42 protein-coding genes and 2 pseudogenes (1 of these 44 running past the window's edge) are annotated in these 57,671 nt (G+C 48.7%); 29 read left to right on the top strand and 15 right to left on the bottom strand.

Annotated features, from left to right (window positions below):
• Nucleotides 1-932, bottom strand: partial view of a 30S ribosomal protein S12 methylthiotransferase accessory factor YcaO gene (gene ycaO / locus KU855_RS07735; RefSeq protein WP_256260922.1) — the 5' portion only. It extends 829 nt beyond the left edge of the window; the window shows 932 of its 1,761 coding nt (coding positions 1-932); it begins with the start codon at nt 930-932; its stop codon lies off the left edge, out of view.
• 180 nt (nt 933-1,112) lie between these two features.
• Here ycaO and KU855_RS07730 point away from each other — a divergent pair, with 180 nt between their 5' ends.
• From KU855_RS07730 to yfcC, 3 genes are all read left to right on the top strand, one after another.
• Complete coding sequence (locus KU855_RS07730; RefSeq protein ID WP_256260921.1) at nt 1,113-1,331, top strand: hypothetical protein; 219 nt, start codon at nt 1,113-1,115, stop codon at nt 1,329-1,331.
• On the top strand, nt 1,328-2,770 hold the full coding sequence (panF, locus tag KU855_RS07725) for a sodium/pantothenate symporter (protein ID WP_218529720.1): 1,443 nt from the start codon (nt 1,328-1,330) through the stop codon (nt 2,768-2,770). Before KU855_RS07730 ends, panF begins: the two co-directional genes overlap by 4 nt.
• A 117-nt stretch (nt 2,771-2,887) precedes the next feature.
• Nucleotides 2,888-4,420 carry a putative basic amino acid antiporter YfcC gene (gene yfcC / locus KU855_RS07720; protein ID WP_218529719.1) on the top strand — a complete coding sequence of 511 codons (1,533 nt, stop codon included), beginning with the start codon at nt 2,888-2,890 and terminating at the stop codon, nt 4,418-4,420.
• 55 nt (nt 4,421-4,475) lie between these two features.
• On the opposite strand, the gene KU855_RS07715 is transcribed toward yfcC, so the two are convergent.
• Entirely contained in the window at nt 4,476-5,438 is a 963-nt protein-coding gene (locus KU855_RS07715) for a TDT family transporter (RefSeq protein WP_218529718.1), read from the bottom strand.
• A gap of 203 nt (nt 5,439-5,641) precedes the next feature.
• Between KU855_RS07715 and KU855_RS07710 the strand changes: the two genes are divergently transcribed.
• Nucleotides 5,642-6,349 carry a TetR/AcrR family transcriptional regulator gene (locus KU855_RS07710; protein WP_218529717.1) on the top strand — a complete coding sequence of 236 codons (708 nt, stop codon included), beginning with the start codon at nt 5,642-5,644 and terminating at the stop codon, nt 6,347-6,349.
• 222 nt (nt 6,350-6,571) lie between these two features.
• Here the strand turns inward: KU855_RS07710 and cysK are convergent, their stop codons facing one another.
• Nucleotides 6,572-7,540, bottom strand: coding sequence for a cysteine synthase A (gene cysK / locus KU855_RS07705; RefSeq protein WP_218529716.1), 969 nt, complete (start codon nt 7,538-7,540; stop codon nt 6,572-6,574).
• A 210-nt stretch (nt 7,541-7,750) separates the two neighbouring features.
• Here cysK and KU855_RS07700 point away from each other — a divergent pair, with 210 nt between their 5' ends.
• Nucleotides 7,751-8,872, top strand: coding sequence for a beta-ketoacyl-ACP synthase III (locus tag KU855_RS07700; RefSeq protein ID WP_218529715.1), 1,122 nt, complete (start codon nt 7,751-7,753; stop codon nt 8,870-8,872).
• Nucleotides 8,873-9,101: 229 nt separating this feature from the next.
• Here KU855_RS07700 and KU855_RS07695 read toward each other — a convergent pair whose 3' ends face one another.
• A complete protein-coding gene (locus tag KU855_RS07695; protein WP_218529714.1) occupies nt 9,102-9,683 on the bottom strand; it encodes a S41 family peptidase in 582 nt (193 codons plus the stop codon).
• A gap of 317 nt (nt 9,684-10,000) precedes the next feature.
• Entirely contained in the window at nt 10,001-10,765 is a 765-nt protein-coding gene (gene cysZ, locus KU855_RS07690; protein ID WP_371316331.1) for a sulfate transporter CysZ, read from the bottom strand.
• Between the two features lie 180 nt (nt 10,766-10,945).
• On the opposite strand from cysZ, the gene KU855_RS07685 reads away from it, so the two are divergent.
• The 6 genes from KU855_RS07685 to KU855_RS07660 all read left to right on the top strand — a co-directional run bounded on the left by KU855_RS07685 (nt 10,946) and on the right by KU855_RS07660 (nt 20,435).
• On the top strand, nt 10,946-14,359 hold the full coding sequence (locus KU855_RS07685) for a chromosome segregation protein SMC (RefSeq protein ID WP_218529713.1): 3,414 nt from the start codon (nt 10,946-10,948) through the stop codon (nt 14,357-14,359).
• A 17-nt stretch (nt 14,360-14,376) separates the two neighbouring features.
• Nucleotides 14,377-15,327, top strand: a complete 951-nt coding sequence (zipA, locus tag KU855_RS07680) for a cell division protein ZipA (protein WP_218529712.1) — start codon at nt 14,377-14,379, stop codon at nt 15,325-15,327.
• A 64-nt stretch (nt 15,328-15,391) separates the two neighbouring features.
• A complete protein-coding gene (gene ligA / locus KU855_RS07675) occupies nt 15,392-17,407 on the top strand; it encodes an NAD-dependent DNA ligase LigA (protein WP_218529711.1) in 2,016 nt (671 codons plus the stop codon).
• A 148-nt stretch (nt 17,408-17,555) separates the two neighbouring features.
• Nucleotides 17,556-18,029: a DUF2919 domain-containing protein gene (locus KU855_RS07670; RefSeq protein WP_218529710.1), complete on the top strand. Its 474-nt coding sequence runs from the start codon at nt 17,556-17,558 to the stop codon at nt 18,027-18,029.
• Between the two features lie 279 nt (nt 18,030-18,308).
• Entirely contained in the window at nt 18,309-19,514 is a 1,206-nt protein-coding gene (locus KU855_RS07665) for an HD-GYP domain-containing protein (protein WP_218529709.1), read from the top strand.
• Between the two features lie 93 nt (nt 19,515-19,607).
• Nucleotides 19,608-20,435: an SDR family oxidoreductase gene (locus KU855_RS07660; protein WP_218529708.1), complete on the top strand. Its 828-nt coding sequence runs from the start codon at nt 19,608-19,610 to the stop codon at nt 20,433-20,435.
• 127 nt (nt 20,436-20,562) lie between these two features.
• On the opposite strand, the gene KU855_RS07655 is transcribed toward KU855_RS07660, so the two are convergent.
• Complete coding sequence (locus KU855_RS07655; protein ID WP_218529707.1) at nt 20,563-20,913, bottom strand: putative quinol monooxygenase; 351 nt, start codon at nt 20,911-20,913, stop codon at nt 20,563-20,565.
• A gap of 279 nt (nt 20,914-21,192) precedes the next feature.
• On the opposite strand from KU855_RS07655, the gene KU855_RS07650 reads away from it, so the two are divergent.
• Nucleotides 21,193-23,259: a M13 family metallopeptidase gene (locus KU855_RS07650; RefSeq protein ID WP_218529706.1), complete on the top strand. Its 2,067-nt coding sequence runs from the start codon at nt 21,193-21,195 to the stop codon at nt 23,257-23,259.
• A gap of 335 nt (nt 23,260-23,594) precedes the next feature.
• Here KU855_RS07650 and KU855_RS07645 read toward each other — a convergent pair whose 3' ends face one another.
• Entirely contained in the window at nt 23,595-24,269 is a 675-nt protein-coding gene (locus KU855_RS07645) for a tRNA (adenine(22)-N(1))-methyltransferase TrmK (protein ID WP_218529705.1), read from the bottom strand.
• Nucleotides 24,270-24,586: 317 nt separating this feature from the next.
• Here KU855_RS07645 and KU855_RS07640 point away from each other — a divergent pair, with 317 nt between their 5' ends.
• From KU855_RS07640 to KU855_RS18845, 5 genes and pseudogenes are all read left to right on the top strand, one after another.
• Complete coding sequence (locus tag KU855_RS07640) at nt 24,587-25,051, top strand: OsmC family protein (protein WP_218529704.1); 465 nt, start codon at nt 24,587-24,589, stop codon at nt 25,049-25,051.
• Between the two features lie 202 nt (nt 25,052-25,253).
• Entirely contained in the window at nt 25,254-25,670 is a 417-nt protein-coding gene (locus tag KU855_RS07635; protein WP_218529703.1) for an MAPEG family protein, read from the top strand.
• A gap of 882 nt (nt 25,671-26,552) precedes the next feature.
• Nucleotides 26,553-27,023 carry a hypothetical protein gene (locus KU855_RS07630; protein ID WP_218529702.1) on the top strand — a complete coding sequence of 157 codons (471 nt, stop codon included), beginning with the start codon at nt 26,553-26,555 and terminating at the stop codon, nt 27,021-27,023.
• 140 nt (nt 27,024-27,163) lie between these two features.
• Nucleotides 27,164-28,072 carry a hypothetical protein gene (locus KU855_RS07625; RefSeq protein ID WP_218529701.1) on the top strand — a complete coding sequence of 303 codons (909 nt, stop codon included), beginning with the start codon at nt 27,164-27,166 and terminating at the stop codon, nt 28,070-28,072.
• A gap of 124 nt (nt 28,073-28,196) precedes the next feature.
• Nucleotides 28,197-28,550 (top strand): annotated as a pseudogene (locus KU855_RS18845) (ISAs1 family transposase); the annotation flags it as partial.
• 196 nt (nt 28,551-28,746) lie between these two features.
• On the opposite strand, the pseudogene KU855_RS07610 reads toward KU855_RS18845, so the two are convergent.
• Nucleotides 28,747-28,935 (bottom strand): annotated as a pseudogene (locus KU855_RS07610) (transposase family protein); the annotation flags it as partial.
• Between the two features lie 602 nt (nt 28,936-29,537).
• Between KU855_RS07610 and KU855_RS07605 the strand changes: the two are divergent.
• The 5 genes from KU855_RS07605 to KU855_RS07585 all read left to right on the top strand — a co-directional run bounded on the left by KU855_RS07605 (nt 29,538) and on the right by KU855_RS07585 (nt 35,009).
• A complete protein-coding gene (locus KU855_RS07605) occupies nt 29,538-29,804 on the top strand; it encodes a DUF4212 domain-containing protein (protein WP_218529698.1) in 267 nt (88 codons plus the stop codon).
• Nucleotides 29,805-29,814: 10 nt separating this feature from the next.
• Nucleotides 29,815-31,533, top strand: coding sequence for a sodium:solute symporter family protein (locus tag KU855_RS07600; RefSeq protein WP_218529697.1), 1,719 nt, complete (start codon nt 29,815-29,817; stop codon nt 31,531-31,533).
• A 134-nt stretch (nt 31,534-31,667) separates the two neighbouring features.
• A complete protein-coding gene (locus KU855_RS07595; protein WP_218529696.1) occupies nt 31,668-33,515 on the top strand; it encodes a DUF294 nucleotidyltransferase-like domain-containing protein in 1,848 nt (615 codons plus the stop codon).
• A 1-nt stretch (nt 33,516) separates the two neighbouring features.
• Nucleotides 33,517-34,209, top strand: coding sequence for an exonuclease domain-containing protein (locus tag KU855_RS07590; RefSeq protein WP_371316330.1), 693 nt, complete (start codon nt 33,517-33,519; stop codon nt 34,207-34,209).
• A gap of 338 nt (nt 34,210-34,547) precedes the next feature.
• Nucleotides 34,548-35,009: a hypothetical protein gene (locus KU855_RS07585; protein ID WP_218529695.1), complete on the top strand. Its 462-nt coding sequence runs from the start codon at nt 34,548-34,550 to the stop codon at nt 35,007-35,009.
• 64 nt (nt 35,010-35,073) lie between these two features.
• Here KU855_RS07585 and KU855_RS07580 read toward each other — a convergent pair whose 3' ends face one another.
• The 3 genes from KU855_RS07580 to KU855_RS07570 all read right to left on the bottom strand — a co-directional run bounded on the left by KU855_RS07580 (nt 35,074) and on the right by KU855_RS07570 (nt 40,402).
• Nucleotides 35,074-36,186, bottom strand: coding sequence for a CsiV family protein (locus tag KU855_RS07580; RefSeq protein ID WP_218529694.1), 1,113 nt, complete (start codon nt 36,184-36,186; stop codon nt 35,074-35,076).
• A 57-nt stretch (nt 36,187-36,243) separates the two neighbouring features.
• Complete coding sequence (gene mfd, locus KU855_RS07575; protein ID WP_218529693.1) at nt 36,244-39,702, bottom strand: transcription-repair coupling factor; 3,459 nt, start codon at nt 39,700-39,702, stop codon at nt 36,244-36,246.
• A gap of 121 nt (nt 39,703-39,823) precedes the next feature.
• Nucleotides 39,824-40,402 (bottom strand): hypothetical protein, encoded by a 579-nt coding sequence (locus KU855_RS07570; protein ID WP_218529692.1) that lies wholly within the window; start codon nt 40,400-40,402, stop codon nt 39,824-39,826.
• 199 nt (nt 40,403-40,601) lie between these two features.
• Between KU855_RS07570 and KU855_RS07565 the strand changes: the two genes are divergently transcribed.
• The 3 genes from KU855_RS07565 to lolE are packed head-to-tail and all read left to right on the top strand — an operon-like array spanning nt 40,602 to nt 43,766.
• A complete protein-coding gene (locus KU855_RS07565; RefSeq protein ID WP_218529691.1) occupies nt 40,602-41,822 on the top strand; it encodes a lipoprotein-releasing ABC transporter permease subunit in 1,221 nt (406 codons plus the stop codon).
• A gap of 19 nt (nt 41,823-41,841) precedes the next feature.
• Nucleotides 41,842-42,531, top strand: coding sequence for a lipoprotein-releasing ABC transporter ATP-binding protein LolD (gene lolD, locus KU855_RS07560; RefSeq protein WP_218529723.1), 690 nt, complete (start codon nt 41,842-41,844; stop codon nt 42,529-42,531).
• On the top strand, nt 42,528-43,766 hold the full coding sequence (gene lolE, locus KU855_RS07555; protein WP_218529690.1) for a lipoprotein-releasing ABC transporter permease subunit LolE: 1,239 nt from the start codon (nt 42,528-42,530) through the stop codon (nt 43,764-43,766). Before lolD ends, lolE begins: the two co-directional genes overlap by 4 nt.
• A gap of 196 nt (nt 43,767-43,962) precedes the next feature.
• Here lolE and KU855_RS07550 read toward each other — a convergent pair whose 3' ends face one another.
• Nucleotides 43,963-44,478, bottom strand: coding sequence for a DUF2062 domain-containing protein (locus tag KU855_RS07550; protein ID WP_218529689.1), 516 nt, complete (start codon nt 44,476-44,478; stop codon nt 43,963-43,965).
• Between the two features lie 29 nt (nt 44,479-44,507).
• Here KU855_RS07550 and KU855_RS07545 point away from each other — a divergent pair, with 29 nt between their 5' ends.
• Genes KU855_RS07545 through KU855_RS07530 form a run of 4 tightly spaced genes read left to right on the top strand, consistent with a single transcriptional unit; the run spans nt 44,508 to nt 49,852 of the window.
• Nucleotides 44,508-46,829, top strand: a complete 2,322-nt coding sequence (locus KU855_RS07545; RefSeq protein WP_371316329.1) for a DNA internalization-related competence protein ComEC/Rec2 — start codon at nt 44,508-44,510, stop codon at nt 46,827-46,829.
• 32 nt (nt 46,830-46,861) lie between these two features.
• A complete protein-coding gene (gene msbA / locus KU855_RS07540; protein ID WP_218529687.1) occupies nt 46,862-48,682 on the top strand; it encodes a lipid A export permease/ATP-binding protein MsbA in 1,821 nt (606 codons plus the stop codon).
• Nucleotides 48,683-48,684: 2 nt separating this feature from the next.
• Nucleotides 48,685-49,686 carry a tetraacyldisaccharide 4'-kinase gene (gene lpxK, locus KU855_RS07535; protein ID WP_218529686.1) on the top strand — a complete coding sequence of 334 codons (1,002 nt, stop codon included), beginning with the start codon at nt 48,685-48,687 and terminating at the stop codon, nt 49,684-49,686.
• Nucleotides 49,676-49,852: a Trm112 family protein gene (locus KU855_RS07530; RefSeq protein ID WP_218529685.1), complete on the top strand. Its 177-nt coding sequence runs from the start codon at nt 49,676-49,678 to the stop codon at nt 49,850-49,852. Before lpxK ends, KU855_RS07530 begins: the two co-directional genes overlap by 11 nt.
• A gap of 79 nt (nt 49,853-49,931) precedes the next feature.
• Here the strand turns inward: KU855_RS07530 and KU855_RS07525 are convergent, their stop codons facing one another.
• From KU855_RS07525 to KU855_RS07515, 3 genes are read right to left on the bottom strand one after another with little or no spacing between them, the layout of a single operon-like run.
• Nucleotides 49,932-52,979 carry an efflux RND transporter permease subunit gene (locus KU855_RS07525; protein ID WP_218529684.1) on the bottom strand — a complete coding sequence of 1,016 codons (3,048 nt, stop codon included), beginning with the start codon at nt 52,977-52,979 and terminating at the stop codon, nt 49,932-49,934.
• On the bottom strand, nt 52,976-56,200 hold the full coding sequence (locus KU855_RS07520) for an efflux RND transporter permease subunit (protein ID WP_218529683.1): 3,225 nt from the start codon (nt 56,198-56,200) through the stop codon (nt 52,976-52,978). Before KU855_RS07520 ends, KU855_RS07525 begins: the two co-directional genes overlap by 4 nt.
• Before the next feature lie 15 nt (nt 56,201-56,215).
• On the bottom strand, nt 56,216-57,310 hold the full coding sequence (locus tag KU855_RS07515; protein WP_218529682.1) for an efflux RND transporter periplasmic adaptor subunit: 1,095 nt from the start codon (nt 57,308-57,310) through the stop codon (nt 56,216-56,218).
• Nucleotides 57,311-57,671 lie beyond the last annotated feature (361 nt).

Raw genomic sequence — 57,671 nt, 5'->3', positions numbered from 1 at the left:
TCATCATTATCAAAAGATGGCGCTGGGAAAATATCGAGATCTTTGAGACTACGGCCTTGTAATAATTCGGTGACCGTGCGCTCTAAGGCAATTTCAAAGCGTGGGTGAGCCCCGAACGAAGCAAAACAGCCGCCATTTTCTGGGTTAAATAAGGTTACACAAATGACCGGATATTCGCCACCTAATGACGCATCAAAACAGGTGATTGGAAATCCTTGTTGTTCAAGCTCATCGATTGCCGCCACCACCTTTGGAAAACGCTTTATCACCTCAGTAGGAATTTCAGGCAAACTGATACATTCGGCGATGATGCGGTTTTTAACATAGCGCTCAAAACATTCACTTAAGGCTTGGGTGCGAGCTTCAGTGGCGGTGTTACCGGCTGACATGCCGTTTGACACAAACATATTGCCGATAATATTCATCGGAATATAGGTCACCTGATTATCTGACTGGCGTGTGAACGGCAGGGCACAGACCCCGCGCTCAGGATTCCCTGATTGTAGATCCACCAAGCCTGCCAGAGTGACTTCATCTTCAGGATCATAATGTTGCCATAAGGCGTCATTCATTAAGCCGGCCGGACGTGGGTTATCACTGATCGGGAACCATTTTTCATTGGGGTAGTGAACAAAATCGCCATTGGCGATCTCGCTGCCTAAATAGAAGTCGGCAAAGAAATAGTTACAAGCCAAACGTTCAAAGTATTCGCCAAGGGCACTGGCAAGTGCGGCGTCACGGCTGGCGCCTTTACCATTGGTAAAGCAAGCAGGGCAATTACGATCACGAATATGCACAGACCAAACATAGGAGACAGGATTAAGCCAAGAAGCTTCTTCGATATCGAATCCCAGTTCGACTAAGCGCTGTTGCATGGTGGCAATGGAAACTTCTAAGGCTTCGTCTTTGCCTGGAATATAAGTGTGATTCATAACATCCTCATTAACATAAGGTGACGTGCTCCACGTCACAATTGCGCACATTGTATCGGGAAGCGCGCCAAAGTGAAATGATACTTGTTTGCTAAGGCATTGCGCGTTGGGCTGACCGATGACAAATGCCTGCAAATGGTCTAGAATCGCGCGTTTTCCGGTGTTGGCTAGTTTCAGTTTATGTTTACTTCTTCGCGAGTGTCACGGCGCAAACCTGCCTTGGTAATTTTAAGCCTTGTCGGCGGCTATTTTTTGCTGTGGGCAGGGGGTCCTTTGTGGTTATCACAGAGCGGCACTTGGCTCGGCATGCCGATGTGGTTTTGGGGTTCTTGTGTTGCCGCCCCTGTCGCCTTGCTCGGCGCGTTATTGCTTCTTTGTCAGCAGCAGGATAAGTCATGACCGCATTAATTGCTGTAATCCTCTATTTGCTGTTTAGCCTTTACGTTAGCCGCAAAATCGCTAGCCAGATGCAAACCGGGTTGGCCGCAGATAAAGCCAATCGCTTTTTCATTGGCGGCCGAATTCTGAATGGTCCGCTGTTGGCGCTGACCTTAGTGGCGACTTATACCAGTGCCAGTTCCTTTATTGGTGGGCCAGGCGCAGCCTATAAAATTGGTCTAGGCTGGGTGTGGTTAGCCTTGATCCAAGTGCCCGTGGCGATGTTAACTCTCGGGGTGCTTGGCCCTAAATTTTTAGCGTTAAAAGAGCGCCACGCAACCTTGCTCGAATGGTTAACTCATCGTTTTAATAACCCTTATCTGAGCGGCTTGGCCATCGTCAGCTTAGTGGCGGGTTTTATTGCGATGATCACAGTGCAGTTTATTGGCGGTGCTCGCATGTTTGCCGGTGTGAGCGGCATTAGCTATGAGCTGGGGTTAGCCATCTTTGTGGTCACTGTACTGGCCTATACCTTAACCGGTGGATTTCGCGCGGTGGCCGCCACCGATGCGGTGCAAGGTATTGTGATGGTTTTAGGCATAATTATTTTGCTGATCACGTTATTAGTCAAAGGCGACGTGCCGGCGATGTTGGCCAAGCTTAATGCCGAGCACAGTCCGTTATTGTCGCCGTGGGGCAGTGAACAACAATTGGGCTGGCCGATGATGCTGTCCTTTTGGGTGCTGGTGTGTTTTGGCACTTTAGGCTTACCGCACACTGTGGTGAGATTATTGGCGGTGAAAGATAAACAGGCGTTACGCACCGGCATGATATACGGCACAGCGATTAGTTTGCTGATGACATTATTGCCGCACTTGTGTGGCTTTTTTGGCCGAGCTATCTACCCCGATCTTACGGTGCCGGATCAAATCATGCCCAATTTGATTTCGGGATTATTTTCGCCGTGGGTGGCTGGGTTATTGTTAGCGGCGCCGATAGCGGCGGTGATGTCATCGGTGGATTCAATGCTATTGCAGTCGGCGGTCACCTTAGTGAGAGATGCGGTGGTTAATGTGAGGCCGCAATTGTCGAGTCAGCATCAACTGAGCTTAACTCGGGTTGCCATGCTATGTATTACCCTATTAGCCGCCTGGTGGGCTCTCAAGCCACCGGATATGATAGTGTGGTTAAACTTAGCCGCATTTGGTGCCCTACAATCTGTGTTTTTATGGCCTGTCGTCGCCGGTATTTTTTGGCCAGCGATTTCCGGTGAAGCCGCTTTAGCCGCCATGCTCACTGGATTGGCTAGCTATCTATTGGCCTTTACGTCTGGGCCATTGCCTTATCATATTCATGCGATAGTGCCGGCTTTAATCATGTCATTGCTGTCGATGTTGCTAGTGGTCGCTATCCAGAGCTACCGCCATAAGCACTGTTCTGTCACTGACGGTGATAACTAGCTGAGGTTATTGCATATTTAAGCGTCTAATGCGACCCAGTTGGCATTCTTCATCTGGGTTCTCATTAAAATTTAGTTTATATTGCTGCCTCTTCTAATAATAAAAAGGGTCAGCCCCATGTCGTTGACATCATCGATTGACACCACCATGGCTCAAGGTCGTCGCTGGCAAATGCCAGATACCTTAGTCATTATTTTCTTTGTGGCGATAGCCGCGGCCATCTTAACTTACCTGATCCCTATCGGTTCGTTTGAGACCCAAGAAGCTCACTATGTGATGGATGGGGTCGAGAAAACTCGTCAAGTGGTTGATCCCGACTCCTTTCGCTATGCCTTAGACGAGCAAGGTGAACCCAAATTAGCCCCAGTTCCTTTGTTTGCTGGTGGCGGCGATGTCGGCTTTTTAAATTTTGCCTTTGAAGGGCTGACCTCAGGTTCTAAATGGGGCAGTGCGATAGGGGTCATCATGTTTATGCTGGTGATCGGTGGCTCGTTTGGGATTGTGATGGCCACCGGCACTATCGATAACGGAATTTTGCGCCTAATTGATAAGACTCGGGGCAATGAGAAACTGTTTATCCCGGTGTTGTTTACCTTGTTTTCCCTCGGCGGCGCAGTATTTGGCATGGGCGAAGAGGCCATTGCATTTGCAATCATTATCTGTCCATTAATGATCCGCCTAGGTTATGACGGTATCACGACCGTGATGGTGACCTACGTCGCTACCCAAGTAGGTTTTGCCTCGTCATGGATGAATCCCTTTGGGGTCGCGATTGCGCAAGGCATCGCTGGCGTGCCGGTATTATCAGGGAGTGAGTTCCGCTTGCCAATGTGGGTATTGTTCACCTTACTCGGTATCGGCTTTACCATGCGCTATGCCCACCGTATTCAGTTAGATCCCCGCGCTTCATTCAGTTATCACTCGGATGCCTATTTCAGGGAACAACAGACAAAATCGTCACTTGAAAGCCGGTTTGGCGTCGGCGATTGGTTAGTGCTTGGGGTGATTGTTGCCACCGTGGCTTGGGTGGTCTGGGGCGTGGTAGTGCATGCTTGGTTTATCCCTGAAATCGCCAGTCAGTTTTTTACCATGGGCTTAGCTGTCGGGGTGGTTGGAGTATTGTTTAATCTTAACGGTTTGACCGTCAATCAACTGGCAACCAGCTTTAAGCAAGGGGCTGCCACCATGATAGAGCCGGCGGTACTGGTGGGCTGTGCCTCGGGTATTTTATTACTGCTCGGTGGTGGCAAGGCCACTGAGCCGAGTGTGCTCAATAGTATTTTATCGGCGGCAGGCAGCGCCATTGGCCAATTACCGGATGCATTATCGGCGTGGTTTATGCTGGTATTTCAAGGCGTATTTAATTTCTTCGTGACCTCAGGGTCTGGGCAAGCCGCACTGACTATGCCGCTGATGGCGCCACTGGCCGATTTAGTGGGAGTCAGTCGGCAAGTGGCTGTGCTGGCCTTCCAGCTCGGGGATGGTCTCACTAATATCTTAGTCCCAACCTCGGCCTCATTAATGGCGACCCTCGGTGTTTGCCGCGTCGATTGGGGCCTGTGGTTAGCGTTTATTTGGCGCTTTATGGTGGCGTTATTTGTGGCCGCCAGTGCGGCGGTGATCTTCGGCCATTATATTGGCTTTGCTTAACTCAGCCGGAGTAGAAACTAACAACAGCGCTTAATGCGCTGTTGTTGTTTGTGGCTTAGGCCGCGCGGTGGCGAAACGGTAGATAGTGCAAGATATACCTCAGAGCAACATACCCAACGACCGCCGTGGCGATGAACAGCTCAATAACGGCGAGGGTGTGCACCGTATGACTCAAGTTGGCCGTTAGGGAAAAAGTGGCTAACCAAGCCGCGGTTTTAAAGAGTGCCGTGGCGCCGATGACCATCGGAAAAGTAAAGGCGGCATACGCAGGACTAAAGGGCAGCTTCATTAAGTGAAAGAAGGCCAGATAGATGACACCAGTCATCAGCAGTGCAATGCTGACCAATAGACTGACAATCGCAATGGATGGATGACTGGTAATCGTCAGGTAGCCGGCTAACGATAAGCTGGCAGGGGCCGCTAAAATGGCAATGCTGGGTTTAGCGGCGTCAGCAATTGGCGCCCCAAAAATCAAGCGATATAACATGATAGGTAATATCAGCAGATAACAAAGCATGCCAAAAATCACAATGACTTGAGCTAGCAAATCAAAACCTTGCCCAGGAAACGTGACTGCGGCCACCACAATACCAATGGGGGGAACAAACCAGCTAGGCACCATATGATCTAAGTTAAAATCTATCGCGCGGTAATAGACAAAAGCTCCCAAAAATACCAGATGAATTGCAATCGCCGCTAACCATAACGCGAGGCCAAATTGTACCGAATAAATACCGATGGCTTTTGAGACCACCATTATGGCCATGGCATAGGTAGGTATGACGCTGCCAACCACAGGATGACTGAGTTCATTGCGCAGCACTTTAGGGTGGATCATAAATTTAATACTGAGCAAAAGCAGCATAATGGCTGCAATTATCGCACAGATAATTTGTGCTTGGCTGTCTAGCTGGCTAGACATGGACTCCCAACACCAACCTAGACTGGCGATGCCTAAAGCTAATCCTGCCATTGGGCTAGGAAGCGCTGCTAATTTTTGTATCCAAGGGTGTTGCATGGATGCTCTCTGTATCAAATGAAGGGGAACTGCCGCTATTTTACGGCAAGTTCATGCCTCATAATATTTGATTAACTAAACTTAAAGAGTAAGAAAAACTTAATCATAAAAGAAAGTCGTCCGATTTCTTGAGATTAGCTTGAGTCTTAGCGGTCAATGTAACAGGATTGTGATTAATTTTGAGGCGATGACAGTGACGGTTAATGAAGATTGATATTGCAGACGCCCAAGTCGCGCAGCAGGCTAACAGATATACCTTTACGTACTTAGGCCGTCAGACTCACCGTAAAGATGGGATTAAGACTCGGCACGCGCTGCTCAAGGCGTGCATCGAAATTATTGCGGCGCAAGGGGTGCGGGGCGTGCGTCACCGCGCGGTTGCGCAGCAGGCCAACGTATCCTTAGCGGCAACGACTTACTATTTCGAAGATATACAAATGCTGATCCATGATGCTTTAACCTATTTTGCCGAGCTGGTCTTGGCTGATGGTCAGCAATTAGAGCATTCGGCCTATGAGTTAGTGGCGCGTGCGAGAGATGACGAAGGTCAGCTAGGCATGACACGGCAAATGTTAGCGGCGCAATTATCACAGTTGGTGGTGTCTCATATACAGCAGCAAGTGATGGATAAAGACGCGCGACTTGTGGAGCGTATCTTCTTCCAAGAAGCCTTGCGCTGGCCACTATTAGCCACCACCATAGTGCAATTGGAAGACATGATCTTAGCCAATATTGAGCAATTTTTTAGTCAACTTAAGGTAGATATGCCGCATTTAGCCGCCCACAGTCTATTGGCGCTGATCCGACATTTTGAATATTATCTCCTAATCAATGACACTGATAAGTCGGCGATTGCAGCCGCGAGTATTGAGCATTTCTTTTTGCATCTCATCCCAAGTTCAGTGCCGTAATGCGCGGGTATTTTGCTGCTGCGAATACACAGGCAAATACGCAGGCAGACTAATGTCACTAGGCTGACTAAGCGCTCACCCATGTAAGTGGCAGTGTCGAGACGCAGTATTACATAGCAAAGAGCCCAACAAGTTGGGCTCTTTGTGAATGCCACAGGCTATGGCTTTTGTGAACGCTATGGCCTGCGGATGACTTTAGCGGCTGGCGAACATCCGGCGTCGTTATTGCTCGGTTTCTAATTCGCTGAACTGGCCTTGAAACAAGGGTGAGCTTAAGTAGCGCTCAGCGGCTGAAGGGAGGATCACCACAATGTTCTTACCTTCAAACTCAGGTAATGCGGCAATGCGGTTGGCGGCTACCACGGCGGCGCCAGATGAAATGCCGACCAAAATACCTTCTTCTTTCATTAAGCGATGCGCCATGGCAATGGCATCGTCATTGCTGACCGCTTCGACTCGGTCTATCAGTGACAAATCGAGGTTACCGGGAATAAAGCCGGCGCCAATGCCCTGAATTTTATGAGGGCCAGGCTTAAGCTCTTCTCCTGCCAATGCTTGGGCTATCACGGGTGAGTCCACCGGCTCTACCGCCACAGTGACGACATCTTTGCCTTGGGTATGTTTCAGGTAACGACTGACGCCTGAAATGGTGCCTCCGGTACCGACCCCTGCCACAAAGACATCGACGTTACCTTCGGTCGCTTGCCAAATCTCAGGTCCGGTCGTTTTTTCATGAATTTGCGGGTTAGCAGGGTTATCAAACTGGCCTAATAACACATATTTTTCGGGATTTGAGGCACGGATTTCTTCGGCTTTATCAATGGCACCTTTCATGCCTTTTGGCCCTTCGGTCAACACTAAATTGGCCCCGAGTGCCTTGAGCAGTTTGCGGCGCTCAAGACTCATGGTGCTGGGCATGGTGAGGGTCAGGGCATAACCGCGAGCGGCGGCCACATAAGCTAACGCAATGCCGGTATTGCCCGAGGTTGGCTCAATAATTTCTTTGCCAGCCGTCAGCAGACCTTTACTTTCAGCATCCCAAATCATGTTGGCACCGATACGGCATTTGACACTGAAACTTGGATTTCTTGCTTCAATTTTAGCCAGAACTCTGCCATTGCTGACACGATTTAAGCGTACCAAAGGGGTGTTGCCTATGGTCAGTGAATTATCTTCAAAAATTTTACTCATGGATCTGGCTCCTTCGATTTGACTGCCTTAAGCATAACTAGCTAATACGGAAAGTGAAGTGACTGTTTGCTCTTGTATATTACTTCTGGTTATAAAATGAATTGCTGTTATTTATATAGCTAAATTGCTCTTGGCGGCGGTGGATTATTTTAGTGTCATCTTAAGCCCTGGCTTGCTAAGGTTAATTAACGTTTTCATAAGGAAAGACAGATGAAGCCGATAGTGATCAGTGGCAGTGGCTTATACACACCTCCTGAGGTCATCACCAATGATGAACTCGTGGCCAGTTATAACCAGTACGCCGACAATTATAACCAGCAACATGCCGCTGCCATTGCGGCGGGTCACACCGAGGCATTGGCGATGTCGTCGGTCGAGTTTATTGAAAAAGCCTCGGGAATTAAGCAGCGCCATGTGATCTGTAAACAAGGGATGTTAGATCCTCAAGTGATGATGCCACTCATTAAGCCACGAGCCGATGATGAGTTGAGCTTACAAGCCCAAATGGGGGTAAGCGCGGCAAAAGAGGCGTTAGCTAACGCCGACTGTCAGGCGGGCGACATTGATTTGGTGATTGTCGCCTGTGCTTATACCCAGCGAGCTTACCCAGCCATTGCGATTGAAATTCAACAGCACTTAGGCTGCCAAGGTATGGCTTATGATATGCAAGTGGCTTGCTCATCCGCCACCTTTGCCATTGCGAATGCGCGCGCGGCGATCATGGCGGGCTTAGCCCATAAAGTGCTGGTGATTAATCCTGAAATTTGTACGCCGCAAATTAACTTACGTGACCGAGATAGCCATTTTATTTTTGGCGATGTCGCGACAGCCTTAGTGATAGAGCCTGCGCAAGAGCGTGGGCGTCAACGGCCGTTAATTATAGAGTCCCTTAAATTAGTCACGGACTATTCGAGCAATATTCGCAGTAACTTTGGCTTAATCAATCGTTGTGATCCGGACACAGAGCACAGTGCCAACAATTTATTCAGTCAACAAGGGCGCAAGGTATTTAAAGAGTTGTTGCCGATGATTCATCAGCACTTAGCGCAACAATTGCAAGAGACGCAGTTGAGTGCCTTCGATTTTAAACGTTTCTGGTTGCATCAGGCCAACATCAATATGAACCTCTTTGTCGCCAAAAAGCTATTGGCAGACAAGGTCACGCCTGACTTATGTCCGGTGGTGTTAGACAAGTATGCCAACACCGCCTCGGCGGGCTCGATTATCGCTTTACATTTATATCGCGATGATTTTCAGTCGGATGATTTGGGACTTTTATGTTCCTTTGGCGCAGGCTATTCGATAGGCAGTGTCATATTGCGCGCCTTGTAATGACAGGCCGCGCCATGAGCCGAGGTTTATTCAGCTAGTTGAAATTGGTCTGTTTCAAGCCAACGCTGAGTCGCCTCAACTTCTTGTTGATAGCCGTTGATAGCCGTTGAGAGGCTTGTGAGGTCAGAATCTTTGGCCGCAAATTGGAGTAATCAAGCGCACCATAACCGCGACGGCCGACTAACTTTACGTTGAAGCCTTGGCGGATCGCCTATAAATACTCTTCACATCAGCTGCCGCAATAGCTGTCTATTAACACTGCCACCTGCTGTGGCGCAATATTGTCAGCGTCAGATTGATCATATTGCAAGGCTGGTTGCCCTTGGGGGAGCACATAGTCTCCGCTTTTTCCCTGCTGCATGGCACGGACCACAGGTGCGATAAATTGCTCACAAGCGAGGTTGTCCTCTTGGGTGCTGCAAATGTCCATTTGCGCCTTAATATTGTCTTTTGTTACCAGAAATTCAGCGTTTTGACGGATAGTTTGGTTGTGCAAAACCCAAGCTAATCGTTGCTGATAGCTGCTATCACTACCGCCGCCATTGTTGCGTACATCGATTATCCAATCGGGGTGGCTATCAAAGCTGGCGCGATTGTTATTGAGCAAGGCTTCGATTGGCGCTTGATATTGCCAAGAAAAACTCGGCAAAGTCATTAATAAAGTGAGCTTGGATAGTGACGTAAATTGCGGAGAATAAGGATCCCTTTGGATAGTTGGCTCTTGCGTGACGGCTGCATTGTCATGAGTCGCGTTCAGCAATGACATAATGGCTAAATGACCTGGGCGCCATTGGCGTAAATAGCCGGCCATAATTGCTTCACACTGGGTTAATTGCGTGATGTCTTGCGCTAGGGCTTGTTGCTGCGCCTTGTCAAAGTGAGCTTGTCCCTTTTAGGCAAGATGGTAGGGCGCGCCAGTATCATAAGTGAGTAAAAAGCTCGGTAAAAACAGCAGATCCTGTTGGCAGCTGAGTGCGGCAGTATGTGAACTGGCGGGCTTGCTGACATGTCAGTCGGGCTAAGGAGTGTGCTGGTAAATTAGCACGGCTAACAAATGATTTACAGTCTGTGCTTGCGAGATGGCCTTGGGCAGTGTCTTAAGAACACTGCAAGGCCACGGAACAATAGTTAGTCTCCACTAATACTTAAGTTGCGGTAAGCCGGGCGATACTTATCAACCCACATGGCGGTGGCTCCACAAATGGCCACTGGCATTACGATAAAGTTGACGATAGGGATCATGGCAAACAAGGTAACCGTTGCACCAAAACTCATGCTGCTGCCTTTGGTTTGACGCAACGCAAACCGCATGTCTTGGAAGGCCACCTTGTGGTTATCGAAAGGATAATCGCAATATTGCACCGCCATCATCCATGCACTAAATAAAAACCAAATTATCGGGGCCAACGTTTGGCCAATCAAGGGCACTAAGAACAGCAGCAACAATAACAGGGCCCGCGGTAAATAGTATTTCAGTTTCATCCATTCGCGTCCCAGCATCCGAGGCACATCTTTGACGGTATCGATGGCTCCCCCCGTATTGAGCGGTTTACCTGTGAGTAAGGCTTCGGTTTTCTCAGCCAACAAACCGTTAAACGGCGCCGCCAGCCAGTTCATCACGGCACTAAAGGTAAACGCCATCACCACCACGAGCGAGAGCACGGCCAGTGGCCAAAGAATGACATTGAGCCAGCTGAGCGATTCGGGTAACCAAGCACTCAGATCGGCAAACACTCGATTAAGGTGCTCTAAACCAAAATAAAAGCCAACCGCAAACAAGAGAATATTAATCAATAAGGGAATAATGACAAAAGTTCGTAATCCGGGTTGGCGGATCAATTCAAACCCTTGCATAAAATAATTGACGCCACTTTTAGCTGATTGCACTTGCACGGGGATCTCCTTTGATAGCTAAGTAGTAATTTTGCGGGGTAACCCTGTGATAGCGCAAGTGAGTTTACTCTTTTACCTCATAAAAAAACGTTACAAAATGCTGCACCGTTTGCTAAAGTGGCCGCTGATACACTTCTGTTGAAGTTCCCTGACCTGTCTGCCAGCGAAATAACCTAAAGCATGAGACTTAACACGATTAAACTGGCTGGATTCAAGTCATTCGTTGATCCCACCAAAATTCCTTTTTTAAAACCTCTAACCGCTGTTGTGGGCCCCAATGGTTGCGGAAAATCCAATGTGATTGATGCCGTCCGGTGGGTGTTAGGGGAAAGCTCGGCCAAGCATTTGCGCGGCGAATCCATGACAGATGTCATTTTTAATGGGTCCAGTGGACGGCGGCCAGTCTCGGTGGCCTCGGTCGAATTGGTGTTTGATAATCCCGATGGCCGTTTAGGTGGACAATACGCCAGTTACCAGACTATTGCTGTCAAGCGCCAAGTCGATCGCCAAGGGGAGTCGAGCTACTTTTTAAATGGCCAAAAATGTCGCCGTAAAGATGTCACCGAATTGTTCCTCGGTACCGGCCTTGGCGCTCGCAGCTACGCCATTATTGAGCAGGGCACTATTTCACGGTTGATTGAATCTAAACCCCAAGATTTACGGGTGTTTATTGAAGAAGCGGCCGGTATTTCACGCTACAAAGAGCGCCGGCGTGACACCGAAACAAGAATTCGTCATACCCGCGAAAACTTGGAGCGTCTGGCGGATATTCGTCATGAATTGGCCAGTCAGCTGGAAAAATTAGCCCAGCAAGCAGAGGCGGCCAAACGTTATCGCGAGTTAAAGCAGCAAGAGCGGGCTGGCTCGGCGCAGTTATTACTGCATCAATACCAAAATTTGAAGCAGCAAGGCGAGCAATTTGAGCGGCTATTACTGGCCAGCCAAACGGAGCAAGCGGCGGCCAAAGCGCAGTGGCAAGCCATTGAGGTGAGTTTAACAGAGCTCAACATCGGCAAAGAAGCCTTAGAGCGCCAAGAGCAACAGCAAGTGGCGGAAGGCTACCGCTTGGGCACCGAACTGGCGCGATTAAGCTCACAGCTTGAATATCAGCAACGCCAACATGCTGAGGATAATCAGCAGTTAACTGCATTGCTGTCTCAGCGCGATCAGTGGCAATCTCAGCATCAACAAGCCATCGGCCATCATCAAGAATTACAGCAACAGCAGCTCAGCATGCAAGATGTCGGCACATCGCAGCAACAGCAATTAGTGGCGATGGAAGCGGCAGTGAGCGAGGCGGAAGAGTCACTACAGCAAGCCAATCATGCGCTCCAACAAGGGCAAGAGTTGTTAGCCGAGCGGCAATTGCATCACCAATTGCTCGCCAATAAACTGAGCTACCAGCAACAGCGTCATGATGAAAAACAACAGGCGTTAGCAACGGCTGAGCAACAACTGCACCAATATCAAGACCATGGCCTGCAAGCCACCATTGATAAACTCAGTGGTGAGGTGGAGCTTAATCAAGAGCTTGGCAATGAACTCAATGAGCAATACGCTGATACTGCGGCGCATCAACAACAAGCGCGGGCGGCGAATGATAGCGCCAAGGCGTTAGTTCAGCGCGAGCAGCAAGCACTGGCCGCGTTACACAGCCGCAGTGAATTAATTGACCAATTGCTGGCCAAAGCCGAGGCGAATACCGAGCATGAATTGGGAGTATGGCAAGTCACTCAGGTGGCCCCCGGCTGGGAAAAGGCCGCCGAGCTGGTGTTAGAGCCTGTATTGCAGCATGCCGTCAACGCCGGAGATGATCATGCCGCCTATGGATTTAGTCGCACTCCGCCACAAGATTTTGGCTGGTTTAGCAGTGAGGTTAATCTAGCGCCGTGGTTGCAGGGGGTTGAATTTGTTGACGATAAGGCTAATGCCTATGCGCGCTTAGCTCAGCTTCCGCTCGCGCAACAAGCCAATCAGCGCTTTGTCACTAAGGCCGGTGAATTTATTGGCCAAGGCTTCTACTTGAGCGCCTTAGCACCAAACCAGCCGATGCAATTGTTAGCTCAAGCCGCGGAGCTTGAGCAGCAGATCCAACGCAGTGAGGCGCGGGTGGCACAGTTGGCGGAGCAACAACAGTTGACTGATGATGCACTGCGCGTAATTGATGCCAAAGTGACGCATCTCGACGCTAAGCGGCAACAACAACAATTGACGCAACAGCAGTTGGAGCAAGCGTTAACCTATGCTCGTAGTCAAATGAGCAAAGAGCAACAGCAGCTCGCCCAGCAACAGCAGTTAGTGACCAAGCTTCAGGCTGAACTGACGGAGCTCGAACTATCATTGCAGCAACTCGCCGCCGAAGTGAGCCAGAGCACGCAACAGCTCAGCGAGGGGGAGGGGCGGCGAACCCTGGCGCAACAAGAGGTGGCCAAGCACCAGCAAACGGCCGCGGCATTGCGCCAAGAATGGCAACAACACCAGCAACGATATCAACAAAGTCATCGCGAAAGTTTACAGCAACAAACCGCGCTGGCACTGTCAGCCCAAACCCAGCAACAGCTGTGGGAGCGCTTACAGGAAGCCGAGCAAAAAATTAGCGCGCTTAATGCTAAAACGGCGCAGAGTGAAACTCACTTAGAGCAATTGCCGGCGTTAGAAGTGAATCATCAACAAATGCTGCGGCAACAGGCGACATTACAGGCCGAATTAGTGACAGTTCGAGGCCAATTAGCCCAATTACAAACCGAGATTGATTCAAAACTATTGCAGCAAAAACAAGTCATTGGCAAGATAGAACAAGTGAGCGCCAATTTGAGTCAGCAACAACTCAAGCGCGAGGGCATTAATGGCCAATTGCAAGCTCAGTTGAGCCGACTTAAAGAAGCTGATATTGATGAGGCCACTGAACTCAGTGGTGATATAGCGATGACGGCTCGTCAGCAACAGCTAGAGCACATTCGTCAAAAAATTGGTTTGCTGGGGGCGATTAACTTAGCTGCCATCGACGAATATGAACAACAGTCGAGCCGCAAGCAGTACCTTGATGAACAAGATCAAGATTTACGCACGGCGATGGCCAGTCTCGAAGACGCCATTCGTCAGATAGATAAAGAGACTCGGACTCGATTTAAAATCACCTTCGATCAGATCAATAATGACTTCTCATCATTGTTTCCTAAGGTGTTTGGCGGTGGCAGTGCCTATTTGGCATTAACAGATGATGACTTGCTTGAAACTGGGGTGTCGATTATGGCGCAACCACCTGGCAAGAAAAACAGCACGATCCACCTGCTTTCTGGTGGTGAAAAAGCCTTAACCGCTTTATCATTGGTGTTTGCAATTTTCAGGCTCAATCCAGCACCTTTCTGTATGCTAGATGAGGTCGATGCGCCATTAGATGATGCTAACGTTGAACGATTTTGTCGTTTGTTAAAAGAAATGTCGCAATCGGTACAGTTTATTTATATCAGCCATAACAAGATAACCATGGAAATGGCTGACCAATTGACAGGGGTGACTATGCACGAGCCGGGTGTGTCGCGCATAGTGGCGGTAGATATTGATGAAGCGGTGGCGATGGCCGACGCCGGATAAAAAAAATAGGGTAACTCATGGAAAACTTTCAACTGGTCGTGGCGGTACTGGGCGCGATAGCCATCATCGCGGTGCTGGTGCATGGTTTATGGTCAATTAGAAAGCAGCGGCCACGTCCGCTGCGCGACAGTCCAACGGCAAAAGTCTATAAAGATAATGCCGAGGCCAGCCCGCGGGTCGATCGCGATGGTTTTGATGCCGATGGTATCGGTGCCGTGCGAGTTCGCAAGTCGGTCGCCGCTGACACCAGCGCTGAGAGCACTGCTGAGATCTCAAGCCTACGCATGACGGCAGCGGCTGATCCTGCGCCTTTAGCGGCTGTCCAAGATGAGCCCGCAGCATTTGCATTGAGCCCAGAGCCAGGGGCCAAAGTCACTCGCGAGCGCCGTGAGCCCAGTATGGGCGCCAGCACCCTTGATGACAGCGCGCTGGCCTCGGCCGATGAAGTACAAATGGAGCTCGGCTTAACCACTCAAGCGGCAGCGCAATCACAAGTTAACGCGCCACAGGCACCTGAGGCGGTGGCATCTGCAGAAGCTGAAGAAGCGCCTTTGGGTGAGCCTACCGATGTCTTGGTATTGCATGTGGTGGCGAAAGAAGGACAGGTACTACAAGGGGCGGAATTATTACCATGTTTACTGACGCTCAATTTTAAATACGGTGACATGAATATTTTCCACCGTCATGTCGATAATGCTGGTAACGGCAAGGTCTTATTTTCGCTCGCGAACATGTTGAAGCCTGGCATTTTTGATCCCGATAATATGGAGCAATTTAGCACCCATGGGGTGGTGTTATTTATGACGCTGCCGTGTCATGGTGATGCCTTAATCAACTTTTCAATTATGCTTAATTCTGCCCAGCAATTGGCTGATGACTTGGGCGCCGATGTCCTTGATGGTAGCCGTCATCCTTGGAGTGATTTGACCAAACAAGCGTATATCCAGCGTATTCGTCAGCAATTGTAAGCCAAGCTCATTGACCCGATCTTAGGCCGCCACAGCGGCCTTATTGTTTTACGGACACTCATAAATGCAAGCGATTAAACAACAGATAGCCGAGTTAACGACTGAGCTTAATCAGCACAATATTCGTTATTATGTCGATGATGCCCCGTCGATCCCCGATGCCGAATATGACCGGTTAATGCAACAACTCAAAGCCCTAGAACAAGCGCACCCAGACTATATTTTGCCCGACTCACCGAGCCAGCGCGTCGGTGGCATGGCATTGACTAAATTCAGTCAAGTGACTCACCTTAAACCGATGTTAAGCCTTGATAATGCGTTTGATGAAGCCGATTTTAACGGGTTTTATAAACGGATCACTGAGCGCGTCGGCCATGTCAGTTTTTGCTGCGAACCTAAACTCGATGGCTTAGCGGTGAGTCTGCTTTACCGTGATGGCGTGTTGGAGCGCGCCGCGACTCGAGGGGATGGCACCACTGGGGAAGACATCACTGACAATGTGCGCACTATCCGTTCGATACCGCTTCGGCTTCGCGGCGATAATTACCCGGGCTTAATGGAAGTGCGTGGTGAAGTGTTTATGCCCAAGGCGGCTTTCGATAGCCTCAATGCGCGGGCAATCGCCAACAATGACAAGACCTTTGTCAATCCGCGCAATGCCGCGGCCGGAAGCTTACGCCAGCTCGACAGTAAAATTGCGGCGGCCCGTGCGCTCGACTTTTATGCCTATGCCTTAGGGGTCGTCGACGCTGCGGTTGAGCCCTTGGCAATGAGCCATTATCAACAGTTGCAACAACTCAAAACGTGGGGATTGCCCGTCAGCCATGAGGTCAAGGTTGCCAGCGATGTAGAGCAAGTGTTTGCCTACTACAGCGATGTGATGCAGCGTCGTCAAAGCTTAGCCTTTGATATCGATGGGGTGGTGTTCAAGGTTGATAATATTGAGCAGCAACAAACCTTAGGTTTTGTCGCTAAAGCGCCGCGATGGGCCATTGCCTATAAATTCCCCGCCCAAGAAGAAATGACCTTACTTGAAGGGGTCGATTTTCAAGTCGGCCGCACGGGTGCCGTGACGCCAGTTGCGCGCTTAAAGCCAGTGTTTGTTGGTGGGGTGACAGTATCTAATGCCACCTTGCACAATATGGATGAAATTGCCCGCTTAGGCGTCATGGTGGGAGATACGGTGATTATTCGTCGTGCCGGTGACGTGATCCCGCAAATTGTCGCTGTGGTCACCGACAAGCGGCCAGCGGATGCGGCGGCGATTGTTTTCCCTGAAGCTTGCCCTGTGTGTGCTTCGCTGGTGGAGCGTCTTGAAGGCGAAGCCGTGGCCCGTTGCAGTGGCGGATTATTTTGCGAAGCTCAGCGTAAAGAGGCCATTAAGCATTTTGCCTCCCGCAAAGCCTTAGATATCGATGGTATGGGCGACAAAGTCGTTGAGCAGCTTATCGAGAAAGAATTAGTGCAAACGCCAGCGGACTTATTTCACTTGAGTGCCTCTATGCTCACCATGTTAGAGCGGATGGGCATGAAATCAGCCACTAACTTAATTGCTGCCATTGCTGCGGCAAAAAGTACCACCTTAGCTAAGTTTTTGTACGCGCTTGGCATTCGTGAAGTCGGCGAAGCCACGGCCGCCAATTTGGCTCAGCATTTCCGCACCCTCGAGGCCGTGCAGCATGCCAGCATAGAACAATTGCTGGCGGTGAGTGATGTGGGCGCGATTGTGGCCCAGCATATCCATCACTTTTTTGCTCAGCCCCATAATATCGAGGTCATTGACCAATTGGTGGCGGCGGGCATTCATTGGCCCGAGATTAGCGAAGTGCTCGGAGCCGAAGCGCCACTCGCTGGCCAAACCTGGGTATTGACTGGTACCCTAACTGAGCTTAACCGTAATGATGCCAAAGCAAGATTACAAGCCCTAGGGGCGAAAGTGGCTGGCAGTGTCTCCAAAAACACCCATTGCGTGGTGGCGGGTGAAGCCGCAGGTTCTAAGCTGGCTAAAGCCTTAGAGCTCGGGGTTGAGGTTAAAGATGAAGCGCAGTTATTGGCCTTATTTGCCGAGCTTGAGCGATAAAATCTGCCAATTAATCAATCAACTTAACGCCTGCTATTGCAGGCGTTTTTACATAGTTATTCATGTGCATTAGGTGAAGCTTAATTCATTGCCCTTGTAATTCGGGTTCCTGACCGCATATCTTAGCTAATCGGCTAAGGAGACTGACTTGGATTTACAAACCATTGCATGGCGAGATGACCATGGGCGCGTAGCACCGCCATTGCTACTGTATCTATTATTGGCCTTTCTTGGTCGTGGCTATGTGATTTGGGTGATTTCTTTGACCCAATCGGCCGATCGTGCCGGTCTCGTTAGGATCTTCTATCCCTTGCAGATGGACTTTATTCAATCCTTGATCACCGGGCTTGGGGCGGTGTTGTTATTTGCCTTAGTGCTTGCAGAGCGACGCCGTAAGCCCGAATGGCTCAAGGCACCATTTTCATTATTTAAATGGATTTTGATGATGATGTTGGTGTTAGAAGGCTGGCAGTTATTCACTCGCGTCGATCATACCTTGATGGTGTTCCATTGGATGAGCGCATTTGATGCCTTGGCCTTATTTTGGGGGGCCTTGTATTTGTATAAATCAAAACACCTGCAAGCTTATCTTGATGAATGGCCGTCTGATCTCACCAGCTAACCCCATGGCGTGACACTGCGCTCACGCCCAGTTTGCGCCTGCCTTATGATCAACGCGATATCATTGTTGCGCTGTAACCTCATCTCAATGGCAACAGACTCTCAGTGCCAGGCCACTTGAGTGGTGATGGTCGCGGGCAATTTTTTGCCAAGTTTTTACACAATCTAGCTAGGCTAAATTAAAAATGCGGTATTTCTAGATAGCTGATCTATAGTGAAATTGACTGGATTTTATTATGAATGCTTGTCTTCGGTGTGAATGACAAGGGAGTGTCGCATATTGGCAAAAGCGAGCTTGCCGCAAATACCGCTCAATCGCTTACAACCTGGACTGACGGTGAAGTTACCTTTATCTTGGAAGGATCACCCTTTTTGGATAAATCGTATCACCATATCTGACGCGGTGCAGATTGAGATGATCCGCGGCTTAGGCTGCCAATTCGTGTACCTCATTTCTGGTGAACCGTTAGCGGAAGATGCAATCCCCGAGATGGCCGAAATCCATGATGTTTTGCCCATCGAAGAGATTAAAGATCTACAATTTCAAACCCGCAAAGCTCTGCGCCAGAGTCAACAACGCTTTTTACAATCGGTCAATGAAACGCGCAATACCTACAGCAAGTTAGTCAGTGATCCTGAGGGTGCCATTGCCTTGTCGGAAAAGCTGGCCCATGAGATGGTGAGCCATTTATTGGAGCATCCTAGCGCGCAATTAGCCTTAGTGGATTTGGGTGACAGCCAGATCAGCGTCACCCAACATTCCAGTTCGGTGGCGGTGCTGTCTTTGATGATTGGCAAGGCGCTTGGACTGGATGACGATGAGTTGCGCTGTTTAGCCTTAGGCAGTTTATTTCACGATATTGGTAAACTAAAAATACCTGAGTCAATCCGCAATAAGGTGGTTGACCTCAATGAGCACGAACGCAATTTCATCAATATGCACCCCAATTTTGGTTACGACATGGTGACCAAGGGCAACCGCTTTGATCCGAGAGTGTGTCATATCGTGTTGCATCATCATGAGTTCCTCGATGGCAGTGGTTACCCCGATGGTTTACAGGGCGACAACATACCACTATTGACCCAAATCGTGGCCTTGGCAGATGATTATGATCATCAATTGGCGCGCGAGGGGATTTGCTCACCGCAAGTTGCTTTAGGCTATTTATTTAAAAATCGGGTCGGTAAGCATGCCGATAACTTGATCCAAACGTTAGTGAAAGTCTTGGGGATCTACCCACCAGGCACCTTAGTGCGCCTGTCTGATGAGACCATAGGAAAGGTGATGATCACTTCATCTGAGTTGAGTTCGCCGCAGGTATGGGGCTGTGAAATCGATGGCAGTGAACCTGGGCTTAAGTTTCTTGCCAGTGCCAATCTCAAAATTGAAGAAGTGATCAAGGTGGAGTCATTAACTGAGCCGGCGCTTAAGGTGCTCAAAGCCGATGCTGCCATTAGTTATTACTTTACCGCCTCAGTGAACTGATTTCTTTAGTAAAATCTTGTTATTATCTGTAGCCATACCCAGATATCTTTGGCGGCTAACTCGCGGCCGCGACGGTTTAAGGCAGCAATAATAATGAAAAATAACGTAGCAATCATCGCCTGTGGCTGGTTAGGACAGCCCTTAGCCCATGCACTACAAGCTCAAGGGTGGCAAATACAAGGCACTCGCCGCAGCGAGGCGGGGGTACAACAGCTACAAGCCGATGGCATTGAGGCAGTGTGTCTCGACTTGGCCAGGCCCGAGTCTCTTATCCATGCCGCTAAGGCCGGCTTATTTTCGGCCGAACACATCATTATTAATATTCCTCCAGGGCTTAGAAGTGGCCAAAGCCCCGCGGATTATTTAGGGCAATTACAGGCCCTCAAACAGGCTATCATCACCTATGGTCATGGCCGAGTGATGTTCATTAGTACCACTGGGGTTTATCCTAATGGCGTGGTCGATGAAACCACTGAGCCTGCCAACGATGCTCGGGCACAGGTCTTTGTTGCCGCCGAGCAACTGTTTGCCGACCTGCCTAAGACCTGTATTGTGAGGTTGGCTGGCTTGGTTGGTCCTGGTCGTCATCCGGGACGTTTTTTTGCTGGAAAAACCGAGGTGAGCGGGGGGGACTTGGCGGTAAACCTTGTGCATTTGGATGATTGTATCGCGGGGGTGAGCTTATTATTGCAAGTATCCGCCACCGGAATATATAACTTGTGTGCTCCTGAGCATTTATCGAAACGCGAGTTTTATCAGCAAGCGGCCTTGGCGCTTGGCAAAACCGCGCCCACATTTATAGCAGAACCTCAAATGGCCGGCGCCGATAAACGGGTGAATGGCCACAAGATTTGTCGACAACATGGCTTCCGCTATCAGCATGCGCGCTTAATTCCCATGCTGGCTAATGGTTCACTGTGATGACCACGGCCACGCGATGAACGGCGCCCCAACAGGTGACTTTCGCGCCGCGACTTGGCTGTCAATCGTCAACTCGCGCTCGCATCAAAGCCATGCCAGCGCGGGGTTGCGCCTAGATTACCGCCGATTATTCATATACGGGCGCATCAAACTGGTAGCCTTCGTCGCTATAGGCTGTCACCACCACGTCCGCCACTAAACCGCTGTCAGCGCTGACTTGAGTGGCAAAGAAGTGCTGAATTTGTTGGCGGCGGCCATGGGCCGACCACGCAGCTGACGTTTCCCAAATTTCGTTAAACACGATTGGGTATTCATCACGACTGGCACTGGGATGATCAATTTGGCGGGTCAGCATATATTGTACGCAGCCCGCTTCACGGTAAGAGTCTGGCTCAAGGGCTTTCAGGACTTCAAATAATTCAGCCTCTTTGCCAAGTTTAGGTTTAAACCGGGCTAACACATACACTCTGGTGGTCATAATATTTCCTTACGTTATGAGAGGTGATGGCCTGCTATGGCTCACGTTAACATCTTAGGTGCAAATGAATAAAGTCCGCTGATGTCATTTGGCCAGCGGCTTTATCTGCCGTTAAGTGCTGGCAAGCCGCCACCGGTGGCCGTTTTTTCAAGCGATATTGCCGCTGCGCGCTGCACTTAGACATAAGATGACACATCTCGGTTGTTGATTGGTAGGCGGTGTTAACTTAAGATGATGTTATTTTTAACAATTTAACGCCGACAACCAAGGAATATAACAATGAGAAAATCCCTGCTTGCCCTAGCATTAGCCAGTACCTTTATGGCTGGCTGTAACACTGCCAGCCCGACCAATGAGGCCGTCACTGCGTCGTCCGCCAATGCCCCAGCTGCTGAGTTAGGCAGTTTTGGCGTGGATTTAAGTGCTAGAAATACAGCCATTAAGCCGGGCGACGACTTCTTTATGTACGCGAGTGGCACTTGGTATGACAACTATGAGATGCCGGCAGATAAAACCCGTTTTGGCGCTTTCACAGCATTAGCCGAACGCAGTGAAGCCCAGGTCAAAGCCATTATTGACGATATCACCAGCCGCAGCGATTTAACCGCTGAAGAGCAAATGATTGCGGATTTTTATCAAGCGTATATGGACACAGAGACCATCAATAAGCGAGGTATCGATCCGATTAAACCGACCCTGACACAAATTGCCAATATTGATACCGTTGAGCAATTAACCCAAGTGTTTGGCGAGGCGTGGCTCAGTGGTGCCAGTTCACCCATTGCCGGCGGCATGTGGTTCAATCGCTTAGATCCTAATCAATATCAAATGTCCATCGGTGCCGCGGGCTTAGGTCTGCCAGATCGTTCGTATTATCTAGAAGACAGCGAACGCTTTAGTCAGATCCGCGCCGCCTATGTGGATCATATTGCACGCATGTTGGCCTTTGCCGGCCTCGATGATACCCAAGCGCGTGCGCAAGCAATATTAGCCTTAGAAACCAAAATGGCCGAAGGGCAGTGGCCACGTGAAACACGCCGTAACCGCGATCTCACCTTGAACCAAATAGAACGGGGCGATTTGGCCAAAGAGTACCCAGGATTCAACTGGGACAGTTACTTTGCCAAAACAGGTTATCAAGTACCGCACTTAAATGTCAGCCAACCAGAGCCAATTAAGGCAATGATCACCTTGGTGAATACCCAACCATTATCGGTTTGGCAAGACTATCTCACCTTCCATACCATCAGTAACAATGCTGACTTATTAGCGGAAGATATTTACGCGGCAAATTTTGCGTTTAACGGTAAAATTTTAAGCGGTCAAGAAGAGCCGCGCCCACGCTGGAAGCGGGCTATTTCTGAAATGTCAGGCACCCAAACGTTAGGGTTTGTGATTGGTAAAGTCTACGTTGCTCGTTATTTCCCTGAGTCTTCTAAGCAACAAATGGCCGAACTGGTGGAAAACCTTCGCAGTGCCATGGGCGAGCGCATCGATCAACTCGATTGGATGGGGGCAGAAACCAAAGTTAACGCGCATGCTAAGCTGGCCGCGTTTACCCCTAAGATTGGTTATCCCGATGTCTGGCAAGAATTTGATGGCGTGACCCTGACTAACCATGATTTGGTGGGTAATATTCAGCAATTACGGCAATTTTTTAACGCAGACAGTGTGGCTAAAGAATTGGAAAAAACTGACCGTAACCGTTGGGGCATGACACCGCAGCAAGTGAATGCTTATTACAATAGTTCTTTTAACGAAATCGTCTTCCCTGCGGCAATTTTACAACCACCATTTTTCGATCCTAACGCCGATGCGGCCGTCAATTATGGCGGCATTGGGGCCGTGATTGGCCATGAAATGGGCCATGGCTTTGATGATCAGGGCTCCAAGTCTGATGCTAATGGCATTCAACGTAACTGGTGGACCGACGCCGATCGCGCTGCTTTTGAAGCCAAAGCCGATCAATTGGCGGCGCAATACAGTCAGTACGAGCCACTGCCAGATAATTTTGTGAATGGTAAAAACAGCTTAGGCGAAAATATTGGTGATGTCGGTGGACTCGCCATGGCGTATCATGCCTATAAACTCAGCCTCAACGGCAAAGAGGCACCAGTTATCGATGGTGTCACTGGCGATCAACGTTTCTTTCTCGCTTGGGCGCAAGTGTGGAAAGAAAAACGCACCGAACAAAGCATGCTTAACCAATTGCGCGCGGGCACCCATGCGCCGGGTCGATATCGTGCGCTTGCTCCGCGCAACCACGATGCTTGGTATAAAGCCTTTAATGTTCAGCCGGGCGATGAATTGTATTTACCCGAAGCGCAGCGAGTTCGGATTTGGTAATCGCCTAAGCGTTAACGATGTGGATGCCAGTCATATGACTGGCATTTTTTTTGTGGTTAGGTAGCGGGTTAAATGTCACGGTAAACCCTCACCCGAGCAACAGACTATTTAGGAGGGATGGTAAAGTAAAAGTTCAAGCACTTCTGATATTCGCTTTGGATCGCTCATAACTTCCTTAACGGCATCGGAGACTTAGCATTGTATTAGTGCACAGGCGCGTTGACCTCATTTGATCAGAGAGCACGCGCTCAGTTAACTATATGTAGGCACCGAACCTATCAACTTTTTACCAAATATACCATCTGGAGCCACGCGCATTGATGATGAGAGCGCTGTTATGCCAGCGTCAGGGCGCGATAGGCGTTAATGATTGGCGTAACATTCGCTCCATAGCCTTTACTGAGCTGCTGATAATGCGTGAGCAACTTGCGCTGATAACGCTGACGTAAGGCGCATTCATCTTTGCTGTCATGTTGCCACAGTTGCTCGCCAATGGCGGTGATGGGCCTGTGATGTTGGGGCTGAGTCGAGACTAACAGCACTTCATAAAATCGTTGATTTTCAGCCACCAATACTTCCTGTAATAAGCCTAACTCCAGCGTGATTAACTGTTGGCGTAAATGGTAAGTCTGATTGGTTGGGCATAGCAGAAAATCCAGTGGCCGCTGTGGGTGTTGGCTACAAATAGTCGCAACAAAATGCGCCATTAATTCGCCGCCAACGCCGGCAATGATGATAAGTGAGCGGCCGGGGTATCGAGTTAATGGTAAGGTGGCCACATCAATACAATGGGTGTGCCATTGGTGCGAGTCGGGATCAAAGCGCTGCAGTTTGCACTCAAGCTGTTGCATCAGCTGTGGCACGATATCGACAAAATGTACCTGCGCGGGTAATTGACGAGACAGTAATGCCGCCCCGAGTAAACCGTGATCGCAACAGCAATCCCAGATCTGATCATACGTGGCCGCCACCATGGCATTGAGTTGGCTTAAGCGTTGACTGAGTTTCACAAGAGGCCTTCATCGATGACGCATGTTTACCATGCGGGCAAAAAGGGGCGCATTGTAGAGGTATTCACAGGGATTAACCTTCGCTTAGTTCACAAATTGGAGCCCTCCGTGGCGGCGGGGGCCAGTGAGTTGATTGTTGGCTGCCAGCATGACTCGCTAGACAAGAACGCGCTTGCCACGGGCGTTTATCGCTAGCATTTGACAGCGTATCTATGTGATGATTTTAGCCTGACCAGTGGCTGCAAATATCGGGAGCCATACCTTGGCGCGATGCCTATGATGCCATCGCACCAAGGTCACGGGCAACAGGAGAGCTCATGATACAATTTACTGCGTTAATTAAGTGGCACCGAGCAGGGCAGGTGTTCCTCGACAATCAATACAGTCGCGCCCATGTTTGGGAGTTTGATGGCGGCGTGATCGTGGCGGCGTCCTCGTCACCCCATGTCGTGCCAGTCCCCTTATCCATGGCCGACAATGTTGACCCAGAAGAAGCCTTTATTGCGGCGTTATCGAGTTGTCATATGTTGGTCTTTCTATCGATTGCGGCGAAAAAAAAGTATGTGGTGGATGATTATCATGATCAGGCGCTGGGCGTATTAGCCACAGACGAGTCCGGTAATATGGCGATTACCGAGGTACGACTGCGACCTAAGGTAACCTTTGCAGGTGAACGGCAACCAAGCCTAGAACAATTGCAAAAAATGCATCATCTGGCGCATCAGCATTGTTTTATTGCGAATTCGGTCAAAACCCAGGTGACCATTGAGGTAGTCAGCTAGCACCAAACCATCGCGGGCGCCAACCCGTGAGGACAATGGCCTTGGGTCAGAAAAGAGTTTTTACTCTAATATCGTCCAGCAAGTGATCCTAACACCTCGGTTGACGGTACTATAAAAGCTGTTGTTGAAGATAACAGACTGACAAAACGATAAATACTGCCTTCAGTGGTAATCAAGGCATCAACCGTTAAGGGATTTCTTTATGTTTGCTACCTATTCACTCGCGTTTTGGGGCTTATTGGCCATCATGTTCACTGTGCTGATCCAGGCCATTGTTGCGGCGACGTCCAAGGCCGCGCAGCCGGGCGCTATTCCCGGTAAAATTGATGCTAGCTTAAGTCATGGCTCGTTCGTGTTTCGCGCTAACCGTACCTTTGCTAATTCGCAAGAGAATATTAGCCTGATGCTGGGCGCGTCTTTTTTAGCCATTTTGGTGGGCGTCGATGCCTTGTGGACTGGCACCATTATCTGGATCATGGCAGTGGCTCGAGTGATCCATATGGTGCTCTATTACGCAATTGCGACCGAGAAAAACCCGAGCCCAAGAAGCTATTTTTACTTAATTGCTTTGCTTGCCAATATAGCCTTGTTAGTGGTTGCCTCTTTGGCCTTGATATAACTCGAGCGGCACGATTCATCATTCAAACTGCACTAAGGTCGGCTTAGACTGACCTTGACTCGTTTGATGTTACTCTGGGGTCATGTCAGAGGGTTTCACTTGACAATTTTGGCGTCACTTCGCTTACTAAAATACAATATCAAGCTAGAAACGGCTGCTTATCTTGCCGATAAAGCTAGTGATAATCAAAGTGTTACCCACAAAAATCTCAAAATGTAATTCACAAGTTTGCGCTCAACGCCTGACACCCACGATTGCCTCAGCTGACAGTATTACTAATCGTCTGTCGCAGGCTATGTCGATTGCTCGACCCGCCGCTAGCACAACCTTGTGGGTTCAAAGACGATGTCCATCTCATCAGTGGCTATTTTATTGGGATGTAAAGATGACGGCTACCTTATGACACAAAATTTACACGCATCATGGTTTTTCTGAATCTGGTGTCGCCGTTAGGATAGGCTGCGCTAACTCTCCATATCTCAAGCTGCAAACTTTTGCTAAGAGCCTTGTCTAAGAACGCTTGCCTGCCGAGCATGCTTTGTTATTGTACGCCCATTAAAAAAATGCCAGAACATGTTATATGGAGAATAGTCCTTCAAGGGCAAAGTGTTTGTCGCGAACTCGCATTGTTTTTGCGTGTTTCATTTTTGTTGTCAGCGTGTTAACCTGCCGATGTCTTTGGATAACAAATGGATTTGATATGAAGATTAATAACTATTTACTGCCTACTGCCTACTGCCTACTGCCTACTGCCTACTGCCTCTACTTTTATTCGGCTGTAAAAGCACAACTACAGTTGGAGTTGATGTAAATGTAACGTTCCCTCAAGGTAATTGCGATGCTGCTGGTCTTAATTGCGTTAGCGTTACGATTGGAGTCGGTGTGGAATCAATTATACATAGCGGTGGCGGTGGTGGCTCAGATAAAACTGAAGAGGAAGAGAAGCAAGAACAAAGAGTCATTATTAATGACTGGAGTGAAACATTATACGTACAAAATGGCACAAATGTAGCGCTTGAGTCAATTGAGATAACACTTATTGATAACGGTTATGTGACTGCATCCCAAAATTTTGAGGGAGTAATCATTAATGGCGAAGCAAAAGTTAAAAATGCAACTGCTGTAGTTGAATGGTTTTATCCTTACAAAAATAACACAACGGAAATAAAAGTTAACACAAACTACACCACTGATATTATAGATCCTCATTCGGAAATTGTTGGAACCAGTATTACGTCATTTGCTGGGGTTACTATGAACACTGCGGTCACAAGAGTAAACTCATACTGTGCCCAGTACCCACGAGCTGCCAGATGTGGAAATTTTCAATTCCCTGATGTCCCAGATTATTAATATTATAAAAGCGGGAGTATTAAGGTGAATTAAAAGTTTTGCTTTACCTTAGTCTTCGATAGGAGTGTCTAAGAATTAATTTAAAATTCAGTCAATAGCAAGCGTCCATGTTGCTATTTTAAAAAGAGGAGGCTGGATGGATGCGTTTTGCTCATATTTATTATTTAATTATTTTCATTAGTTTATCAGGTTGCAGCAATATCATAGCTGATAATCCCTTGGCTGGTGGCGCAGTTATCACCCATTCTGATGGTGAGATTAATGTCATAATTAAAAGTGGCGATTTTTCATTTGATAGTTATGAAAGTATTACCGTAAAAGACATTATGTCCTATGACATAGTTACACCGCAGCGCCATGGCAAATCAAACATAAGTTTTATTAATGATAATGTCCCAAGTTTTCTGAGTGAATTAGATATTACGTTATTCAATATGGCTTTGAATGCTGTTGATGTTCCAATTAAAAATATTGTGTTAGTTCCTGTTGATGAAAAAAACTTTATCTATGAAGTGACCATGAATCGTACCGATTTACCTGAAACGATTTACTTTCCGATCAGTAATGGTAGTGATATCAATATAGCGACGCAGATGGGTACTATCCTACATGAATTAACTCATCTGGCGACAGAGGTTAATTTAATTTCTAAATTAACCCAAGGTGAGGACTTCCATGAATCATTCAGCTTCTATGATGAGTTAATTGCCAACAGAATCGGTTTATGTTATCGATATATTTTTTTAGATATTACTATTGCGAATGATATAAATAAACAACAAAAAATAAAACTCACCTTGAATAACAGAGATATTGCTGCAGATTATTATCTTGCCTATGAAGAACTGAATTATATTATGTCATTACGAAATTTTGAGTTTACAAGTTTGCTGGCGGCAAAGGTTGTAAGTAACAATTTAAATAACCTTGGCGTTGACTACTGCTTGTTTTTTGCGCCAAAATATTATCAAGGTATGAAGATAAATGATTGGTATCAATCAGAAATCAACAAGCGGCATGAAAAAAAGATAGAAAAAAATAGGAAATAAATGGTCACCTCGGTTAAGTATTAAGATGGCAGGGCAAGATCATGAACATTTCTTGTCCAACATCTGGTTGAAATTGACCTGATACACCAATTGTGAACTTATGCTCCTCTTTTGAGGAGTCCCCATGAATTTAGATACCATTAAAGCGTATTTCAGCATCATCCGTGACGAGCGACAAAGCGCAAAAGTAGACTACCTATTGTTCGATATTTTGTTTGGTTCAATCTGTGCTGTAATCGCTGGGAGCCAAGGCTGGACTGACATTTGTGAGTACGTGCTTGGTCATCATGAGTGGTTCTTTAAACAGGGCTAGTTTGAAAAAGGAGTGCCTGTTGATGATACCTTTGCTCGCCTGATTGCCAATATTGATCCAGCTGAGTTCCGCAATGGCTTTCTAGATTGGATGAAAACCGTACACAAGTTAACCTGTGGTGAAGTCGTCGCCATTGATGGCAAGACCTTACGGGGCTCCTATAACTGAGGCGATAGGCAAAGCACCATTCACATGGTGATTGCTGACATAGCGCGAGGATGCGGGTTAGATCATTGTTTTAATATGGGTGGCTTTTTATTTTTTATTGAAACGTTATGACCTCGTTAAGCGTGAGATGATTGCTGACATAGCGCGAGGATGCGGGTTAAATCATTGTTTTAATATGGGTGGCTTTTTATTTTTTATCAAAGTCTCGATGTTGACGTAACCACTCTAGCTTTACGACACTAAATTCATTAATAGACTTCCAGTCATCGCCCTCCGAGACTATGGCGGCGAGAACCAGAAAGATAATATCGACTAAGTCGTGGTCTAGATTGATGTGAGAGCGAGGGTCTTCAATGAGTTTCAAATGGTCGAACAATGACATGCGAGATCATCATGGCAGATTAACATGCCTGATCAGATCACGCTTGCTGTGAAAAGTTCAATTCATTAACAAAGTATGATCCTGCTCTGGGTCATTATCAGCCTTAAAAATAGAACGCGGTCAATCCTCAATCGCAACCAAGTGCCCCAAACTGAATTATTGCCAAAATTAGCGGGGATTTTAGCAAATCAACTTTGTCCGAACTACTTCACACTCAAGCAATGACCGCGCCAAACGAGGTTGAATCAACGATTGCAAGTGCACGCCGTCATGGGAGGTGTTTCCTTGTTCACCGCTAACGATCTCGGCGCCGGTTAATCGCGTGCGTTATTCCTAACCCATTGAAATTATTTAATGCGTTTATTCTGGAGTACAGGGGAAGAACCACAATATTAACCATTGCGTGTTCGACATTAGTCTAAGGGGCGGGTGATAACGTTCAGGGTTAACACTTACCGCTCTTCACTAAAACCACTGTATAACAATTAGTTATGTTATTTTGGTTGTTATTCGCAACCACTGCATAGACTAAGGTCTTGATTGTGGCGTGTTACTGACTTGTTAGATTGGTGTTGAACATTGAATTCAACAAGGGAGTCACTATGGCTTTTGAAAATAACGATAAGGCAAAAGGCTATTGGTCTGAAAATCTCAGACTGGTGCTGGGATTGCTCGCAATCTGGTTCGTGGTGTCCTACGTGTGCGGCATCATGTTGGTTGATACTTTAAATCAAGTCCATTTTATGGGCTTTAAGTTGGGATTTTGGTTTGCTCAACAAGGTGCCATGTATGTATTTGTCGTGCTGATTTTTGTGTATGCAGCCAAGGCAAATGCCCTCGATAAAAAATATAACGTACATGAAGACTGAGGACTGAGCCATGGATTTACAAACCTTAACTTATTTGATTGTGGGCGGGTCGTTTGCTCTCTATATCGCCATTGCGATTTGGGCGCGTGCTGGCTCGACTAAAGATTTTTATGTGGCAGGTGGCGGGGTACCGCCGGTTATGAATGGTGCGGCGACGGCGGCAGATTGGATGTCGGCGGCGTCGTTTATTTCGTTGGCTGGTATTGTCTCCTTCGTCGGTTACGACGGTAGTGTGTACTTGATGGGGTGGACCGGTGGCTATGTGTTACTGGCCTTATGTATGGCGCCGTATTTACGTAAGTTTGGTAAATACACTGTGCCTGACTTTATCGGTGAGCGTTATTACTCACAAGCGGCGCGTACGGTGGCCGTGATTTGTGCCATCTTTATTTGCTTTACTTATATTGCGGGGCAAATGCGTGGCGTTGGGGTGGTGTTCTCGCGCTTCTTAGAAGTCGACATCAATACCGGGGTGTTTATCGGTATGGGGGTGGTGTTCTTCTATGCGGTGCTTGGCGGTATGAAAGGCATTACTTACACTCAGGTAGCGCAATACTGCGTGATGATTTTTGCCTTTATGGTTCCGGCAATCTTTATCTCTATCATGATGACCGGCCATATCTTCCCGCAGATCGGCTTTGGTGCTGAACTGAAAGATGCCGCGGGCAATGGCTCTGGGGTGTTCTTACTGGATAAACTCGATGGCCTCTCGGCCGAACTGGGCTTCAATCAGTACACTGAAGGCTCTAAATCGATGATCGATGTGTTCGCGATTACGGCAGCATTGATGGTGGGTACGGCAGGTTTACCTCACGTCATTGTGCGCTTCTTTACTGTGCCACGTGTGAAAGATGCACGGAGTTCGGCCGGTTGGGCACTGCTGTTTATTGCCATCATGTATACCACCATCCCTGCATTGTCGGCGTTCTCTCGCGTCAATATGATTGAAACCATTAATGGCCCTGAGCAATCGGGTGTCGAGTATGCACAAGCGCCTTCTTGGATTAAAAACTGGGAGAAGACAGGTCTTATCACCTGGGATGATAAAAACGGTGATGGCAAGATGTTCTATGCCAATGGTGAGCGCAATGAAATGAAAATTGACCGCGACATCATGGTATTGGCAACCCCAGAAATTGCCTCTTTACCTGCGTGGGTGATTGCACTGGTCGCGGCGGGTGGTATGGCGGCGGCCTTATCGACATCGGCAGGACTGTTGTTGGTGATTTCAACCTCGGTTTCCCATGACTTATTGAAGAAAAATCTGGCACCCAATATTTCCGATAAACAAGAACTCTTATATGCCCGACTTGCCGCGGCAGTGGGAATTATTATTGCGGGGTACTTCGGGATTAATCCGCCAGGATTTGTGGCGGCGGTGGTAGCCTTGGCCTTCGGTTTGGCAGCATCGAGCTTGTTCCCAGCCATCATCATGGGTATTTTCTCGAAAACTATGAATAAAGAAGGGGCTATTGCCGGTATGGTTTCAGGTTTGTTATTTACCTCTGCCTATATTGGTTACTTTAAATTTATGAACCCTGAGATTAATAATGCTGACCATTGGTTCATGGGTATTTCTCCTGAAGGTATCGGTATTATCGGTATGTTGGTTAACTTTGCTGTTGCCTTAGTGGTCATGAAGATGACGGCGAAAATACCCGATGAAATCGGTGAGATGGTCGAGTCAATTCGTTTCCCTAAAGGGGCGGGTGAAGCGCAAGATCACTAATGCCATCACCCTCCAGATGACAAGGCGCCTTAGGGCGCCTTTTTTCCGTTTTGCACCTTAGTCTTATAGGCTTTATGGTCAGGGTTCCTTATAGTGGATTTATGGTGTTATTGGTCAGTTGAGCGAGTCAGTGGATGGATGCGAGTGAGTTACAACCTTTGGTGCAATTTATGCGTTCGTTAGTGCCGTTTGATTGTTTGCCTGAGAGCTCGTGCGAGCAGGTAGCGCGGCGGTTACAAATTAGCTATTTCAGTACCAGTCAGCGCCAAGTGACGCTAAAAAGCGACTGCTTTAGCTTGTATATTGTTCGCAGCGGCGCATTTGAGGTGAATGATCCTCAAGGGGAGTTACTCGATAGGTTAGGCGAGGGGGATTATTTTGGCTATCCGTCGCTACTCTCGGGCGAGGTCAGTCATAATCAGGTCAATATTTTAGAAGATGGCTTAGTGTATGAACTCGATGCCTACACCTTTAATGAGCTGAGATCCTTAAACCGCGAGTTTGACCGCTTTTTTAATAAGGCCTATGCCAAGCGTTTGCGCAATCAAGCTCGCTTTAAGGCCAAAGATCAAAGCACCATGAGTCGGATTGGGGCGTTAATGAGTCGTCCGGCCTTAAGCATTGAGTTACAAGCCAGTGTCGCCGATGCGGCAAAATCCATGACCCATGCCCGGGTATCTTCGGTGGTGGTGACTGATAACCAACAGCTGGTAGGGATAGTAACCGACAGAGATCTGCGCAGTCGAGTATTAGCCGCCGGCCTTGATGGTCGCACGCCAGTGGCCAGCATCATGACACCATCGCCCTTTACCGTAAGCCCCAACACCTTAGTGTTTGAGGCCATGAGTATCATGAGTGAACAACATTTACATCACTTGCCAGTGCTGGAGCATGAGCAAGTGGTGGGCATGTTGACGAGCTCGGACATTATTCGCTCCCAAGGTTCGCAGCCGTTATTATTGATTGCGGAAATTAATCGGCAGACCGTGATTGAAAAGTTGATTAGTCTGAGCCGGCGTATTCCTGAATTATTGCAAAAACTCATTAGTGCTGACGCGCGGGCCGAAGAAATTGGGCGAGTGTTAACCTCAGTGACTGATGCGCTGACCCGACGGTTAATCGAGCTCAATATGGACTTACTAGGTCAAGCACCGATGGCGTTTTGTTGGTTGGCCTTTGGCTCTCAAGGGCGGCAAGATCAGGTCGCCTGCTCCGATCAAGATAATGCATTATTGTTGGCTCACGAACCGGATGATTTTGCCCGTGATTACTTTGCCACCTTAAGCGAAGCGGTGTGCCGAGGGTTAAATGATTGCGGTTATGTCTACTGTCCAGGCGGCATCATGGCGCAAAATTCCGCTTGGCGGATGTCGTTAACGGCTTGGCAGGGGCGCTTTCGTCGTTGGGTGACCACTCCTGAGCCTAAGGCGTTGATGCATGCCAGTATCTTTTTTGATATGCGTTCGGTCTATGGCCCAGAAAGCTTGTTTACCGCCTTGCAAGATAATGTCTTAGCCTCGACCAAGGGCAATGATATTTTCTTAGCGGGATTAACTGCCAATGCCCTACAAACGCGGCCGCCGCTAGGATTTTTTAGAAAGTTTGTCTTGGAGCGTGATGGTTCAGAAGTTAAAGGCATCGATTTAAAACACCGCGGCAATGCGCTCGTGACCGATATTGCCAGAGTCTATGCCCTCAGCGTCGGCTGCAAAGCGGTTAACACTGCCAAGCGACTGCAATCTTTAATGCAAGCTGGCGTGATTGACCGCCGCTTAGCCTTAGATCTTGCCGATGCGCAAGAATTTATTGCCCATTTACGCTTGGCAAATCAAGGCCAGCAATATGCCCAGCAACAACCCTTATCAAATTACCTCAAGCCTGGGGACATATCAGGATTGACTCGACACCAATTAAAAGAAGCCTTTAAGGTGGTTGATGATGCCCAATCTGGGGTGAGATTACGTTTTTTACGGAGTTTATAAGGTGACTTGGTATCGCAAGCTTTTACCCTTTAAGCTCGGTTGGGAGTGGCAATATCGCCAAGCCGCTGCCCGGAGCCAGCAGCCGTTATTACGCCGATATTACGCCAGTTTACCGGCGTTAGTCGACGCGCCAATCAGTGCACTACCCCTGCTGGCGTTCGATATGGAAATGACCGGCCTTGATGCCAGTAATGATCATATTGTTAGCATAGGTTGGGTGGCCATTGATGGCGGCAAAATTAATCTGACTCGCGCGGGCAGCTGCGTATTGAATGTGGCGGGAGATGTGGGACAAAGTGCATGTATTCATGGCATTGTCGATCAAGACACCGAGCGTGGCCTTGAGTTAGCCCGTGGCCTTGAGCTCTTTATGGAAGCGGCGATTGGTCGAGTGCTGGTGGCCCATCATTCCCCGCTGGATTTGGCCTTTTTACAGCAGCATGGCGGCGCGATTTGGGGCGAGTCTCTGGCGCTGCGGGCTATTGACACCTTAGCATTAGAGCAACGCAGGTTGCAGCTTGCCCAGCAGTCTATTGGCAGTGGCGCGCTGCGCCTTGATGCCTGTCGGCAACGCTATGGTCTGCCGGTTTACCCCGCTCATAGTGCCTTTGTGGATGCCTTGGCATGCGCCGAATTACTCTTGGCGCAAATGGCCGCCGCCAAGCCGACGCAATTGCGACAACTGTTTTGCTGATTAATGTCTACGCCACGGCAATAGCGGCTGGGCAGCAAAATCATCGATTCTCATTTGGCGCCTTAATTAAATGGTGACCATTGGCCGGGAGTCGCCACACACGACACAATTTTACACAATTAATCGCTGGCGAAATATGCCGTGGCCAGCAACACTCAACATATCGGTTGAACTTGAAGCTTTTCATAGGCTAGCCTGATATTGCCCGTTCATTTTTGCTAATTAGACCTAGGATTGCCTTTGTCATTGTACCGTCAGTGTGTGTTGCTTATCATCGCTCGAGTTGCCGTTAGCCCGTCATGGCGGGTACTGGCGGACATTGCAAATGGCGAGGCGGTATGAATCCTATCGGGTTAGCGCCGAGCGAAATCATCAATCAGCCCCGCCCTGTGCCACTGGTGGCGGGGGCGATTGTTTGTTGCCATGTGTTTGGCGTCATCGAGCATAGCGGTATTTATGTGGGGGATGATTGCATTGTTGAGCTCCAAGGCACCGGCTTAATTCGCCCGATCTCCATGGCGCGTTTTCTACAAGGGCGCACTGGCGAATATATCTTTGTGGCCACCAACTCTATTGGCCAGATCTTAGTCGAGCCCCGCGCGATAGACGCGGCCATCGCTGCCATTTATCACTATCGCCATTATCATTTGTTGAATGATAATTGCCATCGGTTTGTTTGGTATTGCCTCAGCGGCCAGCAGCGGCGGGTGATTGATTTTGACGAACTAAATCTATTACTGGCGCAACGGTTCGGCCATGCTATTGAGTGGCGCAGGATGGACACCAGCGCGGCAAGCTAATCATTATAGAGAGTGCAATTTGCGCCGCCACTCGGCGGCGCGTAGGGTCAGTGGGCGCTTTGATTCAGTTGCTTTGGCTCGGTTCTAATTTACGAATTTGGATCAGCATACCAAAGCGCGGGTGATCGAAATAATGCAACTCATTGCTGCGCACCCGGCGATTTTGTTTCATCGCCAGCGCATAGAGATAAGGTGAGGTGGTGGCCGCCGTAGGTGTTTGAGTGAGGTTAGCGCTCATCGCCTCCGCACTGGCCTGCTGACTGCTATAACTGTGTATCGCGTCCTTTAAGTCTAATTTTTTGCCTTCAACCCGCAACACTAAATCGGTTTCAATATAAAGAAAGTGTTCGAGATATATCAATAAGTCGCCATCCAATTGCCACACAGGTTGTTGCGCCTGCGGACTCACACCGACACTCAGAAAATCTGGCTGAGTTAACTGCGTTGCCGCCATCGGTTGCCCATCAGTATTGTCGCTATTTTGCCGAGGGGTAGCCGACTGGGTGCCGTCCATGTTGTCCAGCGTGTCAGTGGCTGTTGTCGCTGACGGGTCGTGGTCGATAGCTGCGCCCATTACGCTATATTGCGCGGCAAAGTCTTTACCACCAAATAAGTGAATAGGACTGGCTTGGCGACGCGGTTGCATATTTTGACGCCAGCTCATATGCAGCAGACCAGTCGTACCGGGTTCTTTACTTAACTGTTTGATATATTGCTCGAACTGGCCATGACTGGCGGCGAGTAAATAAGCCTTGTTAGCGTTTGGATTGGCCTCTTGTGCCGTTACTCCCGCGGGCGAGTTACCTGCGCTCTTGGTGGTGATCTGCACTGGCATTGGGGCAGGGTAAATCATAGTGGGGGCTTGGCCCTGTTGCTGCTGCTGGCATTCTTGGGCTCGCGTCACCCAATCATTAGCATCACAAGGGGTTAAGGTATGTTGTAAAGAGAGCTGCTCTCGAGCTACCTCTGGCGTGATAAGGTCAATACTGCCACGGGTATTTGGCAGCTTAGTGTTATCGGAAAACGCTTCTTGTATTTGCTGGGGCTGGCTATCGCGACTGAATACATAGATCTCGACTTCAAACCACGCGTCTTTAGCATAGCTGCTCGGCATAAAGCCCATCGCGATGCTAGAAAATAACACCAATACCACGGTTTTAATGGGGGTAGGCAACACGTTTTACATCTCCAAACTTAAGGGGCAGTGCTTGTTGTTTAGCACTGCGGCTAACTATTATTGTGCCTGAGCGCGATGACGACTTAAATGATCCAACAATTGTCGGACGTTTTGCAGGCGCTCTTTGGCTGTCGGTGCCGGTATGTTGAACTTTAGCTTATTCGGGCCGTCCATTCGATATATTTGTGGCTGGCTCTGTAACAAGCTGATGATAAAGCCGGCATCTATGGTGTGATGCTCGCCAAATTCTATGCTGCCACCATTAGCATGCCACTCCACCTTGTTCAGTCCCATGGTCGTGGCTTGATGCTTATAGAGCGTCAATTCAAATAAATTCTTGGTGGCTTCGGGTAACAGACCAAATCGGTCAATCAGCTCGACTCGTAATTCATCTAGCGCCGCTTCAGTGTTGGCATTGGCAATGCGTTTGTACAAAGATAAGCGCATGTTGACATCGCCAACATAGTCTTCGGGTAAGAGGGCTGGGACCCTCAGTTCAATCTCAGCTTGTTGTGCCAGTAAATTGGCCAGTGATGGCTCTTTACCTTGTTTGAGCGCTTCCACGGCGCCTTCTAACAACTCCATGTACAAGCTAAAGCCGATTTTACCAATATGGCCGCTTTGCTCATCGCCCAGCAGTTCACCGGCGCCACGGATCTCAAGATCTTGGGTGGCGAGCATAAAGCCTGCGCCCAATTCTTCTAAGGCATCAATGGCTTCGAGGCGCTTGCGGGCATCGGTGGTCATGCGCTTGGGGTGGGGTGTCATCAAGTAGGCGTAGGCTTGATGATGAGAACGACCCACTCGACCACGTAATTGGTGTAATTGCGCGAGACCAAAATGATCGGCTCTATCAATAATAATGGTATTGGCACTGGGGACATCGATACCGGTTTCAATAATGGTGGTACACACCAACACATTGAATCTTTGATGGTAAAAGTCACTCATCACCCGCTCAAGTTCACGCTCACGCATTTGGCCATGGGCGGTGACGACTCTAGCCTCTGGCACCAGATCGCGAATATCTTGGGCGCACTTTTCGATGGTCTCGACATTGTTATGTAAGTAGTACACTTGGCCACCACGAAGAATTTCACGCATGATGGCTTCTTTGGTGGTCGCTTTATCATACTCACGCACAAAGGTTTTTACTGCTAGGCGCTTGGCTGGGGCGGTGGCGATAATCGATAAATCGCGCATGCCAGACATGGCCATATTTAAAGTCCGAGGAATGGGGGTTGCGGTTAAGGTCAAAATATCGACATTGGCACGCAGCGCCTTAATTTTTTCTTTTTGACGAACCCCAAAGCGGTGCTCTTCATCGATCACCAGTAGCCCTAAATTGTCGAACTTGGCTTCGGCTTGCAACAGTTTGTGGGTGCCGATCACTATGTCGAGCTTACCTTGGCTTAATTGTTCTAATACCTGTTGTTGTTCTTTGGCGGTTTTAAATCGGCTCATGACCTCAATTTCTACCGGCCAATCGGCGAATCTATCTTTGAAGTTTTCATAATGCTGCTGTGCCAGCAAGGTGGTGGGGACCAGCACGACCACTTGTTTACCGGCATTAACCGCCACAAAGGCGGCGCGCATCGCCACTTCCGTTTTACCAAAGCCCACATCACCACACACCAAGCGGTCCATGGTTTTCGCCTGACACATGTCAGCGAGCACGGCCTCAATGGCGGTCTCTTGATCGACGGTTTCTTCAAAGGGGAATCCATCGCAAAACTGAGCGTACTCTTGCTCATCCAAGCTACAGGCTTGGCCGCCTCGGGCTTCGCGGCGGGCATACACATCGAGCAATTCAGCGGCAACATCACGGATCCGTTCAATGGCTTTGCGTTTTGCTTTGCTCCAAGTTTCATTACCTAAGCGGTTTAAGTGCAGCTTTTCTTGCTCAGTGCTATTAAAGCGGCTAATCAAATGTAGCGAAGACACGGGCACATAGAGTTTGTCTTCATTGGCGTATTCCAGCAGTAAATATTCGGCGCTGATCCCGCCGACATCTAAGGTGACTAGCCCTTGATATAAACCGACACCATGATCTAAATGCACCACGGCTTGACCGACTTTGAGCTCGGCTAAGTTTTTAACCAACATGTCTTGGCTAACTTGCTTTTGCTTATCGCGGCGACGTTGCTGCGAAATGCGCGCGCCAAACAGTTCGGTTTCGCAAATGAGACTAAGGTTGAGATCGGTTAGCTGGCAGCCTTGTGATAAGGGCGAAACAATCAAGCCAATAGGGGCTTGGCTCAGTAAAAATGACTCAAGGTGCGGGAACACGGTGGGCTTGATATGTATCTTGGCGAGGAGTTCTTGTAAGGCTTCGCGGCGTCCTTCGGATTCGGCGCTAAATAACACGCGCCCCTGGGTGTGTTCTAAAAATTGGCCAATGGCTTGCAGAGGCTGTTTAAGCTTGTGGTTGACGCTAACATCGGCCACGGTGGTTGCCTTGGCATTGACAGCTTTTTCATGGTCAGTATTAATGGCAAAACGTGGGTATTGCTTAAATTTGGCAAAAATTTGCTCAGGCAATAAGAACAGTTCTTCGGGTGACAGTAATGGCCGCTGGCTGTCGATATTGCGATCGACAAAGCGGTTATTAATTTCTTGGAGGTAATGACGACAGGCGCCATCAATGTTACCTAAGGTGATGAGCTGTGAATCGGCGGGTAAATAATCAAACAAGGTGGCGGTGTCGTTAAAGAACAGCGGTAAATAGTTCTCGATGCCCGCAGGCATTAAACCACGACTGACCATTTGGTAGACGGATTCAGGCGCCTTGCTGATGACCTCAAAGCGACGACGGTATTGCTGGCGAAACAGCTCCAAGCCTTTGGCATCGGTAGGGAACTCTTTGGCCGGCAGCATGCTTAATTGTGGCAAGGCTTCATTGGAGCGTTGCGTTTCAGGATCGAAATAGCGAATCGATTCGACTTCGTCATCAAATAACTCAATCCGGATAGGTTGGCTGGCACCGCTTGGGAATACGTCTAAAATCGCGCCGCGAATGGCAAACTCACCGTGCTCGTAGACTTGATCTACTAAGTGGTAACCGGTGTCGGTTAAGGTTTGCCGCATATGTTGCAGATGGTAGCTATCGCCAGGTTTAAGCACCATGACGTTGGCTGCCATAAAGTCACAAGGCGGCAACCGCACCATTAAGGTTGTGATGGGCACTATGAGTAAAGTGGCTTCACCATTAATCAGTCGCGATAAGGCGGCTAAGCGCTGGGACACTAGATCTTGATGCGGCGAAAAACTGTCATAAGGCAGGGTTTCGCGGTCAGGAAATAACACCACATTGGCGGCGGGTAACAGATAGTTGAGCTCGGCTTCTAATGACAAGGCCGTCGGCGTATCAGGGGTAATGATAACGCTGGTGCCTCGATGGTCCTTAGCGATATGCGCTAAGGTCAGCGCGCGGGCAACCCCTGACGGGGCATTGAGATAGCGGATGGCCGGCTTGGCTAATGCCGCTGGCGGGGATAACAAAGAAAACTCGCTCATGTGCCTAAATCTGTTACTCGGCTAATCAGATGGCTGTCATTGTAGAGCCTTGATTGTTAAGGTGCCACTATTTATCCATCCCCCGGATGACAGTGAAATGGCCAAGACAGCTGTAACCCCACTAATTTGGTGATTGTTTGAGCTGTTTGCGCCGCAGTTGCAGTTGCTTTTGTTGTAAACGCAGACTCGCTTGCACTAATTGTTCAACGTCTTCATCTAAGATCCGCTCAAAATCGAGCTTGATTTGCCAATGATCCGGCATGTCGGGGATAGCTTGGCAATGCGTGACTTTTGCAATACATAAAATGGCGATAAGCTCTTCTCGGATAGATAGGGTGGTACGGTACAAGCTATCGGGTTGGAGCGGCGAGAGATTGATAACAGTAAAGCCTGAACCACCAAAGTGACTGCCTTGAAAACAATCGCTGTCGTCAATCTCTTGTTCAAGAATATACTGCAAGACTAAATCCACTTTACGGGATTGGATCTTCAAATAATCGATAATCGCCTTAGATTCATGCTCCAACTGTCGCAGTTGCAGCATGCATGAGGCCTCGATGGCCTTGGCTTGACTGATGAGTTGCACGCCTGAAGGTTGCAAGCTTTTTAGCGCATCGTCATCTGGCAGTGGCTGGGTCCACGGCTGTAAATACGCATTAAAGCGGCAGGCGACGCTAAAAAACTGGTTATCTTCGCTCACAGTTTACTCATTTTATTAAGAAATCTTATTGTTATTATCTGTGTAGCTTGGCAAAGTAGGCAAGTTTTTCACGAAAATAGTGATTCTGGCCGCCAAATTGAGCCTTACTGGCTTGATTAGAGGCTAAGTCTTTATTTCTGTATGTGTAACGCCTATTATCTTGGCTGCCTTATTTGCCCATGGATAGCTGCGACCTGTCATGAATTTGCGACTCCCTTGTATGATCGGCTGGCGCTACTGGCGCGCCAAGAAAGCCAATAGCTTCGCCTCGTTTATTACCTTTTTTGCCGTCATGGGAATTTTTCTCGGGGTGGCGGCCTTGATCATCGTCGGCTCAGTGATGAATGGTTTAGAAGGCCAGTTAAAGCATCGTATCTTAGGGGCGGTGCCGCAATTGGTGATTACCGCCGCGCCCGACCATACCTTGCCGACCACATTAGCGGCTGAATTATCCCGGTTGCCCGACGTGATTGCCGTGACGCCATCGGCCTCGACTCAAGCGATGATCCAAGCGGTTGATGGTATCCGTGCCATTCAAGTGTATGGAATTGAACCTCAACAAGCAGCATTGACTGGGGCTGGTGATACGCGGGTGTTATCGACCTTAGCGGCGGGGGATTATCGCATCGTGTTAGGTTCGGTGCTGGCAAACCAACTTGGGGTCAGACCCGGCGAGCAAGTGCGAGTGATCTCTGGAGACGGTGTCGTCTATTCGCCGCTGGGGCCGGTGCCATCACAACGCAAGTTTACCGTGGCTGGGGTGTTTGAGATGGGATCGCAAGTCGATGCCCATGTCGCTTATATCAATTATCAAGATGCGCGGCGTTTGATGCGACTGCCAAGCGAGGGCATCAGTAGCTATCGTATGTACCTTAGCGATCCCTTTGAAGCGGCCCATCTGGTTGGCGGGGTTAAGCAGTTACTCGCCGCTGACAAGATTACTGCCAAGGTTAGCGATTGGCGTCAAGATTATGGGCACCTCTTTGCTGCCGTCAAAATGGAAAAAACCATGATGTCACTCATGCTTAGCTTGGTAGTGGCCGTGGCGGCGTTTAATATTGTCTCGGCCTTGGTGATCATGGTGGTGGACAAAACTGCCGATATCGCCGTCTTAAAAACCCAAGGCTTAAGTCATGTACAAGCCATGGCGGTATTTATTGTTCAAGGGTCACTCAATGCCTTAGTCGGTCTGGTGCTTGGCGTGAGCGGTGGGGTGATACTGACGTTATATCTCAATGATATTATGACGATGTTGGGATTATCTATTTTAGGGCCTGGTACCCAGTTGCCGGTAATTTTATCCATTTGGCAACTGGTGGTTATTATTGTAGGCACCTTGCTTATTACCTTATTTGCCACCTTATATCCTGCGGTGCGAGCCGCCAAGGTTGAGCCGGCTAAGGTATTGCGTCATGAATAAATTAACAAGAGAGAGTGACATGGAACAATGGGTGTTGCAGGTCAATAATGTCAGCAAAGTGTTTGTCGATGGCAGTGTTGAAACTGAAGTCTTAAAGGGCGTGAGTTTGTCTGTGGCGCGTGCGGAGCAATTAGCCATTGTCGGTAGTTCTGGTTCGGGCAAAAGTACCTTATTGCACATCATGGGCAGTCTCGAAACCCCGACCTCGGGAGAGGTGATCATGGCGGGGCAACACTTAAGCCGCCTATCCAGTGCCGAGCAAGCGCGGTTACGAAATCAAGACATGGGCTTTATTTACCAGTTTCATCATTTATTGCCTGAGTTTAGTGCCCTCGAAAATGTGGCCATGCCGGCGCTTATTGCTGGGATGCCGGTAAAACAAGCCCACGCGAAAGCGCGGCAACTGTTAGGCCGAGTTGGGCTTGAGCACCGCTTAAGTCATACTCCGGATAAGCTCTCAGGTGGCGAGCGGCAGCGCGTCGCCATCGCCCGCGCTTTGGTCAATGATCCTAAATTGGTGTTAGCCGATGAACCCACTGGAAACTTAGATGCCAAAAGTGGTGACGCTGTCTATCAGTTAATTCGTGAATTGGCGGCGCAATTAGGCACGGCCTTTGTGGTGGTGACTCATGATCCGCAATTGGCCGCGCGGATGGATAGGCAAGTGCTGATGCAAGATGGGGTATTGGTCAACGGAGCCAACGCATGAAAGCGATGCTGGGACTCACCATTGGTTGGCGTTTTTACCGAGCGCGTCAAGCCAATGGTTTTATAGGCTTTATCTCCATGGCTTCCACTGTGGGTATTGCCCTTGGGGTGGCTGTTTTAATTGTTTTATTGTCGGCCATGAATGGCTTTGAACAGGCGCTAGAAGATAAATTTCTGGCGGTGGTGCCTCAAGCTGAGTTAGTTGGCGCTGAAACCCCCATCGCCAATTGGCGACAGATGATGACTGAGGCCAGTCAGATTTCCGGCATTGCAGCCAGTGCCCCTTTTGTCAGGATTCAAGGCTTGATCCAGAAACAGGGCGGCTTTCAAGGGGTGGATTTGGCTGGCATCGACACTCAATATGAGGCAGAGGTATCGGCGATAAAACACTATATGTCCGCCGCCACCTGGCAGGCGTTATCTGTAGACACCAATCATATCGTTTTAGGTCATAGCTTGTTAGAGCGGCTAGGCCTGAAAGTGGGGGATAGTGTGTCTTTGTATATTCCCAACCAAGACGGTCAGGGCTTGGCCAAAGCCCGTAGTTTACGCTTTGTGGTGGCGGGTAGTTTTAACTTTGGCGGCGAGATTGAACAGAATCTAGGGTATATCCCCATGGCTTATGCTCAGCAGGTCATGAACTTAGGTGACAGTGTGTCAGGGGTGCGCATTCGCACTCATGATGTGTTTGCGGCGCCGGCGCTGATCCGGCAATTGGGCTATCAACAGACACAGTATTTATATTTGAGTGATTGGACTCGGACACAAGGGCATTTATACCAAGATATACAGTTGGTTAGGATGCTGATGTATCTAGTGCTAGCCTTAGTGATTGCCGTCGCCTGCTTTAATATTGTCTCGACTTTAGTGATGGCGGTGCGCGATAAAACCAGTGAAATTGCGATTTTGATGACCATGGGCTGCTATCGCTGGCAAATTATGTCGATATTTATGGTGCAAGGCTTGATGAGCGGAGTGATGGGCACTGTGATTGGTGGGGTTGCCGGCATCATCTTAGCATTAAACTTAAGCGACTTGGCCAGTGGTATCGAGTCGTTATTAGGGATGAAATTACTCGATAGCGATATTTATTTTATCGACAGCTTACCGTCGCAGTTGCAATGGAGCGATGTTAACTTGGTGGTGTGTTTAGCGCTGGTGATGAGCTTTATTGCCACCTTATATCCCGCGTGGCGCGCCAGCAAGGTATTACCTGCCAGCGCCTTAAATGGTTAATCATTGGCTTAGAGCTGGGTTTCGTGATTTAAGCTTAGATTGAGGCACATCGTCGATATCCATAGCCAGTTGCCGCGGCGCATACATAAAATAAAACCCAGCAAGCTTGCGCTTACTGGGTTTTATTTTATGGGTCTCGCTCAGTCTAGGGCTCGCTTCAAGCTCGGGCCACTGCTACTAGCGCTTGGCATAGTGGCTAGGGTAGACGTCGTTTTCTTTGCTGCCATTTAAACATGATGGAGTATTTCCACAAATTAGTAATGGCCAAATAGCCAACCAATGCACTGGCGCAGGCCAAGACGCCACAACCTAATAGAAAGGCCGGACCGAAGGTGTTCAGACTGGAACTTAACCATTGCCAACTGGCCTCAAAGGCAAAGTGTTGCGCGGGTTGACCAAGGAGTTGTGCGCCGAGTAAATAGGCTAAATAAAACATAAACGGCATAGTGATAGGGTTGGTTACCCATACCATGGCGACTGCCACGGGTAAATTAACATGGAACATGATGGCCAGCGCGGCGGCTAAGACCATTTGAAAAGGGATGGGGATCCAAGCCGCAAATAATCCCACCGCAATAGCCCCTGGCGCTGAATGACGATTGAGTGACCATAGGTTTGGCTTTTGTAACTTATCTCCAAACATCTTTAAGTGTTTATGATCTTTCAATGTTTGCGGATTTGGCATCCATTTAGCGATGAATTTTTTTGGCATGAGTTACGGCTACTGTCTTTACTTAAGCGGTGATTAATTCAGTTTTAGCCGGATTTTGCATCGGCGTCCTGTCCAATATCTTCTGGCCTACACTGCCGAGTGTTGAGGTGGTACTCGGCTGTTTACTGTTGGCAGGCCTATGCAGTTGGCGCGGTTTGGGTTTGGTGACCGGCGTATTGCTGGCCATATGTTACTTTAGTGTTTACATGAACGCCATGTTTGCGCTGAATAACTCGACGCAGTTGCGTGTCATGACGCCAACAGTAGACAAGTATAGTCCAATTACCCATCGACTGTCTGTGGTCGAAGATGTTGAAATAAAACGGGTTTCTGTATTATCTAATGGCACGCTTAAACTCGATGCCACGCTTGAGCGGGCCGGGTGGTTACCTGCACAAAGCTTGCGACTGTACTGGCGCGACGCACCAGCTGCGGTGCGTGCCGGTCAACATTGGCGCGTAAACGTGAAATTAACCCCGTTAACCTCGGTGCAGAATCAAGGGGGATTTAATCGGCAACGTCACTGGCTGAGTCAGCATATTATTGCCAAAGGCAATGTTCAGTCTGGTCAACGCTTGGGAGACGCGAACTCGATTCGAGATGCCATATTAGCGCGCCTTAAGCCCGCGATTGCTGTGCAAAGTCACCATGGCTTGCTTGCGGCCTTAATGCTGGGGCAACAACAAGACATCAGCGCCAGTCAATGGCAACAATTGCGCCACACGGGGATGGCGCATTTGGTGGCGATCTCCGGCTTGCATCTTGGGGTCGTGGCTTTTTGGAGCGCTTGGCTACTGCTGGCGCTGGGTAAACGTTGCTATGCCAACGAGCAAGGTTGGCCGCAGCGTGTCGCCTTGGTGCTGGCCATGTTGGTGACCTTGGCATATGCCTGGTTAAGCGGCATGGGGCTGCCGGCACAACGTGCCTTGGTCATGCTGGTGATCTTTGTCATTCTGTCATTGTTGCAGCGTTACTCGAGCCCTTGGGAGCGTTGGCTTTACGCCTTATTTGTGGTGCTATTGATTGATCCCTTAGCCAGCTTAAGCGCGGGCTTGTGGTTATCCTTTGTGGCCGTGGCGGCCATCTTGATGACGGTAGCGCAATTACCTGCGATTAAGCCTAATGTGAGCCGCAGCCAACGGTTAATCGCTATGGTACAGGGATTTTGGGCGGTGCAATGGCGTTTAACCTTAGTATTGTCTGGGTTGCAGTTATTTTTATTTGATGGCATCAGTGTATCGAGCATTGTGATGAACGCCTTGATGGTGCCATGGTTTTCTTTGGTGGTGATCCCGCTGGGATTATTAGCGTTAGTGAGCCTGTTAGTGCAATGGCCATTGACTAGCCCTTGGTTGGGCTTGCTGGAGTTAACCAATGTCAGCTTGCAACCTTTTGTGGGCTTGTTGCAAACCAGCGACCTCTACAGCGGCTGGTGGCCAGTGCCTTTGGCTTGGCAGTTACCACTGCTGTTGGCCATGTTGGCCCTGTTGTTAGCCTATCTCGGGCGCGGGTTCTGGCGGGCAGCTACTGTGGTGTTATTGCTACCTATATTAGCGCTGGTGCCATCCTCTTCGCCTTTATGGCGCGTAGAAGTGTTAGATGTGGGGCAAGGCACGGCAGTAGCTATCGTCAATCATCCGCGGGTGATGATTTACGATAGCGGCGCCGCTTTTGGCGACTTTAGTTATGCCGAGACTGAAATCATCCCTTGGTTGCAAGCTCAAGGGTTATCGCTGGAGTTGCTGGTGATCAGTCATAAAGATAATGATCATGCTGGCGGCGCGAAAGCATTGATGAAGGCGTACCCTCAGGCACAATTAGTGACTAACTTAGCGTGGCCACAGGCGCAGCCCTGTCATCAAGCCAGTGGTCGCTGGCATGGGGTTAGCTTGGAATATCTATGGCCGCCGCAAGCGATGACGGGCAATAATGGTTCGTGTGTGTTGCGCCTGTCTATCGGTAAGGTGCGGGTACTGCTTAGCGGTGATATTGAAGCGCAAGCCGAGCAATCCTTAGTGGCTGCCTATGGTCAGGATGCCCTTAGGGCGGATGTGCTGGTGGTGCCTCATCATGGCAGTTTAACTTCATCGTCGGCTGATTTTATTGCGGCGGTTGAGCCAAAATGGGTGGTGTACACTGCCGGGTTTAATAATGTGTATGGCTTCCCCAAGCCTGAGGTATTTGCGCGTTATCAAGCCATCGGCAGCGCGCAGTACATCAGTGGAGAGCAAGGGCAACTGAGCATTAGCCTTGATGACAATCAAATAGCGGTGCGTGGATTTCGCCAACATAGCTCACCATTTTGGTATAACGCTGTGTTTGGATTTGGTGACAGCCAAGATGTGCAGTAGAATGCCTGCTTTGCCATTAATATTGTGACTTCATGACTGACGCGGAAAAGAACGAAGTAAGTACTGTATTTAGACGCCTGCTTGGCTATCTTAAGCCGATGAAAGGAATGTTCCTTCTGTCTATTTGCGGTTTGATCACCTATGGCTTAGTCGACGCGACTTTTATTGCCTTTATAAAACCATTTATTGATGAAGGTTTTGGTCAACACGCTGCCAGTGCAGTGCCCAGTGGCTTAAGCTCCAGCATCGACTTTAGTCAGGATGTTGGTTTTAATGCCAGCAATAAGATCATGACCTATGCCCCCTTGGTGGTCATTGGCTTATTTACCTTACGAGGCATGGCCAACTTTGTTTCGACGTATGGCATTTCGTATATGAGTGCTCAGTTGATCATGAGCATGCGCCAGCAAGTCTTTGAGCATTATTTACGCTTACCTGTGAGTTATATCGACCGCGAAAACTCAGGCAATCTGATTTCTCGCGTGACCTTTGATACCGAACAAATTGCCAGAGCCTCCGGCAGCGCCTTAATCTCAATTGTCCGTGACAGCGTCACCGTCATTGGTATGGTCTGCTTGATGTTTTATTACTCGTGGAAATTGTCCTTGTGTATCTTGGTGATCGGCCCGTTAATGGGGTTAGTGATGACCATTGTCAGTCGCCGTTTTCGCAAAGTGTCACGTCATATTCAATCGGCGATGGGGGATGTCACCGCCACGACGGAGCAAATGGTGAAAGGCCATAAAAATGTGTTGTCGTTTGGCGGCCAAGAAACCGAAGCCAACCGCTTTGCACATATCAACAATCGTAATCGCCAGCAAAATATGAAGCTCGCGGTGGCGCAAGCTATCAGTCAACCCACTATCATGGTGATCGGCTCCTTTGCTTTAGCCTTTGTATTGTATGCTGCGAGCCTTGATAGTATGCAGTCTGAATTGACCGCAGGAACGTTTGCTACGATTTTGGGCGCCATGTTAGCCATGTTGCAACCTATTAAAAACCTGACGCGAGTGAATGCCGAATTTCAGCGAGGCATTGCCGCTTGTACCACAGTATTTGAATTATTAGATACTGAGCCTGAAGCGGATCCTGGCACTTATACCGTGACGCGTGCTAAAGGCGCCTTACAATTTAAAGAGGTCGCCTTCCGTTATCCTGAGCAAGAGAAACTGGCGCTTAATGGGATCGAGTTTTCGGTGCAACCGGGGCAAACCCTAGCCTTGGTGGGCCGCTCAGGTTCAGGTAAGTCGACTATTGCGAGTTTGATCACCCGTTTTTATACCGGCTTAGAGCAGGGGGATATCTTGCTCGATGATGTCAGTATTTATGATTACAGCCTGAAATCGCTGCGCGATCAAGTGGCGCTGGTTTCCCAACAAGTCACCTTATTCAACGATACGATAGCCAATAACATTGCTTATGCCTATCCAGGTCAAGTCAGTCGTGAGCAAATTATCGAAGCGGCCACCTTGGCCCATGCGATGGAGTTTATTGAGCTGTTACCTGAAGGCTTAGATACCCAAGTGGGCGAAAACGGGGTGTTATTATCCGGTGGTCAACGTCAACGTATTGCCATTGCTCGTGCCATGTTACGTAACGCGCCGGTGTTGATCTTGGATGAAGCGACTTCAGCGCTTGATACCGAATCAGAAAAAGCCATTCAATTGGGCTTAGATAATCTGCGCCATAACCGCACCTCGGTTGTGATTGCTCACCGGTTATCGACCATTGAAAGCGCCGACCAAATCTTAGTGATCGATCAAGGCAAAATTGTCGAACGAGGCACTCATCAGAGCCTGTTGGAGCATCAAGGTATTTATGCCAATTTGTATCAAATGCAATTTGGTAACTAAGTATGCAGCATTGGGTTCATCAAATTTGGTATGGTAATCACTGGGCTAAGTACCTGTTATTGCCATTCTCTTTGCTGTTTGCCGTGATAACCTCGCTGCGACGCCGTTTGTTTAGTTTAGGGCTTAAAGCCCAGACGTCATTGCCCGTGCCTGTGATTGTCGTTGGCAATATTACTGCAGGTGGCAGTGGTAAAACCCCCACGGTGTTGTATTTAATTGAGTTATTACGCGCTGAAGGTTATCGACCTGGGGTGATTTCTCGTGGTTATGGGGTCAGCATTACGGCTCCGCGCTGGGTCAGCCCGACTGACAGCGCCAGTGACGTGGGTGATGAGCCGGCGATGTTGGTGCGTCGTAGTCAGGTGCCCATGGTGGTGGCCCCCGACAGAATCGCCGCCGCCGAGTTGTTATTGGCCAAGGCCGATGTCGATGTGATTATTTGTGACGATGGCCTACAACATTATCGCTTAGCACGAGATATTGAAATTATTGTGGTCGATGGTGATCGCCGCGTAGGCAATGGCTATTTACTGCCCGCCGGTCCCTTGCGTGAGGGCCCGTGGCGGCTTAATACCACAGAGTTTGTGATTGCCAATGGCACGGCGGCCGCAGGTGAGTATCCAATGATGCTCATTAATGCGGGACTATTCCATTTAGATGGTCAGCGCTCGGCTCACTTAGATGATCCCGCGGTGGTCGCCATGGCGGCGATTGGTAATCCTGAACGCTTTTTTGCAAGCCTAGTGCAGCAGGGCTATCAATTAGTCCGCCAACGGGCGTTCAGTGATCATGCCCCTTTTAATGAAACTGAACTGATCAGCTTAAGCGCGGGTTTACCATTGCTAATGACTGAAAAAGATGCGGTTAAATGTCGCGATTTTGCACAACCTCACTGGCGTTATTTGGCCGTCAATGCCAAGCTAACGCCCGAATTTGATTCCCGTTTGCTAAGTCGGTTAGCGGATGTGGTGGCAACTAAGAAAGGAAACTCTCATGGCGTTTGATAAGAAATTACTGGATATCGTCGCGTGTCCTGTGTGTAAGGGCAAGTTGGAATATAACAAAGAGCAAGATAGCTTAATCTGTCATGCTGATCGTTTAGTGTATCCCATCACCGAAGGTATTCCGGTGCTATTAGCAGATAGAGCCGAGCCATTACCCGCCGAGTGATGCCGTTACGTCACAGCCATAAAAAAACCATGATTGTTCATGGTTTTTTATGGTTAATCGCCCGTCGAGTGGGCTGGCACTAGCTTTGTTTGATCCAAGGTGTCGCTTTTACCGCCCATTTCTGACTTTGGCCTAAGGCTATGGCAGAGCGATGGCGCAATCTAAACAAGGCCTGATAACACAAGGGCACCAAGTATAAACTGGTGACGGTTGAAAACAGCAAGCCACCAATGATGGCGATTGCCATGGGGGCGTAAGGTGGGCCACCCCCCCCAATTTGAGTGTCTTCTAATGCCAGCGGCACTAAGCCTAACACCGTGGTTGATACTGTCATTAACACCGGACGTAAGCGAGTCATACAAATGGTGGTGATGGCTTGCGATAACGCTTCCAGCTCAGGTCGTTGTTGATTGATTTGATCAACCAGCACTATGCCGTTATTGACGACGACACCCATCAAAATCAAGATCCCTATCATGGCCATCACCGACATCGGCGTCCCCGTGAGTAATAATGCCCAAAACACGCCGGTAATCGAAAATAGAATCGATGTAATAATCGCGCTTGGTAATAACAGTGACTCAAATAGGGCGGCCATCACAATATAAATCATCGCGATGGCTAAGATCATGTTAACCACCATGATCCCTTGCTCTTCATTTTGACGCTCAAAGCCGCCGCGTAAAGAATAGCCGTAGCCATCGGGAAATGGCACGTTATCTAATAACGCCGTGAGTTGTTCACCTGCGTCCTCCATGGTGATGTCATTGAGGTTGGCGCCGATGGATAAGGCTGTTTTACGATCATAATGGCGAATCGTATCAAAGCGCGGCACGATAGCGATATCGGCCACATCGCCCAGACTGAAGGTGCGGTTCTGTTGTCGGACTAACGGTAATGAACGCAGTGCATCTAACGATTGTTGCCACTGTTTGTCATAGGCCAGTTCAATTCTTATCTCGCCATTAGGATCATGGCGATAAGAGCGCAGCTGGCTTCCCCTAAGCGCGGTGGCCACTAAACTCGCCAACTGAGACACCGGGATATTTAAGCGGCTTGCCATTTCATTAGACAGTTGGATAAGCACTTCTTGCTGACTGCCATTCACTTCTGAGCGCACATCGCTTAAGCCATCAATATTGCGGATCAGAGGGAGTAATTGTTCCGATAAGCGAATGAGCTCGGTTGTGGAGCGGCCGGTTAAGGTGATGCGCAAGCCGTTTTGATCATTGCCCCAACCAAACTGCGGAGTGGCGATGGCAAAATGGGGAAACCCTTGACGAATCTGCTCTTTAAGTTCGGCCATAGGGATCGGGATATCGGGTTTGAGGATCAATGTCGATTGGCCATCATCCGCTGAATAATAGCTATAGACTGACTCGATAAAAAAGGCCTCTTGATGTTGATAGAGATAGGCTTCCATCTTGTCTATCATGGCTTGAGTCACATGTAAGTTATGACGGCCTTCCACCTGATAGTTGATGTATAAACGGCCATTACTTTCACCATCAGATTGGTCTTGTTGCACTAACGACAAGGGCAATGCGGTTGAGGCTAACAAGAGCACTGCCACCACAGCGCCAATCTTCGGGTGCGCTAATAGCCAGCTGAGGCTGCGCTGATACTGGTGAGTTAATTTGGGGGTGGTTTGTATCGCCTTCGGCGCAAACTTAAGGGTAGTCAGTAGCAAGGGCAGCAGGGTTTTAGCAACTAACAAGGACACTAATAACGAAATACAAATAGCGATGGCGACATGTTCAAGGAAGATGGTTAGCTGTACCTTGACCCCAAAAATATTGGGCAAAAACACGATAGCGGTGGTTAAGGTGCCGGCGAGAATTGCGAGGCTGACTTTATCGACCCCATCGAAGACTGCTTGGCGATTGCTTGGGTCATGTTCCTGCTCTTGCAGCACCGACTCACTGACGACCACTGCATTATCAATTAACATACCGATGGCCAAGAGTAAGCCCATCATGGATAAAATGTTTAAGCTGTAACCAAGGACATACATGGCTGCCAGCGTCATGGAAATCGATACCGGCACGGAAATTACCACCACTAAGGTGAGGCGAAAATCGCGCAAAAATAGATATAACACCCCAAAAGATAACAGTGCCCCGATGCCGCCGGCCATCAGCAGATCTTGCAGCGATGATTTCACACCATCGGCTTGATCCTCCATGATGTATAAGCGTACCCCAGCAAATTGAGGATCTTGTTTGACTTGCTCAATGACATTGATCACCCGTTCAGACACGGCGACTAAGTTTGAGCCAGAGTCTTTAAATACATCCACACCGACGGCAAAGCGTCTATCGAGATGACGCCCTTCAATTTGCTCTGGCAGGGCATAGCGCACGCTGGCAATATCTTTGAGCAATAATTTGTCGGTTAGCGCGATATTTTCGATGGCGCTGATGGAAGTAAACTCCCCCTTGGGTGAGACCTGAAATACCCGTCCTTGCTGGCGTAAACTGCCACCATTGATGACGAAATTTTCGGCGGCTAAGCGCGATTGCAAGGCGCCGGCTGAGATCCCCGCTCGGGTTAAGCCCAGCGCATCGACACGAATTTCGATTTGTTTCTGTTCAACCCCATAGAGGGTGACTTGCGATACCCCATCTAAACGCTCTAAGGGTTTACGCAGCTGCTTATCTAACAAATCAAACGCATTGGATAAATCCCCCTCACTGGCGATACGAATGGTGAGGATGGGCATATCTGAGGTCGAAAATTGACGAATAAATACTCGCTCAACATCTGTGGGTAACAAATGGCGAACGGCATCCACTTTTTCTCGTGCTTCTAATGCCTTATTGGCAACATTTTCTCCCCATTTCATGCTGAGTTGGATATTGGCCCCATTTTGACTGGAGTCAGACTTCATGTCGGTAATACCGCTCATGGTGGCTAATGATTCTTCCAGCACTTGGGTAATTTCTCGTTCCACTTCCGCAGGACTTGAGCCTTTATAAGGCACTTGAATAAAGACCCGTGGAATATCAATCCCCGGAAACAGCTCCAATGGCAATAACCGACTGGCCACTAATCCAAACAATATGATCGATAAGAAAAACATACTGGTGGTGACAGGGCGTTTAATGGCTAAGCGAGTGAGGTTCATGCGTGCTCCTCAACATTCTGATAGTGCTTGATATCAAACAACTGATAGAGCACTGGGATGACCACTAAGGTCAGCAAGGTGGAAAACAACAAGCCACTGATCACAGTGATCGCCATGGGGGCGCGGACCTCACTGCCTTCACCAAACCCAAGTGCCATAGGTAATAAGCCTAATGAGGTGGTTAATGTTGTCATTAGAATGGGGCGTAAACGAGAATGGGCGGCTAATTCAATTGCCGCTATTTTTCGCTCGCCTGCTTGCCTTAGCTGGTTAATCTTATCGATTAACACAATGGCGTTATTGACGACTATCCCTGTCAGCATAATAAATCCGATAAACACCACCACGCTTAAATGGGTGCCACTGATAAATAGGCCTAACACACTGCCGGCGATGGCAAGGGGAATGGCAAACAGGATCAACAAGGGGTGCAACAGTGATTCAAACTGCGACGCCATGACTAAATACACTAAGCAAATCGCAAGAGCGATGGCAATTTTTAACGACAAGAAAGATTGCTGCATTTCTTCATTTTGGCCACCAAAACGGATTTGTAGTGAGCTGGGGACATTCGCTTGGCTGAGCAAGCTTCCGGCTTCTTGCACGGCTTCACCTAAATCGCCGTAAGCGAGATTGGCAGTGATCATTGCGACTCTTTGTTGATTAATGCGATTAATGGCCGATGGTCCAGTCGCTAAACTGACTTCTGCGACCGCACTTAACGGCAAAGATTGCGCACTATCAGGGTTAATGATCATTTGCTCAATATCGCTGATATTGTCACGTTGTTCGAGTTCAGAGCGGATCAAAATATCCACTTTTCTATCGTTGACCGTCAGCTGACTTGCGACTCGGCCGCCAATACGACTAGCAATGGTTTCAGCGACTTGTGGTGCTGTCATGCCCAATTGCGCCAATCTGGCATGATCAAAGCGAATACTGAGCTCGGGTTGGCCATCTTTGAGGCTTGAGGACAAGTCGGTAAATCGAGCGGAACTGGCCAAGCGGTTAACTAACTGCGCGCTCGTGTGCTTTAACTGGTTAAGATCATAGCCAATCAGCTCGATTTGTAAGGGCGAGTCAAAGCTAAATAACTCCGGAGGTTGAATTTGCACTTCAAGCTCAGGGATCATTGAGGCCTGCTGCCGCAAAATGGCACTAATGGCGTCGTAGCTTGCGGCATCCTTGAGGCTGATTTGTAATCGCCCCCAATTTTCGCCACCGCGACGAGTATCTGAGGTCATTAAGCCGCCGGTACCGGCTTGCGAAAATACATGACTGACGCTGGGTTGATCGCTGACCGATTGCCCAAGCTGGTTTAAGACCTTGTCGGTTTGCTGCACATCATAGCCAGGCGGTAAGAGCGTATCGACATACACTAGGCCTTGATTCATCGGCGGAATAAGTTCAATCCCAAGGCGAGGGAACAATAATAATGCCGACAAAGGCACACATAATGCCACAAACAAGGTGAGGATACTTTGGCGCAATGCCATGGATAATAGACCATGGTATAGGCGTTCTAAGCCGGCATAGACATAGTTAAACCCTGCGGCCAGTGGGCGCATGATTAAACCGACAGTCCAAGACACTATCCTTGTGATCGTGAGTACGAGTGTTAATAGAAAATGCGGTAACCAACGAAACAAGATATTGATAGGCAGCATAAATAATGTCGCACTATAGTGGGTTAACTTGGCCAGTTTCCCCTCAGGTGTTGGCTTGGCTTCACTGCTTACGAGTGCTGGCAGGGCACTAAAGCCTTCTCTGGAGGCGAGCATAGGTATCGCCGTGAGTGCCACCATCAAGGAGGCGAGCAGGGCAAACGTGACCGTGGTTGCTTGATCTGAAAATAAACTGCCGGCAATGCCATCGACAAAAATCAATGGCACAAAGACCGCAAGGGTGGTGAGGGTGGAGGCCACAATCGCACCGCTCACTTCTTGGGTTCCTTGGATAGCGGCCTCAATTCGGCTCAGGCCTAACTGGCGATTTCTATCGATATTCTCAAGCACCACAATCGCATTATCGACCAAGAGTCCCACCGCTAAGGCAATCCCACCAAGGGACATAATATTGAGGCTGATGTGGGAGAAGTACATCATATTAAAGGTGGCAATCACTGAAAATGGGATCGACACTGAAATAATTAATGTCGCTAGAATATCTCGTAAAAAGAGATAGATAACCAACATGGCCAGCAAACTGCCGATAAAAGCGGCGCTGGTGACTTCACTGACGGCACTTTCAATAAATTGCGATTGGTCATAAATCAGGGTCAAGGGTTTATTGGGCTGATCCCATTGGCTGGTTAAGGCCTTAATGCGCTGCGCGACCTCGACGGTATTGGCATCGCCTTCTTTGTAGATTGCCAGTTCAATCGATTCTTTATCGGCAATTCGAGTGATATCTGAGCGTTCCTTATGGGCATCCATGACCTCAGCCACATCCCCTAAGCGAATGAGCCGTTGTTGATCCCGATAAACAATCACATTGGCAAGCTGTTCGATATCGGCGAATTGATTGAGGGTTCGTACCAAATATTCTTTATCACCTTGAGTGACCTTTCCTGCAGACAAGTTAATGTTTTCGCTGCGAATTCTTTCACGGAGTTGTTCGGCGGTTAGGTTGAGTTGTGCCAGTTTTTGTTGATCTAATAAAATGTGGACTTCTTGCTCTAACCCCCCAGATAAGCGCACCGCAGCAACACCATTAATGGCTTCGAGTTGGCGCTTGAGATCTTCTTGGGCATAAGTGCGTAATGCTTTTAATTCAGCTTCAGTTTGACCTTGGGCCGATAAGGCAAGCCGAATGATGGGGTCTAGATTGGGATTAAAACGTAACAACAAAGGCTTATTGATATCCAGCGGTAAGCTAATACTGTCGAGTTTTTCACGGACATCTAAGCTGGCAATGTCCATATTGGTGCCCCATTCAAACTCCAAGATGACATCTGACATGCCGGAGCGAGAAATTGAACGGACTTGTTTGAGGTTTTTGACAATACCCACCGACTCCTCAATGGGTTTAGAGATTAATTGTTCCACTTCAACCGGAGCGGCGCCATCATATAAGGTCCGAATGGTCAGGGTGGGGTAGCTCAAATCCGGCAGTAATTGAATGGTGAGTCGGGTTAGGCTGACCATACCAAATAACATGATAGCCAACATCAGCATCCATACCGCCACCGGCCGTTTGACCGCGGTGCGAATCATAGACATAGGTAACTCCCTAATTTATTGACTAACTTGACTGGCAACGGGCAGTTGTGCGGTAGCTTCGACCAATGAGCTTGGGATCAGCAGTTCAACCAAGGCTTGATCTTTGAGGTTATGTTGACCTCGGCTGACTACGATTTCCCCAGGAGCGAGTCCATCAAGTACCTCAACCGTATTCCCTTGGCGGTAACCTAATATGACAGGGCGGCGTTGGGCCTTATTATCTTTAATCACATAAATAGCTTGCTGCTGATCTTGTTGGATCACCACATTGAAGGGCACCAGTACCGAATTACGGCGGGTATCAAATTTAATGGCGACTTTAGTAAACATACCGCTCTTGAGTTGCCCCTCGGGATTACGCACCCTTAAGGTGACTTTAAAGGTGCCATTGTTGCTATCTATGACAGGGCTAATTCGCAGGACATCGGCAGGGATTTCAGTGGTGGGGTTATGGCTGGCAAATAACATGGCTTGCTGCCCCAACTGTAACTGACTGAGTTGTTGCTCGGGTAAGTAAACAATGCCATGGAGCTCATCTTGACTGACAATATGAAATAAAGGGTCAAACTCACGCACCATATTGCCTTGTTTGACATGACGCGTCGCAATCACGCCATCAATCGGCGAGCGAATTTGGCTCTCTTTTACTTGCAATTCGGCTAAATCACGGCGGGCCACTGAGGCTTGCAGGTTATATTCGAGTTTAGCTAAGCTGTCGGCACTGATGTATTCTTGGTTATTCATTTTTTTTAGGCGCTGCAACTCTTGCTCAATAATCCGCACCTCGGCATTGGTGCGGTCTAATTCATATTGCTGACGTTTTGCATCGATGGATGCTAACAGTTGACCTTGCTTCACTGGCATGCCTTCTTCGACATTAATGCTGGCGATTAATCCGGCAACACGGGTCATGACCGTCGCTTCTTGCGGGGCTTCTAAGGTCGCGGTGGTGTTGTAGAAAGAGGAAATATCGCCATGGCTGGCGGTCACGGTTTCAACGGGAATGGCATATTCTGCTTTTTCTTCTTGTTGTTGTTCTTCGCTACAAGCGCTGAGACCCAGTAAGCAGGCGAAAAGCGTGGCATGTCGTACAATTCGGTAAAGGTCCATGGTGATGTCCATTTGTTAACAATTTATCCATAATTAGCAAGTTGTGTGCCAATGATTTATGTCTTTTGATATCAGTGGCTTACGGTTTTTACGTTTAAGGGTAATGATATGAGAATGGCATAATGTGGTGAAAATGTTAACTTGGTTGTGGGTTTGACCACTCGGGGATAACTCGTCAAGGTGGACGTGATGTGGAGGGGGATTGCGTAACGCGCTAATAAAAAAAGCGCCCTAGGGTAATGCCGTTCACTTAGTGTGAACGGCATTTTTCTTAGACTTAATGGGATACTTGTTTTTACTCATTTTTAACGCACGTGGATAGGCCCTATCCCGTTTCCCATCAAGCTTGAACTGTCTCGCA

This window comes from Shewanella sp. NIFS-20-20, from assembly GCF_019209865.1.
Classification (GTDB): domain Bacteria; phylum Pseudomonadota; class Gammaproteobacteria; order Enterobacterales; family Shewanellaceae; genus Shewanella.
This window is presented reverse-complemented; position numbering and strand designations above follow the sequence as displayed.

Coding starts and splice junctions, on each gene's coding strand:
- KU855_RS07730 (WP_256260921.1), top strand. CDS start 1,113: ATGTTTACTTCTTCGCGAGTGTCACGGCGCAAACCTGCCTTGGTAATT.
- panF (WP_218529720.1), top strand. CDS start 1,328: ATGACCGCATTAATTGCTGTAATCCTCTATTTGCTGTTTAGCCTTTAC.
- yfcC (WP_218529719.1), top strand. CDS start 2,888: ATGTCGTTGACATCATCGATTGACACCACCATGGCTCAAGGTCGTCGC.
- KU855_RS07715 (WP_218529718.1), bottom strand. CDS start 5,438: ATGCAACACCCTTGGATACAAAAATTAGCAGCGCTTCCTAGCCCAATG.
- KU855_RS07710 (WP_218529717.1), top strand. CDS start 5,642: ATGAAGATTGATATTGCAGACGCCCAAGTCGCGCAGCAGGCTAACAGA.
- cysK (WP_218529716.1), bottom strand. CDS start 7,540: ATGAGTAAAATTTTTGAAGATAATTCACTGACCATAGGCAACACCCCT.
- KU855_RS07700 (WP_218529715.1), top strand. CDS start 7,751: ATGAAGCCGATAGTGATCAGTGGCAGTGGCTTATACACACCTCCTGAG.
- KU855_RS07695 (WP_218529714.1), bottom strand. CDS start 9,683: ATGGCCGGCTATTTACGCCAATGGCGCCCAGGTCATTTAGCCATTATG.
- KU855_RS07685 (WP_218529713.1), top strand. CDS start 10,946: ATGAGACTTAACACGATTAAACTGGCTGGATTCAAGTCATTCGTTGAT.
- zipA (WP_218529712.1), top strand. CDS start 14,377: ATGGAAAACTTTCAACTGGTCGTGGCGGTACTGGGCGCGATAGCCATC.
- ligA (WP_218529711.1), top strand. CDS start 15,392: ATGCAAGCGATTAAACAACAGATAGCCGAGTTAACGACTGAGCTTAAT.
- KU855_RS07660 (WP_218529708.1), top strand. CDS start 19,608: ATGAAAAATAACGTAGCAATCATCGCCTGTGGCTGGTTAGGACAGCCC.
- KU855_RS07655 (WP_218529707.1), bottom strand. CDS start 20,913: ATGACCACCAGAGTGTATGTGTTAGCCCGGTTTAAACCTAAACTTGGC.
- KU855_RS07650 (WP_218529706.1), top strand. CDS start 21,193: ATGAGAAAATCCCTGCTTGCCCTAGCATTAGCCAGTACCTTTATGGCT.
- KU855_RS07640 (WP_218529704.1), top strand. CDS start 24,587: ATGATACAATTTACTGCGTTAATTAAGTGGCACCGAGCAGGGCAGGTG.
- KU855_RS07635 (WP_218529703.1), top strand. CDS start 25,254: ATGTTTGCTACCTATTCACTCGCGTTTTGGGGCTTATTGGCCATCATG.
- KU855_RS07625 (WP_218529701.1), top strand. CDS start 27,164: ATGCGTTTTGCTCATATTTATTATTTAATTATTTTCATTAGTTTATCA.
- KU855_RS07605 (WP_218529698.1), top strand. CDS start 29,538: ATGGCTTTTGAAAATAACGATAAGGCAAAAGGCTATTGGTCTGAAAAT.
- KU855_RS07600 (WP_218529697.1), top strand. CDS start 29,815: ATGGATTTACAAACCTTAACTTATTTGATTGTGGGCGGGTCGTTTGCT.
- KU855_RS07595 (WP_218529696.1), top strand. CDS start 31,668: ATGGATGCGAGTGAGTTACAACCTTTGGTGCAATTTATGCGTTCGTTA.
- KU855_RS07585 (WP_218529695.1), top strand. CDS start 34,548: ATGAATCCTATCGGGTTAGCGCCGAGCGAAATCATCAATCAGCCCCGC.
- mfd (WP_218529693.1), bottom strand. CDS start 39,702: ATGAGCGAGTTTTCTTTGTTATCCCCGCCAGCGGCATTAGCCAAGCCG.
- KU855_RS07565 (WP_218529691.1), top strand. CDS start 40,602: ATGAATTTGCGACTCCCTTGTATGATCGGCTGGCGCTACTGGCGCGCC.
- lolD (WP_218529723.1), top strand. CDS start 41,842: ATGGAACAATGGGTGTTGCAGGTCAATAATGTCAGCAAAGTGTTTGTC.
- lolE (WP_218529690.1), top strand. CDS start 42,528: ATGAAAGCGATGCTGGGACTCACCATTGGTTGGCGTTTTTACCGAGCG.
- KU855_RS07550 (WP_218529689.1), bottom strand. CDS start 44,478: ATGCCAAAAAAATTCATCGCTAAATGGATGCCAAATCCGCAAACATTG.
- msbA (WP_218529687.1), top strand. CDS start 46,862: ATGACTGACGCGGAAAAGAACGAAGTAAGTACTGTATTTAGACGCCTG.
- lpxK (WP_218529686.1), top strand. CDS start 48,685: ATGCAGCATTGGGTTCATCAAATTTGGTATGGTAATCACTGGGCTAAG.
- KU855_RS07530 (WP_218529685.1), top strand. CDS start 49,676: ATGGCGTTTGATAAGAAATTACTGGATATCGTCGCGTGTCCTGTGTGT.
- KU855_RS07525 (WP_218529684.1), bottom strand. CDS start 52,979: ATGAACCTCACTCGCTTAGCCATTAAACGCCCTGTCACCACCAGTATG.
- KU855_RS07520 (WP_218529683.1), bottom strand. CDS start 56,200: ATGTCTATGATTCGCACCGCGGTCAAACGGCCGGTGGCGGTATGGATG.
- KU855_RS07515 (WP_218529682.1), bottom strand. CDS start 57,310: ATGGACCTTTACCGAATTGTACGACATGCCACGCTTTTCGCCTGCTTA.